The sequence below is a fragment of the Roseburia sp. OF03-24 genome (genome assembly GCF_003463035.1).
GTDB classification, from domain to species: Bacteria; Bacillota; Clostridia; order Lachnospirales; family Lachnospiraceae; genus Roseburia; species Roseburia rectibacter.
This window is the reverse complement of the sequence record NZ_QSCK01000002.1, coordinates 71624-129294: the sequence shown is the minus strand read 5'-3', so window position 1 is coordinate 129294 and position 57671 is coordinate 71624. Positions and strand designations below refer to the sequence as shown.

The following is a 57671-nucleotide window of genomic DNA, read 5'->3' as shown; positions in this document are numbered from 1 at the left end:
ATGACGATCATGGCGCCAAAAAACAAATGGGAGCTTTCTGATATGATCAAATATGCCGTTGATTTTCCAACGCCGGTTGCGGTAAGATATCCGCGGGGAGAGGCATATGACGGACTGAAAGAATACAGGCAGCCGATATCCGTTGGCAGAAGCGAATGGATTTACCGCGAATCGGAGATTGCACTTGTGGCATTAGGATCAATGGTTAAGACGGCCGAGACTGTGCATGCGGCATTAAAGGAAGAAGGGATTCCGGCAAGTCTTATCAATGCCCGTTTTGCGAAACCATTAGATACACAGATGTTAATGGAAGCTGCATCAAAACATACACTTATAGTCACTATGGAAGAAAATGTCATAAATGGCGGCTTTGGAGAACATATTACAAGGTTCTATAATGAACAGGGGATTTATGTGAATGTACTCAACATTGCGATTCCGGATGAGTATGTGGAGCATGGAAATGTTGATATTCTCTACCACGAAGTTTGTATTGATGCGGATACTATATTAAAACGGATCAAAGAAGTTTATCATCCATTATAAGGCAGAAAGGATACAGATTCATTGAAAGAAAGATTGGATTTACTGTTGGTAAACAGAGGACTGGCACCGTCCAGGGAGAAAGCGAAGACAATGATCATGGAAGGCAATGTGTTCGTAGAGAATGAGCGCGAGGACAAGGCTGGTTCCATGTTTGATACGGAAGCAAAGATCGAGATAAAAGGAAATACGTTAAAGTATGTGAGCAGAGGTGGTCTGAAACTTGAAAAAGCAATGACACATTTTGATATAGAGTTAAATGATAAGGTTTGTATGGACATCGGGGCATCGACCGGAGGATTTACAGACTGTATGCTTCAAAATGGCGCAAAAAAGGTATATTCTGTTGATGTCGGATATGGTCAGTTCGCATGGAAGTTAAGGCAGGATCCGAGAGTAGTCTGTATGGAAAAAACAAATATCCGTTATGTGACACCACAGGATATTGATGATGTGCTGGATTTTGCATCGGTTGATGTCTCATTTATTTCACTGACAAAGGTGCTTGGACCGGCAAGAGAACTGCTTGCAGATGGTGGTGAGATGGTCTGTCTTATCAAACCACAGTTTGAAGCAGGAAGAGAAAAAGTAGGAAAAAAAGGTGTTGTACGTGACAAATCCGTTCATGAGGAAGTAATCGATAAAGTTATTTTGTTTGCCATTTCAATCGGATTTTCGGTTCTTCATCTTGAATATTCGCCGATCAAGGGACCGGAGGGAAATATTGAATATCTGGTGCATTTAAAGAAAGAACAGGATGTGGAACAGGCAGGCATGGAAGAAAACGTCGATGTACAAAAAGTGGTAGAAGCTGCACATGGGGAACTGGATAAATAAATGAAAAATTTTCTGATCATTACAAACTATTATAAGGACGCAGAGGCAAGACTGACGAACCGCATCAAAGAATATATCGAAAATAAAGGTGGTTTCTGCAGTGTTTTTTTCAGTAATGGAGAGACACCGGGGGAGGCGGCACCACATAAAGAAAACATTCCTGCGGATACACAGGGCGTTTTAGTGCTTGGCGGGGATGGCACGCTGATCCGGGCTGCAGCAGCTTTGGTAAAGAGCAGGCTGCCTTTGATCGGTGTCAATCTTGGAACATTAGGATATTTGTGCGAACTTGAAGAAAAGGATGTATTTGAGGCAGTTGACAAACTCATGAAAGATGATTACATGGTCGAGGAGCGGATGATGCTTGGTGGATATGGAATCAAAAACGGAGAGATCCTGTCTGCGGATATTGCACTCAATGATGTGGTAATTCACCGAACCGGGGCACTCTCGGTAGTAAATCTGATCGTTTATGTCAATGGGGAGTATCTGAATACATTCCGCGCTGATGGAATTATTATATCGACGCCGACCGGTTCAACCGGGTATAATATGTCTGCGGGTGGCCCGATCGTGGATCCGAAGGCACAGATGATGCTGATCACACCGATCAATGATCATAATCTAAGTTCAAAAAGTATTGTGATCAGTGCAGATGAGGAGGTTACCGTAGAACTTGGAAAGCGCCGGTCGCAGAAAGACGAGATGGTAGAAGTCAGCTTTGACGGAGACAGCAAAGTGCGTTTGGAAGTTGGTGACCGTTTTGTGGTGCGCAGGGCAGAAGATACGGCTAAGATCTGCAAATTAAGCAGTGAGAGTTTTCTTGAAATACTGCGCAGAAAGATGAGTGCTTATACATAATAGTGGATCTATCTTTAGAACAGGAGAAAGTATGAAGACAAAAAGACAGGAAAAAATACTTGAACTGATAAAAAAGAATAACATTGAAACCCAGGAGGAATTATCAGATTACTTAGAGAGAGAAGGGTATCAGGTAACTCAGGCAACGGTTTCAAGGGATATTCGGGAGTTAAAGCTGACGAAAGTCGCAATCAACGGGGGCAGGCAGAAGTATGTTGCGCTGATGGAGGCAAATGAAGATCTGTCCGAGAAATATACAAGGGTATTCCGTGATGGATTTGTTTCCATGGATATGGCGCAGAATATCCTTGTGATAAAGACCGTTTCAGGAATGGCAATGGCGGTGGCTGCGGCATTAGACGCTATGCATCTGCATGAAGTGGTGGGATGCATCGCAGGGGATGATACGATTATGTGTGCAGTCAGAAGTGTACAGGAAACTGTTGAAGTAATGGGACGGTTGCGCAAGATTGTAGAAGAATAACAGGCTATCAGAAAAAAGGAGATACTTCCGGGAGAGAATGCGCGTGAGAGCGCAGGAAGGAGATTCTATGTTACAAAATCTACATGTGAAAAATTTAGCACTGATTGATGAATCGGAGGTCGATTTTGCAGAGGGGTTAAATATTTTATCCGGTGAGACGGGAGCCGGAAAGTCCATTATCATCGGATCGATCAATCTTGCACTTGGAGGAAAGGTTTCAAAAGAGATGCTGCGTGATCCGGAAAAAACAGCACTTGTGGAGCTTATTTTTTCTGTTACAGAAAAACAGAAAATGCTTTTAGAACAGCTTGAGGTGGAGATTGAGGACGATGAGGTTATCTTAAGCCGTAAGATCACTGGTGGACGAGGTGTTTCAAAGATTAATGGAGAAAGTGTGCCTGTTTCAAAAGTAAAAGAGATCGCCTCAGTTCTGATCGATATTCATGGACAGCACGAGCACCAGTCTCTTTTATCGAAAAAAAAGCATTTAGAGATTCTTGACAGTTATGCAAAGGAAGAGATCGAACGGCCGAAAAAGGAGCTTGCAGACGCGTACAAGGAATATAAAAGACTTGTAGCAGAGTTAAACGAAGCGGATGTGGATGAAGAAGAACGCTTAAGGGAGGTCTCTTTTCTGGAATATGAAGTTGGTGAGATTGAAGAAGCAGGGCTTACCATAGGCGAAGATGAAGAATTAGAGACACAGTATAAGCGTTTCATCAATGGAAAAAAGATCGTGGAAGCACTGAATCAGGCATATCAGTATACCGGAGGAAATGATCAGGCATCGGAACTGACCGGACGGGCACTAAGAGAGCTTTCAGGTGTATCTGCATATGATGATAAAATTGCTGATATGGAAGAGATGCTGACACAGATCGACAATCTGCTCAACGATTTTAACCGTGAGATCGCAGATTATCTGGAAGATACGGATTTTGACGAAGAAACATTTTATCAGCTGGAAAAGCGTTTAGATGAGATCAACCATTTAAAGTCAAAATATGGCAGTTCCATTGAGGAAATCTTAAACGCATGCGAAGCAAAACAGGAACGTCTGCTTCATTTAAAGGATTATGATACTTATCTGGCTGATCTGAAAGAAAAAGTAAAAAGTGCAGAGAAAAATCTGCAGAAAAAATGTGAGACAGTGTCTGCTGTCCGTAAAAAACATGCAGATAAACTGGTTGCTGCAGTGACAGATGCATTGAAAGATCTGAATTTTTTGGATGTTGTGTTTGAAATGCGGTTTGGTGTGTTATCAAGTTATACTGCCAACGGGTATGATGACGCAGAGTTTATGATCTCTACCAATCCGGGTGAGCCGGTGCGTCCTCTCGGAAAAGTAGCATCTGGTGGAGAACTTTCGAGGATCATGCTCGCAATAAAAACAGTGCTTGCCGATCAGGATGAGGTTGAGACACTGATCTTTGATGAGATTGACAGCGGGATCAGCGGGCGTACTGCACAGATGGTTTCTGAGAAGATGAACCTTTTAGGACGTACACACCAGATCATCTGTATCACACATCTTCCGCAGATCGCTGCGATGGCAGATGCACATTATCTGATCGAAAAAGCTGTCTCAAACGGTTCAACAGTATCGAAGATCAGAATGCTTGATCCTGCAGAGACCGTGGATGAACTCTCACGTATGCTTGGAGGTGTCGAGATCACGGATAAGGTAAGAGAGAGTGCGAAAGAAATGAAAGAGCTTGCTTTAAAAAAGAAAAAATAAAAATTCCAAAAAGAGGCTGGATTGTAAAGAAGTGGCAGTACAGTTTGGATAAATAACAGCGTGAAAAAGAAAAAAGCACATATAATAAAAAGGAGATATCAAAAACAGGATATCTTCTTTTTTTGCGAAATATGGGTAAAACAGGAGAGAAAAAATGAAAAAAATAAGTGCTTATTATAAAATTATACAAAATCTTACCTGTATGGGATTCTTTTTGACACTGATTTTTGCTGTGAGATCATTTCAGAATGCTGTTCCGGATGAGATATATGTGAGGGCAGGAGAAACAGTATCGTATGATTTTAAAGTACCGGTCAGCATTGTATTAAAGCAGGATGGCACGGAGGTATTTGATTATCTGACAGAAGATTCAACGCTTACGTATCGTGTGAACTGTAGATTATTTGGAATTTTTCCTGTTAAGGACATCACGGTCATGCTGGTGGAGCCGGAAACCGTTTATGCAAGTGGAATGCCGGTTGGGATTTATGCAAAAACAAAGGGTGTTCTTGTAATAGGAAATGGAGAAGTTGAAAAGATAGATGGACGTGAGGTAAAACCATCAGAAAATCTTGTAAAAAGCGGGGATTATATTGTAAGTGTAAACGGAAAGGCAGTTAATGAGAAGGAAGATCTTGCAGCAGCAGTGAATGAGGCAGGTGGGGGAAAAGATGTTCTTGGAATCATGCGTGGCGAAGAATACATTGAAGTTTCCTTAGATCCGGTTAAAAGTGTCAGCGGAAAATACATGCTTGGTATCTGGGTCAGGGATGATCTTGCGGGAGTGGGTACACTTACGTATTATAAGCCGGATGGAACTTATGCGGCACTTGGACATGCGGTAAGTGACAGTGATACCGGAACGATCATGAATATGTCGGAGGGATATCTTTACCATACGGACATTGTAGGCATAAAAAAGGGAAAAGTGGGAACTCCCGGAGAACTTTCCGGTATTATCCAGTATGGAGACAATACAAAAATAGGATCGATCATGCAAAATACAGATCTTGGCATTCATGGCATCCTGAATGGAAACTTGAAGTGGTTAGAAACAGGTGAGTGCTATGAAGTGCGTTATAAACAGGATATCAGGATTGGAAGCGCATTTATTGTATCATCTGTTTCCGGGGAAAGTAAAAAGTATGAAGTAATGGTGGAAAGCGTTGATTATAAGGGGAATGACGAAAATAAAGGAATTCTGATCCGGGTTACGGATCCTGTGCTATTGGAATTGACGGGAGGAATCGTACAGGGAATGAGTGGAAGCCCGATCATACAGGATGGAAAACTGATCGGAGCAGTGACTCATGTGCTCGTGAATGATCCGACCAGGGGATATGGGATATTTGTTGAGAAAATGCTTTCCTATCATAATTAAATATGATATTATTAAAGCAAATTAACAGTTTGCATAAGTAGGTGAACACATGTATTCAGAGAGTGAAACAGAGAAATTAGCAGCAGAATATATGGAAAAAGGCCGGACTGCCTTCTTTTCAAAAGAATTAAATAAGGCAGCAGCGTTAACGCAGAATGCGATTGATATATATCAGACAGAAAAGAATTACGAACAGTACGCATATGCGCAGAACATGATGGGCGTTATCTATATTTCGCTTGGCAATGAATCAGCAGCAATGGATTGTTATCTGGAAGTACTGGAATGTTCGAAAAGACATGGCGTAACGTCAGTTCTGGCATTAGCCTATAATAACATAGGATCGAGATATCAGGAACTGCAGCAGCATGGGAAAGCGATTGATTATTTTGAAAAGTCTGCTGATGAACTTGAAAAAGTTACGGATACGGAGAATGAAAATTTTCAGATAAGATATCTGATTACACATATGAATCTGATGAAATCATATGGAGAGCTTGACAGGCTGGATGATGCATGTGAGGAGCTTGTTAAATTAGAAAAATGCAGCAAAGATGTTATGGATGGGATGTATTATTACTCGTATCTGACATTGAAATCAAGACTTTACTGGAGCATTGGAAGAAAAGAATATGTATATGAGCATCTGGACGAATTGATCAAAGGCGGCATTGATGATTCAAATGCAGCAGATTATATTGAAGACATGAGTGATTTGTGTGCATTGTTAAAGGATATGCGTGAGTTTGACAAGTGGAAGAAAGTTATTCTGGTGTTTGAACAGTATGTTAAAAAGCAGCACAGCGTTTATTATGAAATGCTGCTTACAGAAATGTGGTTAGAGTACTATAAAGAACTCGGTGACACAGAGCAATATGTGAAGCTGTGTATTCATTACGTAGAAGTGTCACAGCAGCAGAAAAAAGCGGATAATGAGGAACGTGCACGCGCGATCGATTTAAAGATTGAACTTCAGGAAAAAGAAGAACAGCGTAGACATGCAGAGATACGTTCGAATCAGGATGCGCTGACCGGACTGGGCAACCGGTACATGTTAGAGAAAGATGCTGTGGATGTGATCGGTCAGGCAATAAAGACAGGCAAAAAGATTGCGGTAGGCATACTTGACATTGATTGTTTTAAACAGCACAATGATACATATGGACATATTCAGGGGGATCGTTGTCTGCAGCTGGTTGCAGATGTATTGAAAGCAGCCGTGGCAGGATGCGGGAAGGCATACAGATATGGCGGAGATGAGTTTGTCTTAATGATCCAGAATGGCGAGGAAGATGTAATTACAGGAATTGCCCGGACGATCAAAGAAAATTTACAACAGTTACATATAGAAGATAAGGGTTCAGGCAGACAGGTGACGGTCACGATTTCCCAGGGATATGCCAGCTTTTTGCCGGACAAACAGGAGAACAGGAACAGCCTGATCGAACATGCAGATAAAGCATTGTATGAAGTAAAAGAAAATGGAAGAGATGGATTCCGTATTATTGTAGAATAATCCATATTTTATGTGTTTTTTGCGCTTGACGACTACATTCGACAAATAATCTGACCGGAAATAAGTATCATCAAATTGCAAATAATTTATGATTTTTGTCACAGGAGGGCTTGAAATGGAAAAATTAAGTGTAGCAATTGCTGATGATAATGAGATAATGTTACAGTTATTAGGAGATATTATCGAAAGTGATGACGAATTGAATGTGGTGGGGACAGCAAAAGACGGTGAGGAAGCTTATCGTGTGATAAAAACAAAAGAACCTGATATCGTACTTCTCGATATTGTGATGCCAAAGTTGGATGGACTTGGAGTACTTAGCCGTGTGAACAAGGATAAAACAATAAAAAAACACCCTGCATTTATCATGATCAGTGCGATCGGACAGGATCGTATCACGGAAGATGCGATCAATATGGGGGCATCTTATTACATTATGAAGCCATTTGACAATGATATGATCATTGACCGGATCAAACGGATCAAAAACCGCAGTGTACCGGGAATGGAAAAACGCAAGATAAACGCATATGAGAAAGCAGAACCGGTCAGTGAACGCAGTCTTGAAGCGGACGTAACGGAGATCATCCATGAGATCGGTGTTCCGGCACATATCAAAGGATATCAGTATTTAAGGGATGCTATCGTTATGTCCGTAAATGATATGGAGATGCTGAATTCTATCACAAAGATCCTTTATCCGACCATTGCAAAGAAGTATCAGACGACGTCAAGCAGAGTGGAGAGAGCAATCCGCCATGCGATTGAAGTTGCATGGAGCAGGGGGAAAATGGATACAATTGATGAGATGTTTGGCTATACGATCCACAATGGAAAGGGAAAACCGACCAATTCAGAGTTTATTGCACTGATCACGGATCGTATCAGACTGGAACATAAAATGTATTAATACTTTTCAGAAAAGCGAAAAAGAGTTATAATATTCTTTAGATTTTCAAAAGTTTATAGAAAAATAAATTTTTGGGCTGGAGGGTTTATGACATGAAAAAAATATTATTTACGGCTTCAGAAGCTGTGCCTTTTATGAAAACCGGTGGACTTGCAGATGTAACAGGCTCATTGCCGAAATATTTTGATAAGACGAATTATGATGTAAGGGTTATTCTTCCAAAATATGTCTGCATGGATGAACGGTGGAAAGGACAGCTTCATTTTTTATGCCATTTTTATGTGAATTTAAGCTGGAGAAAACAATATGTCGGCATTTTTGAAACAACGTACGATGGAATTACCTATTATCTGGTAGACAATGAATTTTATTTTGCCGGAAATGCACCATATAATAATATTTATGAGGATGTAGAAAAGTTTGCATTTTTCTCAAAGGCAGTGTTGGAGGCATTGCCGTATCTGGATTTCTGTCCGGATGTTATACATTGTCATGACTGGCAGACAGGACTGATCCCGGTATTTTTGCGGACTTTATATGGGGATGAGGAATACTATACAGGTATAAAGACGGTATTTTCGATTCATAATCTGAAGTTTCAGGGAAGATGGAAACTGCCTGCTGTTATGGATATTACCGGATTGCCGGAGCAGATTTTTACATCGGATAAGTTAGAGTCTTACGGTGAGGCAAATTACTTAAAAGGCGGTGTGGTCTATGCAGATGCGGTCACTACCGTCAGTCCGACCTATGCCTATGAGATCACTACACCGGAGGGAGGCGAAGGATTAGAAGGGCTTATGTATGCGTGCAGAAACAAACTTTCCGGCATATTGAATGGTCTTGACTATACTGAGTATGATCCACAGAAAGATATCTATCTGTCCAATCATTATAATGAAATGAATTATAAAGAAGGAAAAGCGCTCAACAAGGCGCGTCTGCAGAAAAATGACTCCTTACCTGTGGATGGAGATGTATTTCTGATCGGCATGGTATCGCGTATGACAGATCAGAAAGGCTTTGATCTGATCGCATATATCATGGATGAGCTGCTCAGTACGGAGCGTGTTCAGTTTGTTGTGGCGGGGACCGGGGAGGCACGCTATCAGGATATGCTGTCTTATTTCGCAGGAAAATATCCGGATAAGATGAAAGTACATATCGGATATTCAGAAGAACTCGCACATCAGATTTATGCCTCCTGTGATGCATTTTTGATGCCGTCCTTGTTTGAACCGTGTGGTTTAAGCCAGTTAATGAGTCTTCGTTATGGTACTGTTCCTATCGTACGTGAAACGGGAGGACTTAAGGATACCGTCATTCCGTACAATGAATATACAAAAGAGGGAACAGGATTTTCTTTTGCAAATTATAATGCGCACGAGATGTTAGAAACGATCCGCTATGCGATATCTGTATTTTATCAGCATAAAAACGACTGGGATATACTGGTAAAACATGGCATGAGTCAGGATTTCTCCTGGAATGCATCGGTTGTAGAGTATGAAAAACTATATGATGGTCTGATGACGAAATTTACATGGTAATACGGCTGCTTTCTCTTGAATAATAATATACATGGTCAGAGAGAATATCTTCCACAGATAGCTGGGTGGAATTGACCTCACATACCATTTCCGAAAGCTCCCGGTAGGATTCCTGTGTGGTATCCCTGGTTTTATTCCCGGATGAAAGCAGAGGATCAGATGGTAAGGAAAAAGAACTGACAGGAATGATAAGAACTTCGTGGATACTGCTTGGAAGGATGTAGAGATCACTTCTTAAGCGGTCTGCGAAGTTTTTTAACAGATCCTGATACAGAATGCAGGCAGAGCCGTTTAATTTTGTATGGTTGGAAAGCACATACATGGGAAAAGGTGCCGGCGGAGCGAGGAGAGCAGCACTGTCGTCACCGGAAAGAAGTTCTTTTAGTACGTCACTCATATTTCGAAGTTCATAATGCAAAAGATCCGGTGTGTTTTTACATGCGAGTGCATAAAGATCATCTTTTGTGATATTCCAGAAAGAAAGATGATGGTTGTGGATCAGAATCGTGGCAGAGCTCCCTGCGTGTGTGAAAGAGTCAGTGGCAAGGTTATTTTCTTCCGAAAAAGACTCGATGATATCGTCGGGATAAATACTGATCAGACAGCTGAACACGATCGCTAAATCGAGAAAGCGGAAATGGGGAACGTCAGATAACAGTGCTTTGTTGCGCTCGTAATTGATCAGCTTAAAGATAATGCGGGACTGTACTTTCTCATAGCATGTGAAAAAGGAAATGTCAACACTGTGGGAAGGCTTGTTCTGCTGATAGATCGTTTGAATTTCGGCGCAGATATCAGGAAAAGATCGGCCTTTTTCATATTCGCGGAAGTAGTCATTCAGATAAATGGTTGGTGAAATATTACAGCCCGGAGTTAAAACGGTCAGACCGTCTAAGTGGGTATTGTTATTTTTTAAAATATCCTGCAGGATAATGGAAACATCAGAACCGAATGCGTCCTGTAAAGATTGTCTGATCTGCTGTTTAAATGTCTGATATGTCATAATGACCTCCTGTAAATACAGATATGTCTGAGTTATATGAGATATACCTGTGGTGCAGGAGAAGATATTACTGCCTATAAATGGGGAAAGTCCACGCAAAAAACTGCGTGGACTTACTATATCATATACATACTACAAATGCAAGAAAAATTATTCGGATTTTAATTTTTTCCAGAGATAATTGTAAAGAGAGGTTGTAGATTCGTCAAACTGTTTGTACACAGTACAGTTATCTAAAGTTTCCTGTGGTGGAAAAATCGTGGTATCACTTAATGTTTCTTCATCTAGCGCATCAATCACGGCGAGATTGGGTGTGGCATAGCAGACATAATCAAAATTAATCATAGCTACATCCTCGCGGCACAGAAAATCAAGAAATTTTTCGGCATTTTCCTGATTCTTGCAGCTCTTTGGCATAAACCAGGAATCAATCCATAGGTTCGAACCCTCTTTTGGAACTGTATAGGAGAGATCATCGTTTAATTCCATCGCAGTGGCAGCTTCCCCGGAATAAACCAGCGCCATTGCTGCATTGCCGGCGGCCATCTCATCAGCGGTCTCATCTACGTAGTAGGCGTAGACAAGCGGTTTTTGCCTGATCAAAAGATCTACTGCGTTATTTAGTTCCGTTTCATTTTCTGTGTTGATGTCATAATTTAACAGGCGAAGAGCCGGTACAAACGAATCGCGGACAGAATTCTGCATGATAATGGAATCTTTGTACTTTTCATCCCACAGAATGTTCCAGGACGATACTTCGTCATCTGTGACCATTGTGGTATTGTAGAGGATACCAAGTGTTCCATAAAAATATGGCATGGAATAGGATGCATCCGGGTCAAAAATCCTTGCAGCATCAATGATCGACGGATCTATATTCTGGTAATAAGAAAAGTGATCAAAGTCGATTTTGTTTGCCTCTCCTTCGGAGATCAGACGTTCTACCATGTAGTCGGAAGTGCAGATTAAGTCATAACCGATGGAACCGGCTTTATATTTGGTATACATTTCTTCCGGACTTTCGTATTCCTCTAATTTGACGTGAATGCCTGTTTCCTGTTCGAACAATTTTAAAACAGAACTGTCCATATATTTTCCATAATTTAAAACAACCAGCGAATTGTCATCAGTGGTGTCTTTATTTCCACATCCTGCCATAAAAAGGGTGCTCAAAAATAATAACGGAAAAATAATATATTTTTTCATGAAAGCCTCGCGTTCTGCCGGATAATACGGCGTATCAGTAATAAAATATATTTGCAGAGATTGCCACACCAAAAAGATATCAGTTTGTCTTATCAGATCTGCGGTTCATAATAAGAAGCAGCAGAAATGCAGCAAAAAACAACAGTGTGGAAAGTGCATAAAGTTCCGGACGTACACCTTTCCGAAGTTCTGTATAGAGCATAGTAGAAAGCGTATTTACACCGGCTCCTTTCGTGAAAAAGGTGATGGAAAAATCATCCAGCGACATGGTAACTGCCATTAAAAATCCAGAAAATACACCGGATTTGATGTCAGGCCAGGTTACTTTATAAAAGGCATAAAGCGGGGAGGCACCAAGATCTAAGGCAGCTTCATATGTGTTTCTGTTTATCTGCTTTAATTTTGGAAGTACATTCAAAATTACATATGGAATATCAAATGTAATATGTGCGATGAGTACTGTCACAAATCCAAGATTTAAAAATTTTACAAAAAGCAGCATGAGGGATATTCCGGTCACAATGTCTGCGTTTAACAGCGGGATATTGGTTGCACCGAGCATCAGGGTTGTGCCACGTTTTTTCATGGCACTGATCCCGATGGCAGCAAGTGTGCCGATCAGGGTTGAGAGTACTGCGGCAGCGAATGTGATCTGAAGTGTCATGGTCAGTGCATTCATGATCGTTTCGTCTGTAAAACAGGAAGCGTACCATTTTAAAGTGAATCCACCCCATACGACTCTTGATTTGGAATTATTGAAAGACAAAATGACCAAAACAAGAATCGGAAGATATAAAAATAAAAAGATGACCGCAAGATAAATGCGGGATGCAGCCTTCTTTACCATACAGCAGTTCCTCCCTGATCTTTATCGAAGATATTCATGACCGCCATACTTGCGATGACGAAAATCATAAGTACTACGGAAAGCCCGGAACCTAAGTTCCAGTTACTTCCCTGCATAAATTCCTGTTCAATGACATTTCCGATCAAGAGCACTTTACCGCCACCGAGCAGATCGGAGATCACGAAAGATGTGAGAGCCGGAACAAAGACCATTACGATCCCACTGATGACACCAGAGAGAGTCAGCGGAAAAATAATACGGAGCATTACGATTTTTGAATCAGCTCCTAAGTCTTTTGCAGCTTCAATGACATCCGGTTTGATACGCGCCATGGAGTTATAGATCGGCAGGATCATAAACGGCAGAAAATCGTATACCATACCGAAAACAACGGCAGGCGGTGTGTTTAACATTTTTACCGGACCGAAACCGAAGAAACCAAACAGGGCATTTACGATACCGTTGTTAGAAAGTAAAAGTCTCCAGGCAAGGATGCGCAGCATAAAGTTCATCCACATTGGAAGTACAAATAAAAATACAACGAAACTCTGATGCTTAAAATGAAAACTGTTTAGGATAATGGCGAGCGGATAGGCAAGCAGCAGGCAGACTATTGTACAGAAAAATCCGAGTTTCAGGGAAAGCAGGATGGATTTTACATGCACCGGATCTGCGATCGCTGCAATATTATCCCAGGTAAATGTACCGGAAGCGTTTGTAAAAGCATAATATAAGATAATAACGATCGGCAGCAGGATAAATCCGATCATCCATACAAGATAAGGTCCTGCTAAAAGCTGTCTGCCTAATTTACGCATCGATCTCTACAGCCTCCTCGTCCTCAGATTCCGGTTTGTTCATGATCTGGATATTAAACGGGATCACGTTGATGCCGACATGTGTGCCGACCGGATACATTTTCGTCGTGTGGACAAGCCATTCATAACCATTTGCCATGATACTGATCTCATAGTGTACACCTTTAAATATAATAGAGACAATGTCACCATCCATAAAACCGGCGCCAGGTTCCGTGATCTCAACATCTTCCGGACGGATCACGACATCAACCGGAGTATTGCATCCGAAACCTTCGTCAACACATGGAATCTTTACACCTAAAATTTCCACGACCTTATCTTTGATCATGGTTCCGTTTATAATGTTGCTGTCACCGATAAAATCAGCCACAAATGCATTGACAGGTTCGTTGTAGATCATTTCGGGGGTGCCGATCTGCTGGATGTACCCCTGATTCATAACGACAATCGTATCAGATATGGTAAGTGCTTCTTCCTGATCGTGGGTAACAAATACGAATGTAATGCCAAGCTCATTTTTCAGACGGATCAGTTCGTACTGCATGTCCTGACGGAGCTTTAGGTCGAGAGCACCGAGCGGTTCATCTAAAAGAAGAACTTTTGGCTCATTTACAATGGCACGCGCGATCGCGATACGCTGCTGCTGACCGCCGCTTAATGAGTCGATAGAGCGGTTTTCAAATCCTTCAAGATTTACCAGCTTCAAGGCATAACGGATCTTATCATTGATATATTCTTTGCTTTTTTTCTTAATACGCAGTCCGAATGCAATATTTTCTGCAATCGACATATGCGGGAAAAGTGCGTATTTCTGGAAAACAGTATTTAAATTGCGCTCATTTGGAGGTAATGATGTGATATCTTTGCCGTCAAAAATGACACTGCCGGCATCCGGTGTCTCAAAACCGCCGATGATACGAAGGGTGGTTGTTTTTCCACAGCCGGATGGACCGAGAAGTGTGATAAATTCATTTTCACGGATATATAAATTTAAATCATCTAATACGACATGGTCGCCGTAAGATTTTGAAATACCTGTCAGATTAATTAGTTTTTTGCTCATTTGTGTTCAAAACGTTTCTTAATTGGTAGAAGAAGAAACATGATCCCTTTCTAAGTGGTTACATGATAAAATTAAAAACTCGGCGGCGTAGATACCCAGATTAAGATGGCATCGCGGTTTCCATTATTTTCCAGACGATGTTTTTTACCGGCCTGGAAATAAAAAGATTCGCCAGCGCGGACGGTATAAGCCCTTCCACCATATAGTACACGCACAGTTCCTTTTAATACATAGCCAAATTCTTCCCCTGTATGTGGCAGGTGTGTGTCGGAGGAGCCGCCGGGTTTTAAGGTAAGGCGTACCGGTTCCATACTGTTTTTCTGTGCATTTGGAATGATCCATTCGATCATTTTATTTCCATCTTCACTGATTTTTTCAAAATAGTCATCTTTTTCAAATACGATCTGTTCCGGTTCTTCGTCCGTAAAGAATTCGGCAGGTGTTGTGCCGAGACACTGTATGATATCGAGCAGTGTACCAATAGACGGAGAGTTCTGGTTACGTTCCAACTGGGAAATAAATCCCTTGGTCAGTTCGGAGCGGTCGGCGAGTTCCTGCTGTGTCAGACCATACTGGATACGCAGTTCTTTCATACGCTTTCCGATATCCATAATAATCCTCATTTCTGCGATGTTTTATAGTAACTGTAAAAATATATGTTTTGTTTACAATAAGTAAACAAGATTATTTTATGCATTTCATAGGAAAAGTCAATAGAAAATAAAATATTGCAAAAATTTAGAAAAAAATATAAAAAAGGTATTGCATTTTTTATAATATATGTATATACTAGTCGAGTGTGGCGCAAGTCAAAAGACAGTCCACATTAATTGCCAATATGGCTCAGTTGGTAGAGCAACGCATTCGTAATGCGTAGGTCGTCGGTTCGAGTCCGACTATTGGCTTATAACTTCCGGAAGTCCGGACAGATAAGAGCAAGTGGTTTCTGAAAAGTTCCGCTTGCTTTTTTTGTAATAAGAAAATTCTTTTTTATATATCAGAATGTGAAAGGAAACGGTATTATGGCAGAGAAAAATACGATTTTAATTGGAATTGCAGGAGGAACAGGAAGCGGGAAAACGACGCTGGCAGATAAAGTGGTTGACAGCTTTGGACGTGATGAAGTCAGTATTCTGCGTCATGATAATTATTATAAACGCCATGATGAGATGAGTTATGAAGACCGCTCAAAGTTAAATTATGATCATCCGGATGCATTTGATACAGAACTGTTATGTGAACATATCAAAGAGCTGAAAAAGGGCAATGCCGTGCAGATGCCGGTCTATGATTATACGGTTCACAACCGTTCCGACAGGACGATCCTTGTGGAGCCGGCACCGGTGATCGTACTTGAGGGTATTTTGATCTTTGCCGAGCCGGCCTTGTGTGAACTGATGGATATCCGTGTATTTGTAGATACGGATGCGGATGTGCGTATTCTAAGAAGGATCGTAAGAGATGTAAAAGACCGTGGACGCTCCTTAGACAGTGTCATAAATCAGTATTTAACGACTGTAAAACCGATGCATGAACAGTTTGTGGAACCGAGTAAACGCCGTGCAGATATCATAATCCCGGAGGGTGGCGAAAATGCGGTTGCATTGGAGATGCTGATCCAGAGAGTAAGAAAGCATTTAGAGGAAGCGTAAAGATACAGCATCAGCCATTGCCTTGTAACCGGCACTGCTTGGGTGAAGATGGTCGCCACTATCATAGCCTGGTTTGAATGCAGCAGGATTGGTGCTGTCACGTACGGCAAGGTCAAAATCAATGCAGCCTTCAAAGCCGTCCGCCTGGCGGATCCATTCATTGACTTTGTTTTTCAGTTCTTCACGGAACGGGGCATAGGTACGCCAGCCTTCGATCGGAAGCAGTGTTCCGATATAGACAGACAATCCAAGAGAATGTGCCTGGTCAGTGTACCATTTGAGACCGTCTATGAGTTCTTCTGCTGTTGGAAGATCACTCATGGGACGGAACAGATTGATATCTGTTCCAACCGGGTGAATGATATCATTGATCCCCTGCTGGATAATGATAGTATCGGCACCGGCGGTCGGTATTTCATGCAAAAAGCGGTTGCTTCCTTTTAAACCGTAGGAATCATAGGTAATGCAGTCATACTGGCGCAGGATTCTGGTACCGCTTGCAGCGCGTCGGATGATGGAAGTGTGTTTTCTGCCATCACGTCTTAAACGTAGCGTTAGTTCATCCGGCCATGCCTGTGCGGTAATGGAGTCACCATAGCAGATCACAGCATGGTTGTCGGATGATGTTAAAATATCGATATTGCTTAAAAAATAAAACCAGCTTGTCGTTTTGCTTGTATCAAGAGGAAGCTCTTCTGTTAATGTCTGATCACCCAGTGAGAAAAATCCTTTCGAGAGAGGACCTGTGATCAGAACAGCGGACTGCATCAGCGTAAAGTCTGCAAAATAAAGATTGACACAAAGTGTCTGTCCTGCCTGAACCTGAAAGGAAACTTCATCGCTTACAATACGCTTGTGTGCATCAAGTGTCACAGAAGGATTGCCCAAAAAAGTAATCTGTGTTGTTGTCGATTTCTTCTGCGGGCAGGACAGATTAATTTTGGGGGCAGAATCGCTGTTGGTATTGAAGTCCGCAACGGAGACGGTTGCCTTTGTGATAGAGACAGGTTCGCTTCCACAGTAATTGTCAAAGGTAAATCTTAAAGATGTTCCGTCAAATGGCGCATAGACCGGATAGCGGAGTGTAATATCTTTTGCATAGCTTTCCGGCCGGTGTTCTGCGATTGAAACTGCATTTCCCCACATGGAACACCATGTATCAGGTTTGTTGATCGTTGTATGATTCATCGGGTTCTCCATTTCTGTCAGATAATTATTTTCGTTGTATCAGTATACATCCTTTTTGAAAGAGGGTAAAGTGAAAACTACTTGTTCTTTTTTATATAAATTGATATAATGCAGAAAGATGACGTGTTTTCCGGTAAGCAGATCATTTGACCGGATGACATTATAGCAGAAAGAGGAGAGGTATTAAGGTATGAGTGAACCTGAAAATTATGTAAAAAAAGAGGAGCCGCGCGTATCCATAAAGCAGCGCAGAAAAAAGAGTATAGGGGGTATCCTTGGAACGTTATTTGCAGAGAATCAGAGTATGCTGATGCTGTTTGCAGTCATTGTTGCAGCACTTGCGGTTATTCTGGCAGGAATTATTGCTCTGCATATGCCGGTTGTTCCGGTTTGTCTGATCGTATTGTTAGAAGCAGGGATTGCCTGCTGCCTGCATGATGTACCGGTCTGGCTGCATGCGATTGCTGTGATCGCTCAGATCGTAGCAGGGGTTTTCGCCGGAGCAACTGTTTTTATGGTGCTTTGCGTGGTAGAATATTTAGTTGGAATTTTGTGCCTGCGTTATGTAAGAGAGTAAGGAATGAGGATGAAAACGGACTTTTGCTTTGGGGAGACTTTTAGCAGGAGTCCGTTTGTATTTTACGGGAGGAAAAACGGATGAAAGCACAGGAAAAGATTTTAGTATTCTGTTCCAGGGAAATCTGTTATTTGTCGGGAAACTTTTTTGCCCATCAGCTTGCAGGTGCGTTTGAAGAAGCAGGCTATGAGACGACAGTATGTGAGTTTACATCCAAAGATGATCTTGATAAGGTACTTTCTCCATTTTTTGGAAAAAAATATCGTGCAGTTTTTGACTTTAACTCTTTGCTTCCAAGACTTGCGATGGATGACGGGACACCGGTGACAGACCTGATCGATGGTCCATTTTACGATTATATTTTGGATCATCCATTATTTCATTATAACTGTCTGATGACACAGGCAAAAAATTTTCATGTAATCGTGCTGGATGAAGGACAGGCTGATTATGTCAGAAAATATCATCCAAAAGTAAAGAGCGTGCATATGCTCCCGCTTGGAGCGACGGTTGCATTATTTGACGGTGAAAAAAATCCTGCGGATCGGATCCTTTTTATAGGAACTTACGATTCACCGGATAAGGTATATGATATTGTGAAAGCAGCACCGGAGCCTTTTTGCGGATTGATGAAAAGGATCATAGAAATGAGGATCGGGACGCCGGAACTTCCGATGGAGGAAGCATTTCGGGCATGCCTGAAAGAAAATGACATGGAACTTGACAGTGCGCAGTTTGCTCTTTTTATGAATACAATGTATGCATCGGATGCCTACATCAGGGATTATTTCAGGAAAGCGGCACTTGATGAGCTTTTAAAAAGAAAGATACCGGTACGGTTAGTCGGTGAGGGATGGGAAAAATATCAGACTCCCTATGAGAAATATCTGACGATCGAAAAGCCGGTTACCTTTGATCTTTCTTTTGAGAAAATTGCAAGAAACCAGATCATGCTTGATGTTTCGCCGATTTTTAACCGGGGCATCCATGACAGGGCGATTGCCGGGATGGCAAACCGTACTGTGGTGCTGACAGATGAGAATCCGTACAGGAGTTCGCATTTTAAAAACAGGGAGGATCTGATGTTTTATTCGCTGTCAGAAATAGGTTCGCTGTCGGAAGCTGCCGGAGAACTGATGGAAAATGACAGACTTCGGGAAAAGATCCGGGACAATGCATATCAGACATTCTGTACCGGGCATACCTGGAGGGCGCGGGCAGAAGAAATATTGTCATGGGAGGCAGAAAATTGAAACAGAATTATCAGAAAATGCTTGAGGAGACCATAGCGAAAAACCAGAGTGAGAACAAAGTGCCCACCCTGCTGTTGCACAGTTGTTGTGCACCCTGCAGTTCTTACTGCTTGGAGTATCTGTCACAGTATTTTAAAATCACGGTTTTTTATTATAATCCGAATATTTATCCGGAAGAGGAATATTTTAAACGTGTAAAAGAGCAGCAGCGCTTTATCGAGAGACTGCCGGCAAAATATCCGGTTTCTTTTGTAGAGGGAAATTATGATAAAGAACGTTTTTATCAGATGGCGCAGGGACTAGAGGACGTGAAAGAGGGCGGTGAGAGGTGTTTCCGCTGCTATGAACTGCGGCTCCGGGAATCGGCAGAGATTGCAAATAAACTTCATATGGATTATTTTACAACGACATTATCCATCAGTCCGCTTAAAAATGCAGAAAAATTAAATGAGATCGGGGATCGTTTATCTGAGGAATATGGGATTTCATACTTAAATTCTGATTTTAAAAAGAAAAACGGATATAAGCGTTCCGTGGAGCTTTCCGAAGAATATGGCATGTACCGCCAGTATTACTGCGGCTGTGTTTTTTCGAAAAAGGAAAGGGATGCGCAGATCGCGGCGAAGGAAGCGGAGAAGCATGCGTGACAGCATGTATAGCCGGTGCATAAAAATACAACAGGGACTTGCAGGGATGCAGCACTTCATGTAGAATGAAATGTAATTATGACAACGAAAGTGAGGATTTAGATATGGCACAGTTATGGGGAGGACGTTTCACAAAGGCAACAGACCAGCTTGTATATAATTTCAATGCGTCTATCACATTTGATCAGAAATTTTATAAACAGGATATCGAGGGCAGTATCGCACATGTAAAAATGCTTGGAAAACAGGGTATTTTAACAGAACAGGAAATGAACGATATCGTCACGACACTGCAGGAGATCAAAGAAGATGTGGAGAGCGGAAAATTAGAGATCACATCAGAATACGAAGATATTCACAGTTTTGTGGAGGCAAATTTAATCGACCGTCTCGGCGATACCGGTAAAAAGCTTCATACCGGACGCAGCCGTAATGACCAGGTGGCACTTGATATGCGTCTTTACACCAGAGACGAGGTGCTCGCAGTGGATGGACTGTTAAAAGAACTTCTGACCACGATCTTACATATTATGGAAGAAAATACAGAGACGATCATGCCGGGCTTTACCCATTTGCAGAAAGCACAGCCGATCACGCTGGCACATCATATGGGTGCTTATTTTGAAATGTTCAAGCGTGACCGTCTGCGTCTGCATGATATTTACGAGCGTATGAATTACTGTCCGCTCGGTTCCGGGGCGCTTGCCGGTACAACTTATCCGTTAGACCGCGAGTATACTGCGGAACTGCTTGGCTTTTATGGACCAACTTTAAACAGTATGGACGACGTTTCAGACCGCGATTATCTGATCGAGTTTTTATCTGCGTGTGCAACGATCATGATGCATCTTTCCCGTTTTTCTGAGGAAGTGATTATCTGGAACTCCAACGAATATCAGTTTGTTGAAATCGATGATGCGTACAGTACCGGAAGCAGTATCATGCCACAGAAGAAAAACCCGGATATCGCAGAACTGGTTCGTGGTAAGACCGGACGTGTCTATGGTGCTCTGATGTCTTTACTTACGACAATGAAAGGAATCCCGCTTGCATACAATAAAGATATGCAGGAAGATAAGGAGCTTTCTTTTGATGCGATGGACACAGTAAAGGGATGTGTTGCATTATTCAATGGAATGCTTGCAACCATGCGTTTTAATAAAGAAAGAATGCGTCAGTCTGCAAATCATGGATTTACAAACGCAACAGATGCAGCAGATTATCTGGTAAATCATGGCGTTCCATTCCGTGATGCACATGGAATCGTTGGTCGTATCGTACTTTACTGCCTTGATAAAAAGATTCCGATCGATGACATGAGTCTGGAAGAATTAAAAGCGATCAGTCCGGTATTCGAGGAGGACATCTATGATGCGATCTCCATGGAAACATGTGTCAATAAACGTCTGACGATTGGCGCACCTGGCAGGGAAGCAATGGAGAAAGTCATTGAAAAAGAGCGCGAATATCTGAGCAAAGAATGGATGTAACACTTTTGTACACTGACGTGTTGTTGTGACAAATGTACAAGTTTTTGCTAAAAATACAGGAAACTTTGACAAAATAAGCATTGCTTTTTTCGGGAAAATAGCATAATATATTTACTATGAAAGACACATGTTTGCGACAGACGGACAAACAGAGAATAAGGGACGAGGAGATTAGAGCAAAATGAGCGAAAAGTTAAAAGTTGGTATTCTTGGTGGAACAGGTATGGTAGGACAGAGATTTATCTCTCTTCTGGAAAATCACCCATGGTTTGAGGTGACAACCATTGCAGCAAGTCCTAGAAGCGCCGGAAAGACTTATGAGCAGGCAGTTGGTGACCGTTGGAAAATGGATACACCGATGCCGGAGGCAGTAAAAAATATCGTTGTCATGAATGTCAATGAAGTGGAGAAAGTAGCAGCAGAGGTTGATTTTGTATTTTCCGCAGTGGATATGACCAAAGAGGAGATCAAAAAGATCGAGGAAGATTACGCAAAGACAGAGACACCTGTTGTTTCCAATAACAGTGCACACCGCTGGACACCGGATGTTCCTATGGTAGTGCCGGAAGTAAACCCGGAGCATATGGAAGTCATCAAGTACCAGAAAGAGCGTCTTGGTACAAAACGCGGTTTCGTTGCTGTAAAACCAAACTGCTCCATCCAGAGCTATGCACCGGTACTTACTGCATGGAAAGAGTTCGAGCCGTATGAAGTGGTTGCTACAACCTATCAGGCAATCTCAGGTGCCGGAAAGACATTTAAAGACTGGCCTGAGATGGTAGGAAACATCATTCCTTACATCGGTGGTGAGGAAGAAAAATCTGAGAAAGAGCCGCTTCGTATCTGGGGTTATGTTGATGACGAGAAAAAAGCGATCGTTCCGGCAGAATCACCGGTCATTACCTGTCAGTGTATCCGTGTTCCGGTATTAAACGGACATACAGCAGCAGTATTTGTTAAATTTAAGAAAAACCCGACAAAAGAGCAGCTGATCGAGGCTTTGAAGAACTTCAGCGGTGTTCCGCAGGAGTTAGGTCTTCCGAGCGCACCAAAGCAGTTTATCCAGTACTTAGAGGAAGACAACAGACCGCAGGTCTCCTTAGATGTTAATTACGAGAACGGAATGGGTATCTCAGTCGGCAGATTAAGAGAGGATACCGTATACGACTGGAAATTTGTCGGACTTTCCCATAACACAGTCCGTGGTGCAGCAGGCGGTGCAGTACTTTGCGCAGAACTGCTGAAAGCACAGGGATATATTACAAAGAAATAAATAAAACATGGATGATAGAAACGTCATCGGAGGATTTCCGATGGCGTTTTATATTGCCTAAAAAATTTAAAAATGTTATAATTTCTCTTATGCGAAATAAAGGTTAAGTAATCAGAAACGGAGAAATATTTTAGTGGCAAAGTCTTTGATAATAACGGAGAAACCAAGCGTGGCGCAGGAGTTTGCAAGGATTCTTGGCGTGAACGGGAGAAAAGACGGATACATTGAAAATGATGACTATGTCATCACATGGTGCGTCGGACATTTAGTGGAAATGGTCTATCCGGAAGCATATGATGAAAAGTACAAAAGATGGCGGTTGGAGGATCTGCCATTTCTGCCGGAAGAATATAAATATAATGTAATACCAGATGTCAGCAAGCAGTATGATACCGTGCACAGAATGCTTTTCAGAGAGGATATAGAGACCGTCTACTGGGCAGGTGATGCCGGAAAAGAAGGACAGACGATCGAGGAGAATATCAGACGTTTCGGTGGTGTCAGGGAAGGAATGAAAGAACTTCGTGTCTGGATCGATTCCCAGACCGAGGAAGAAATCCTGCGCGGAATCCGCGAGGCAAAGCCGATGTCAGAGTATGACAATCTGGCAAAATCCGGTATCATGCGTACGATTGAAGATTATGCGATGGGAATCAATTTTTCCAGAGCCATGTCGGTAAAATACGGGAAATTATTAAATGATGCCGCGGCGACAAAGAGTTACACAGCGATCGCTGTGGGACGTGTCATGACGTGTGTACTTGGGATGGTTGTGATCCGTGAGCGTGAGATACGCAATTTTACTGAGACTCCATTTTATCGTGTGGTGGGAGACTTTTTACCGGAAGGTGCTGAAAATGAGGTGTCAGTTGCTGCAGAGTGGAAAGCGGTTGAGGGTTCTGGATATTTTGAATCGCCGCTTTTATATAAGGAAAATGGATTCAAAAAGCGTGAGAGTGCAGAAAAACTGATCGGTGAACTTGACGGGAAAATGGCGTTTGTAAAATCTATGGAGCGCGGTACATCCAGAAAGAAAGCACCACTGTTATTTAATCTTGCAGAGTTGCAGGCAGAGTGCTCCAAACGATACAAGATCAGTCCGGACGAGACATTGCAGGTGGCACAGGATTTATATGAGAGAAAACTCACGACTTATCCAAGAACAGATGCGAGAGTTCTGTCAACAGCGGTAGCAAAGGAAATCGGTAAAAATTTAAACCGCCTGAAAACTTATGAGCCGACCAAAACTTATACGGAACATATTCTAAAAGAAGGCAGCTACCGGAATATTGCACGTACACAGTATACCGACGACTCAAAGATCACAGACCACTATGCGATCATTCCGACCGGGCAGCTTACGGAACTTCATTCGTTAAATGACCTGCAGCGAAGAGTATACGATCTTATCGTACGCCGCTTTTTAAGTATTTTTTATCCGGCGGCAGAGTATGAGACAGTCAAACTTGTGGTACAGGTGGAAGCAGAGCAGTTTTTTGCATCTGCAAAGGCACTTAAAAATCCGGGATTCCTTGAAATTATGGGAAGACCGGCAAATGAAGACAATAAGGAAGAAGAGAGTGCGGGACTTTTAAAACTGGCGGGACAGTTAAAGACCGGCGATCCGCTGAATGTGGATGGTTACGAGATCAAAGAGGGGAAAACGGCACCGCCAAAACGTTACACGTCCGGTTCCATGGTGCTTGCAATGGAAAATGCCGGACAGCTTATTGAGGAGGAAGAGTTAAGAGAACAGATCAAGGGATCAGGGATTGGAACGTCTGCGACAAGAGCTGAGATCATCCGTAAACTGGTGCGCATCGGGTATCTTAACCTGAATAAAAAGACACAGGTATTAAGTCCGGAAGCAATCGGTGAGATGGTGTTTGAGGTGGTAAGTATGACTGTGCCTGCGCTTTTGAATCCGAAAATGACAGCTTCCTGGGAAAAAGGACTTGACGGTATTACGCGCGGAACAGTCGTTATGGAAGATTATCGCGGGAAACTGGAGGATTTTATCCGGAAAGAAACGGTTTCCATGATCGAGCATGATCTGACCGGAAATCTTGCTGCAAGGATACATCCATTTGTCGGAAAAGGTGGAAGAGGACTTGCAGCCAGAAAAAAAATAGAGGCGGTCTGTCCGGTCTGCGGCGGGGATATGGAAACGACACCATTCGGTTATGGATGCAGTAATTATAAAAAAGATGGAAGCGGATGCAAGTTTGCCATCGGAACCATAGCAGGAAGAGACTTAGAGAAAGACGAAGTGGTGGAGCTTCTGACCAAAGGACACACAGAGGTATTGTCCGGCTTTATCTCAAAGTCCAGAAAACGCTTTTCTGCTGCACTGGTACTTGAAAAAGATGAGAATGGAAAAGCATCAGTCAATTTTGACTTTTCCAAAAATGAACCTGAAATATTAGAAGGGGTGAAATGTCCGGTCTGCGGTTCTGATATGGAAATCACTTCTTTTGGTTACAGTTGTGTGAAACACCGTGAAGATCCGAAAAGCTGTTATTTCTCCATTGGAAAAATCGCGGGAAAATCCCTTAGTGTGGATGACCTGACTGATCTGCTGCAAAAAGGAGAGACGGAGGTCTTAAAAGGGTTTACCGCAAAAAATAAAAAGAAGTTTTCGGCGGCATTGCTTTTGAAAACAGGAGAGGATGGCAGAAAAACAGTCGAATTTGATTTTTCAAAGAATGAGGCAGAGATATTAGAAGATGTAGTCTGCCCGATGTGCGGCGGACAGATCCAGAAAACATCATTTGGTTATGGCTGTATGAATTACGACCAGCAAAATCCGCAGAGCTGCCGCTTTGCCATCGGTACACTTGCGGGACGTGACCTGACAGAGACTCAGGTGAAAGCACTTCTGACCGACGGCAGAACGGAGACAATCCGCGGTTTTAAGTCGAAGACCGGGAAAAAATTTGATGCCTGTGTGGCGTTAGAGACGGATGAAACCGGTCGGAAGTATTTAAAATTTGACTTTGACCATGTGGAGGCAAAGAAGATAAAAGATGTAGTCTGCCCGCTCTGCGGTGGTGATATCGTACAGACAGCGTTTGGCTACGGATGTGCGAATTATAAAAAAGATGACCCGGAAAGCTGCCGTTTTTCCATTGGAAAGATGGGAGAAAAAACGTTAAATGAGGCACAGGTGAAACAGCTTCTGACAGAAGGCCGGACAGCAACGATTCGCGGTTTTAAGTCAAAGACAGGAAAGAAGTTTGATGCAAGGATTGCTTTAAATAGAGACGAATCCGGCAAGGTGATCGGACTGAAATACGATTTCTCGGATGTGGAAGCGCCAAAATTAAAAGATGTGAAATGTCCGGTCTGCGGTGGGGATATGGTAAAAACGCCGTTCGGCTATGGCTGTGCGAATTATAAAAAAGATGATCCGGAAAGCTGTCGTTTTTCGGTTGGACAGATCGCAGGAGTAAAATTAAAAGAAGCACAGGTCAAAGAACTTTTAACCAATGGAAAAACCGGTGTGATCGAAGGATTTATCGCAAAGACCGGAATGAAATTTGATGCGCCGTTAAAACTGACCAAAGAGGGGCAGATCACCTTTGATTTCCCGGAGAAACCAAAGCCGGTCGAGACGACGGTAAAGTGTCCGAAATGTGGGGAACTCTTAAAGAAAAGCCAATGGTATTATGAGTGTGACTGCGGTTTTAAGGTAGGGCATACGGTTGCGAAAGTGCCGCTTTCGGAAGCAATCATAAAAGAACTGTTGGAAACCGGAAAGACAAAGGAAAAAGTGACTGGATTTAACTCGAAAGCAGGAAATGTATTTGATGCATGTTTAAAATATGAGGATGAGCGGATCAGTTTTGATTTTGACAATCCGGGAAGCCAGTCTCTGCAAAAACAGGAGACAGAGGGGCAGTCAGAAGTGCAGACGGCTGTGCAGGAGAATGGGGCACAGCAGATGCAGCAGGCAGAACAGGGTGGCACAGAGACACAGCAGTCACAACGGACGGACTCTGAACCGGATGGTGCAGATGATTTCTATGCCGCTATGGCAAATGAGGCTGCGGCGTTCCAGGAGGAAGAAGAGCAGGAATGGATCGCAGGAAGCAATTTTTTAGATGAGTTTATGCCGTAAGCGATCTCCGGCAGACAGAAATTCTTGTCTGTCCGGAGATTTTTTTGCAGTGTTCGAATATTATTTTGACAGATCTGTGAAAACGTTTTACAATAGAACCAGTATGCAAACAGAAATGCAAGGATCACACTGGATTCATATCCATGTGACAGAGACATTCTGGGATGGAGGAAAAGATGGAAAACGCAAAAATCAGCAATTTATATGATTTGGATGAAACAATCGCAAAAGAATATTTAGAACAGTTTACATATCCATGGGAGGCTTTAAAAGGGATCAGTGAGTTCATAAAAAAGCTTGGACCAACATTAGATCCGGAAAAGTTTGAAAAAAGAGGCGAGGATATCTGGGTTGCAAAGAGTGCAAAAGTGGCACCGACAGCATGTTTAAACGGTCCGCTGATCATTGATGAGGATGCAGAAATCCGTCACTGCGCATTTGTCCGCGGCAGTGCGATCGTAGGAAAGGGTTCTGTTGTCGGCAATTCCACAGAACTGAAAAATGATATTATTTTCAATTCCGTTCAGGTGCCGCATTACAATTATGTTGGTGATTCTATTCTGGGTTATAAGTCACACATGGGTGCAGGATCAATCACATCAAATGTGAAATCAGATAAGACACTGGTTGTGGTAAAAGATGGTGATGAAAAAATTGAAACCGGATTAAAGAAATTTGGTGCAATGCTTGGAGATTTTGTTGAAGTTGGATGCAATTCTGTATTAAATCCTGGAACGGTGATCGGCAGACATACAAATGTATATCCGCTTTCAAGTGTCAGGGGAGTGATCCCGGCAAACTCAATTTTTAAGAAACCGGGCGAGGTTGTACAGAAAAAAGAAGCATGATATTCTTAAACTTAAGATCCGGACAGGTCGGATAAGTTATGGCAGAAAATATTGATCATATTTTAAGTACAGGGAGATAAAATATATGGAAGAAGAAAAGAAATATATTTATAATGATAAAGCGGAACGGATCAGAAAGATGAACCGGTTCTATATAGGTGCAACCATATTTCTTGGAATATTGTTTTTACTGTATCTGTGGCTCCGCATGGCAAATCAGAATCTGGTAAATGCAGTAGTATATGGGAATACTGCATTAATAATAGGCGCATCAGTTTTGAACACGATTATTTATCATAAAGATCATGTAACAGCAAAATTAAAAGTGATTGCTACGCTTGAGATGGGATTAGAGTATCTGTTAGTCGGAGTACAGACAGATGCACATTTTATTACGTATGTACTGATCGTTTTAGTTGCGTTACAGATTCCGTACTATGATGAAGGTGGATTAAAAAGAACCTGTGTGGGAGTGAGTATTCTCTACGTGATCGTTACGATTGTTCAGGGAATAAAGGGTATTACTGTATTGAACGTGGATACAATATGTTCTGTGGTCGGCGTGCTTGGCGTTTTATTTATGGTTTCAAGAATTGGAAAGATCACATTATTGTTTAACGCAGATGCACTTGGATCCATAGATGAGGAACACAAAAAGCAGAATGAAATTTTACAGGGAGTGCTTGAGATTTCCAAAACTGTTCAGGAAGAATCAGTTAAGAGCAGCAGCCTGATCGGAAAACTGGTCGAGACGACCAATTCTGTAACTGGCAGTATGCAGGAGATTACAACGGCTTCCGGAATGAATGCAAACAGCATCGAAGAACAGAATACCATGACTGCAACGATCCAGGATGCGATCGAGGAAACAAGTGAGCGATCAAAACAGATGGTGGATATCGCAATGAATTCAAATGACAGCATTCAGGAAAATATGCGTGTGATGGATGCGTTGAAAGATCAGGCAGAGCAGATCACAAATACAAATCATGATGTTACTGAGGCAATGACCAAACTTCAGGATAAGACAAAAGAAGTAGAAGAGATTGCAGGTATGATCTTAAATATTTCAAGTCAGACAAACCTGCTGGCGTTAAATGCATCTATTGAGAGTGCACGTGCCGGAGAAGCCGGAAGAGGTTTTGCGGTTGTAGCAGAGCAGATCAGACAGCTTGCGGAACAGACAAAAAATTCGACGGAAGAGATCACGAGAATTACAAACGAACTGAATGCAAATGCAAATGATGTGGTTGTATCAGTAGAAGGTTCTGTACAGGCAACGGAAGATCAGAAAGAAAAGATTCTTGCTGCGTCAGAAACATTTAATCTGCTTAATAAAAATATAGGTGAGCTGGTTGCCCATATTGAAGAGGTCAATAAAAAGGTAAGCGGACTTTCAGATTCCAACAATAAGATTGTGGTAAACTGCTCGCAGCTTTCGGCAGCGACTGAGGAAGTTACGGCGAGTGCAGAACAGGTACATACACTCAGTGAAGAAAACCTTGATGTTGCAAAACAGGTTCAGAATGCGGTAGAGAAAATTCACAGTACGGCAGATGATATAAAAAAGTTTTTGCACTGACAGAAAGGAATGCATAATTATATGAAAAATAAAGTGTGGTTGTTTACAGCCGCACTTTTGCTTTTTACAGCAGGGTGTGGTGAGCCAGATATGGCACAAAATAAAATAAACAGCAATGAGCAGAAAACAGCAGGAATTTCAGATACAGATGAAACAGAATCCGAAATAGACAGCAGTGCGTCTGAAAAAATGGAAGCAGCCGAAGAAAAATATATCTGGAAAGAGATCACGCTGCAGTTCCCGGAGAGCTGGGAAGATAAGTATGTAATTTTAGAAGATGATACCGGTTTTTCTGTTTTTCAGAAAAAATCCTATGAGAAAGAAAGTGGGACGGGGTTTCTTTTTGGAATTACCAAAGACACGGAATGGTATCCGGATGCTGCCGGTGTAAGTATTTTAGGATATACCGATGATGGAGTGTTATATGAGGTTGTGAGGCCTACGGATGTGAGCTGCGATGTGGAAAATGAGGATACTTTAAATGAATATCAAGGGATGATGCAGCAGTCAGATACGGTAGTACAGAATGCGGTCATTGATACACAGAACCTGCACAAAGATGCTGACCAGTATATCATTCCGGTCAGTATGACACAGACAATTTCGGCAGACAGTCTTATCAATATGTCGGACAATGATTTATGGTTAGCACGCAATGAAATCTATGCAAGACATGGACGGGGTTTTACCAATGAATATCTGCAGAGTTATTTTAATGCATGTTCCTGGTATGAAAAAAGTGAAGAAGCAGATGCATTTGATGAATCTGTGCTGAGCCAGACAGAAAAAGACAACTTAAAGGTAATACAGGAAGCTGAAACAGCATATGAACAGGAGCATCCGTATCCGAAAGAATATAAAACAGGACAGAATATTATGGTGGATCTTAATGGAGATGGCAGCGAAGAAGAGATCCGTTATGATGTGAAAGAGAGTAGTGATTATTCAGGTTATTCCTGTGTCCTTACGGTTAATGGAACAGCATATGAACTGTGTGAATATGTAGCTATGGTGACACCAGAAACGGAAAGCTTTTATGTTACAGACATGGATGAATATGATAATTCTCTGGAAATCGCGGTATTAGACGATGGACCAAGTGCCGATTATGCGACTTATTTTTACCGGTATGACGGAAGTGCGCTGGCGTTTATCGGGGAAGTGGATGGTTTCCCTTTTAAGGAGCAGAATGGCGGAATCAATGGTTTTACCGGGCAAAACGGAATCAATGGAACAATCCGTACAGATATTCTTGAAACCGCATATCTTAATGGATACTGGTGGTATGACAGCAATGCACGGAAACTGGAATATATGGATGGCGGTATGCATCAATACAAGTATTTCACACCGCACAGATTATATGTGGATCTTCCGTTGTGGAAAGCTATGGATCAGAATTCGGAACAGGTAACGGTTTCGTCCGGGCAGGATGTGTTCTTTATCAGCTCTGATGCAAAGGAATGGATCTATGTGCGTGCAAAAGACGGAACAGAAGGGTACATCCATGTGGATGGTGAAAATGTCAGCAACGTCGGCAGACCCGGCACGGAAGTTTTTTCGGAGTTAAATTACTTTGACTAGTGTATAAAAACAAATACACGGAATAAAGATAATTTTTTTCGATTAGGACTTGTAGATTTCAACAAAATGTGCGAAAATAGGTAAGGTATGTTAAATGTATAACAAAGTCTGATACATACAGTTCTATTTAAGTGAAAGGAGTCTTAAAATGATTTACACTAAGGAAGTCGAAAACATGTGTCCTGTAGCAAAGGGCGCAAAACATGAACCAGCTCCAATTCCGGAAGAAGGCAAATGGGTTCATTCTAAAAAAATTGAAGATATTTCAGGTTTTACACACGGTGTTGGCTGGTGTGCTCCTCAGCAGGGTGCCTGCAAGCTTTCATTAAATGTAAAAAATGGTGTAATCGAAGAAGCTTTAGTTGAGACAATCGGATGCTCTGGTATGACACATTCCGCAGCTATGGCAGCAGAGGTATTACAGGGCAAAACTATTCTTGAAGCATTAAACACAGACCTTGTTTGTGATGCAATCAATACAGCAATGAGAGAGTTATTCTTACAGATCGTTTACGGTCGTACACAGAGTGCATTCTCTGATGACGGTCTTGCAATCGGTGCTGGTCTTGAGGATTTAGGTAAAGGACTTCGTTCCCAGGTTGGTACAATGTACGCTACCAAAGAGAAAGGTGTTCGTTACTTGGAGATGGCAGAAGGTTATGTAACCGGTATTGCTCTTGACGAGAATAACGAAGTTATCGGATATCAGTTCGTTTCTCTTGGAAAAATGACTGACTTCATCAAAAAAGGCGATGATCCTAACACTGCATGGGAAAAAGCAAAAGGACAGTACGGCCGTGTGGCAGATGCTGTTAAAATCATCGACCCGAGAGAAGAGTAGGAAAGGAGACGGACGAAAATGGCATTATTTGAAGGATATGAAAGAAGAATTGACCAGATCAACGCTGTGTTAAACAGCTATGGTATCAGCTCTATCGAAGAAGCTGAAAAAATTACAAAAGATGCTGGACTTGATGTTTACGATCAGGTAAAGAAAATCCAGCCAATCTGTTTCGAGAACGCTTGCTGGGCTTACACTGTAGGTGCTGCAATCGCAATCAAAAAAGGATGTACAAGAGCTGCTGATGCTGCTGCAGCAATCGGTGAGGGACTTCAGGCATTCTGTATTCCGGGTTCTGTTGCAGACCACAGAAAAGTAGGTTTAGGACATGGTAACCTTGGTAAAATGTTATTAGAGGAAGAGACAGAGTGCTTCTGCTTCTTAGCAGGACATGAGTCATTCGCAGCAGCTGAGGGTGCAATCGGTATCGCTGAGAAAGCAAACAAAGTACGTCAGAAACCATTACGTGTTATCTTAAACGGACTTGGAAAAGATGCTGCACAGATTATCTCCCGTATCAATGGATTCACATTTGTTGAGACACAGTATGATTACAAAGCTGCAAAATTAAATGTTGTATATGAGAAAGCATATTCCAACGGACTTCGCGCAACTGTAAAATGCTACGGTGCAGATGACGTTCAGGAAGGTGTTGCAATCATGCATCATGAGAACGTAGGTGTTTCCATCACTGGTAACTCTACAAACCCAACACGTTTCCAGCATCCGGTTGCAGGTACATACAAAAAAGAATGTATCGAGCAGGGTAAGAAATACTTCTCAGTTGCTTCCGGCGGTGGTACAGGACGTACACTTCACCCGGACAACATGGCAGCAGGTCCTGCTTCCTACGGTATGACAGATACCATGGGACGTATGCACTCTGATGCACAGTTCGCAGGTTCTTCTTCCGTACCGGCTCACGTTGAGATGATGGGTCTGATCGGAATGGGTAACAACCCTATGGTTGGTGCTACAGTTGCTGTTGCAGTTTCCGTTGAGGAAGCTCATAAGGCTGGTAAGTTCTAAGATAAATTTAAAGCATAGAAAGAAACGAGATTTTTGTATTTGCAAGAATCCCGTTTCTTTTTCTGTATAAATTTATTTGAATATGATTTATACTTTTATCAGAATTCTAAATGTTTTGAGAAACGGGAGGGTTAGTTTAGAATCATGAATGTAATGCCCGTAAATATATTAATTACAAAAGTTGCAGAAATATGTAAAAAAAATGGTGTAAAAAAATTGGTTCTTATAGGTTCATTCGCAACAGATACAGCAACTCCATATAGTGATATTGATTTTGTAGTTTATGGTGATGTGGATATGGATAAACTTGAACAGGATCTAGAAAAAATAGAAACTTTACGTAAGATAGATATTTTGGAATATAAAACAATTCGAAACCAGTATCTTTTGGAGGATATCGCAAAGTATGGAAAACAAATATATTAACAGATATAAAAATTTTTGCAGAAGTTTGAATAATTTAAAAAAAAGTAAAACAGCAGACCCGGATGCTGATTTTGTGTTAGAAGGTACTGTTCAAAATTATAATTTAACATTTGATTTATCATGGATAGTGATGAAGGATATTTTAGTCAAAGTATTGGGTATTAATGATATAGCGCTTGGATCGCCAAGAGCGAATTTACAGGCGGCATTTTCAAACAAATTGATTGATGATGATGTTTGGCTGCAAATGTTGAGAACAAGAAATCTGCTTGCTCATGATTATGATGGTGCAGTTGCAAGAGAAAATTTTGAAAAGATAACAACAGTGTATTATGATGTTTTTTATAAATTTAAAATGATAGCAGAAGAGTATTTTGAAAAGGGAATGCAGGAAGAAGACAGTTTTAAAGCCTGATAGGACGTTTCGAAGAGGGGTATTTTGTAGAAAAAGATTATCTATAGATTAAAGTGATATATTTTTTATAAGCCATTTGGACTAACTATCCAGGTGGCTATTTTTGGATGATTTATTAGAATCAGTACCATTATTTTAATATAGTCCGATATTTTCAATTTTTTCCAAAACAGGGTGATAACCGAACATATTTTCTGCTATAATAATATCTATAACCAGAAGCAGAAAGAGAGGCGGCGTCCGGACATGAATGATTCATCCCATATTTATATTGCAATCGATCTGAAATCTTTTTATGCATCTGTAGAATGTGTAAAATTAGGATATGATCCGCTGACGACAAATCTTGTCGTGGCAGACGAGAGCAGAACGGAGAAAACGATCTGCCTTGCGGTATCACCGTCATTAAAGGCATACGGTATTCCGGGACGTGCAAGATTATTTGAAGTGGTGCAGAAAGTAAAACAGGTCAATAAGGAGCGGAGAAGCCGGATTGCCGGTGGAATGTTTACGGGAAAATCAGCAGATGACAGGGAACTGAAAAATAATCCGGCACTGGAACTGACTTATATTACAGCACCACCGCGCATGGCGCTTTATATGGAAGAAAGTAACCGGATCTATGATATTTATTTAAAATATGTAGCACCGGAAGATATGCATGTTTATTCCGTGGATGAAGTATTTATGGATGTAACGCATTATCTGAAAACATATCAGATGAGTGCAAGGGAGCTTGCAGAGAAAATGATTCAGGATGTTTTAAAAGAAACCGGTGTTACGGCAACCGCCGGTATCGGTACGAATCTTTATCTGTGCAAGGTTGCGATGGATGTTGTTGCAAAACATGTGACACCGGATGCAAATGGAGTGCGGATCGCAGAGCTTGATGAGATGAGTTACCGCCGGCTGCTGTGGGATCACAGACCGCTGACAGATTTCTGGAGGGTTGGCGGTGGATACCGGAAAAAATTAGAGGCGGCAGGCCTGTATACAATGGGAGATGTTGCCCGCTGTTCATTGGGGAGGGAACAGGATTTTTATAACGAAGATCTGCTATACAGGATGTTTGGCATCAATGCAGAACTTCTGATCGATCATGCATGGGGGTATGAGCCGACCACGATCGATCTGATCAAGGCGTACAAGCCGGAGACAAACAGCATTAGTTCCGGGCAGGTATTACAGTGTCCATATGAATTTGAAAAGGGAAAGCTGATCGTCCGGGAAATGACGGATTTGCTTGTACTGGATCTTGTGGACAAACATCTGGTTACAGATCAGATGGTACTTACCATCGGTTATGATATCGATAATCTGACTGATCCGAAGCGTAAAAATGCATATCATGGGGAAGTGACCATTGACCGTTATGGAAGAAAAGTGCCAAAACACGCTCACGGTACGATCAATCTGAAAAGCCGGACTTCATCGACCAAACAGATTATGGATGCTGTTATGGAGTTGTATGACCGTATCGTAGATCCAGATCTTCTGATCCGCCGGATTTATGTTGTCGCCTGCAGACTGTCGGATGAAACTTCAGCAAAACAGGATGATACATTTGAACAGTTGGATCTGTTTACGGATTATGCGGCATTAGAAGAAAAAAAGCAGGCGGAAAAGGAAAAAATGGAAAAAGAGAGAAAACTTCAGGAGGCAGTTCTCAGTGTAAAAAAGAAATATGGGAAAAATGCCATGTTAAAGGGGATGAATCTTCAGGAAGGCGCTACAAGTATAGAACGTAACAGGCAGATCGGGGGACACAAAGCATGAGGGAACAAAATCTGTTTAAAGAAAAAGAAACACACAAATATGATGATATCATCCATCTGCCACACCATGTTTCTGTAAAACATCCGCAGATGGCATTGTTAGACAGAGCAGCGCAATTTTCTCCTTTTGCAGCACTGACGGGACATGAGGATTCAATCCGTGAGACGGCAAGACGGACAGAAGATTTTTTAGAACTTGATGAGGATAAAAAAGAACAGCTTGATGAAAAAATGCGCTGTTTACTGGAACATTTTACGGAAAAACCGGAGATTACGCTTACTTATTTTGTGCCGGATGAAAAGAAAGACGGCGGGGCCTATGTTACACACTGTGGCAGAGTGCGGAAAATAGATACCTGTCATCACAGACTTATATTTGAGGATAGAACGGAAGTTCCCCTGCAATTTATTTTTGAAATAGACGGTGAAATATTTAAAGATGCAGAGTGAAGGGATAAGAGCGGTAAATTTGACAATCGATATTCCGGATGGTATAATTTCCCGATAATAGGGATTTTTGCGCTATTGAAGAAGAATATGGAAAAGTTAAGGAGCTTGTGAGGCATGAAAAATATATGGCATATTTTTAGCGGGGATATGAAGAGACTGGTGCGCAATCCTTTTGCACTGATAATCGCAATAGGTCTTTGTATCATACCATCGCTATATGCATGGTTTAATATTTACTCGAACTGGGATCCGTATGCGAATACAAAAAATATCAAAATTGCGGTAGCTACGGAAGATGCAGGATATCAGATGGATGATGGAACCACTGTGAATATGGGTGATTCGGTCATTGAGAGCTTAAAGGAAAATGATAAGATCGGATGGGTATTTACAGACACGAAAGATGCGGCTTTAGAAGGCGTCTATAGTGGCGAATATTATGCGGCAGTCATCATCAGTTCTGATTTTACATATAGTATGTATAACGTGTTCCGGGAAGATTTTAAGGGGCCGACTATTTCTTATTATGAGAACGAAAAAAAGAATGCCGTAGCAACAAAGATCACGGATTCTGCAGTATCAACCTTAAAACAGAGTATCAATGAACAGTTTATAGAAGTGCTTGCAAGCAATATATTTGAGCAGACAAATCATATTTCAGAACAGATGGAAGAAAATGATAAGTTTGCCTATTTTCAGAGTAAACTAGAGAACCTGAATGAAAATCTGATCGGGTACAGTAAGATGATCGACACATTTATTGCCGGCAACGGAGAACTTTCACAGGCAGTTGCAGAGGCAAAAGGCAGTATTCCGGGTCTCAGTAATAAAGTATCAGATGGCGCAAAGAGTTTTGGTACGGCAAGAAGCAGTCTGGATGATACAAAAACGTCATTAAATTCGTTCAGTGAAAATGTAAATCAGACAATGACAAGTATCAATGACTCTATGAACAGGATTCGGGACAGCATTAATGCAACGAATCTTGCAGGAGATGCACAGCAGACGGCGGACAGTCTGAATCAGGCGGCATTGGACGCAGTGGAATTGCAACGGGAACTGAACCGTCTGCGGGAACATTTAAAAAAGGTGATTGTTGAGGAGAGCGTGTCGGATGATGACCGTGCTGTCATTCAGAAGATCATTGAGACGATAGAGTCGATCAATGGTGGCGCAACGGATATTGAGAAGGCAATCAGCAGCATTAACCAGATCGCAATGGGATTTTCAGGAGATTCCCAGACGGATGCGATCAATACGCAGGTGTCAGGAAGTATGGTTGCAGATGCGATCAATCAGTCTTTGTCGGATATGACACAGGTTTTAACTACCTGTTCCCAGGCAATCGCAAATATGCAGGAGATGTATACGACAAGTCTTGTCCCACAGTTAAATAATGTGATCGACAGTATGAGTCAGATGTTAAATAATGTATCAGATATTCTGAACAGATTAGATGACACTTTAGGAGATATGAATTCTGTATTTTCCGGAATTGAGACAACTGTGACAGGTGCAAATGACAGTTTAGAGCAGATTCAGACTGTTATTGACGGGGTAAGTGAAAAATTAACGAAATTGTTAGAACGTCTGAATTCGGTTGAGGATGACGAAAAGGTACAGGCGTTTATCGAGTTTATGAAGGGTGACCCGGAAGGCTATGGAGAATTCTTCTCACAGCCGGTGCTGGTTACAACGGAGGAAGTTTATCCGATTCCAAATTATGGTTCAGCAATGACACCGTTTTACTCAATTCTTGCAATCTGGGTTGGAGGAACAATCCTTGTTGCCCTGATCAAGGTAAAAGCAGAACCAAAAGATTTAGAGAATGTAAAATCATATCAGCTCTTTTTCGGAAGATATCTGTTGTTTTTTGTGATGGGACAGTTACAGGCGTTGATCATAGTATTAGGAGATATCTATATCCTGCACTGTCAGATTTTGTATCCGGGATGGTTCTGGCTGGTGGCTTCACTTGCCAGTGTTACGTTTACATTACTGATCTATTCCCTTGCACTTTCGTTTGGTGATGTGGGAAAAGCCCTTGCGGTTGTGATCATGGTAATCCAGATCGCGGGTTCAGGAGGAACATTCCCAATTGAACTTTTGCCGGCGGTTTACCGGAATATATACATATTTTTCCCGTTCCCGTATGCAATCAATGCGATGCGTGAAACGATCGGTGGTATGTATGGAAGCGACTATATGAAGAATCTGGCAGAATTGATGATCTTTGCCGTCGTAGGTCTCTTGATCGGACTGGTGATCCGTATTCCATTTGTGAAACTGAATCATTTTGTGGAAAAACGAATGGAAGATACAAAAATGATGTAACAGAAGCATAACGAAAAATAATTTTGTTATAGATAGCAGAATTGGAGAAAAAAGAATGGAAGAAAAAAGCAGATACGAGGAAATGTACGGAAAACTCGTTGCGTACGAACAGAATATCCATTTACAGAATCAAAAACGGATCAAGATCGGTCTTAAATGTATTGCAATCATTCCGCCTATATTTTTGATCCTTTTATTCTGGACAGACAGTAACAAGGTAGTTTTCCTGATCTTATGGATCGTATCATTATTTGCACTTGCAACTTATCTGATCCTTGTCGAGTATGTAGATTATAACCTGCAGGAAAAATTAAATGAGCTGCGGGATGAAGAGGATAAATCTGTGGATGTTCTTATGGGAAAACAGCTTGATGAAGTTGAGGAAAATATTAAAAATGCCATTCAGAAATTGGACGAAAAGTTTAATTCTGAGGCAGAGATTCAGAAGATAGCAGAGAACGAGGAGAAAACGGAATGAAAAATATATTTAAAATCTTTATCTCCGATATGAAAAGGATCTTTCAGAACGTGGTTGCTGTTGTGGTTATCATGGGACTTTGTGTGATTCCATGCCTTTATGCATGGTTTAATATACTTTCAAACTGGGATCCATACGGACCAAGTGCAACTTCAAACCTGAAAGTTGCAGTGGTATCCGAAGATGAAGGTGTGAGTGTGGCTGGTATTTCTGTCAACATTGGTTCATCTGTTGTCGAAGCGTTACAGGAAAACAAAGCTATGGGCTGGGTATTTACCGACACATCTGATGAGGCGGTAGATGGCGTTTACAGTGGCGAATATTATGCAGCTCTTGTTATCCCGGACGACTTTACTGAGGAAATGATCAGTTTTCTTGGCGGGCAGATTGAACATCCGGACATCATCTATTACGAAAATGAAAAGAAAAATGCAATAGCTCCTAAAATTACATCAAAAGCAAAAACTTCGGTTCAGGAACAGGTGAATTCAAGTTTTGTGAGCACACTTGCAGAGGCAATGATGCAGGTTGGGGATGCAGTTGCAGGGACGGATGTTGACGGAGGTTCTCTTGCAGATACGATTACGCAACGGCTGAATGACGTAAGTGGTGATCTGCAGAGTTACATTAATATCCTGAATTCATTTGCAAGTATTTTAAATTCTGCACAGAGTATTGTTGCGACCAGTCAGGTCATGCTTCCGGGACTTGATTCAATGGTTTCCACCGGTCAGGATACAGTAAACAGCATGGAAAGTCTGATCCTTGCCGGAAATGCGACGACAGATACGGTGACGCAGATGGTTACATACAGTTTTGATCTGGTTGAGAACAGCTTAAACAATGTGTCAATGGTTGTGTTAAATGACATGGAAAAACTGCAAAAATACGAGGATGCAGCAGGAAACGGACTGAATGCAACAATATCTGTGGTACCTTATCTGGAAAAAATGTTTAATGATTCAGTTTCGAGCTGGGAGGGCACAGCCGATGATGAAACAAGGATGCAGATTCAGAATGTCCGTGACAGGTTAAAGATGATCGAACTTGAACTGAACGGACTTGCAGAAAATGGAACTGCAACAGCGGAAGATATCAGTACCTTAAAGAGTCAGATAACAACAGAGATCGAAAACTGTAAGACAGCGCTGGATGCATTGCAGCATGCATTTGAGTATTCTGTAAAACCGCAGCTTGACTCTACAATGAATGCAATGCAGAATTCCATGATTGCGACAACATCGATTTTAAATGGTATCAATGCAGATTTTGGTGATGTGGAAAAAGTACTTTCAAAATATGAAGATACACTTGCAAACGGAAGTGCAGATTTGTATGAATCACTGGAAATGGCACAGGAATTATTTAATAAACTTACGCAGATCATCACAGACTTTACGACACTGCGTCAGGATGAACAGTACAAACAGTTTATGGAGATACTCGAGACAGATCCGCAGCAGCTTGGAAACTTTATCTCATCTCCGGTAAACCTTGATACGGTTGGAATTTATGAGATTGAAAATTATGGATCTGCCATGGCTCCATTTTATACGATACTGGCACTGTGGGTAGGTGCTCTGATCCTGGTGGCGATCATTCATGTAAAAGTAGAACCGGAAGAAGGAATCACAGATATCAAACCATACCAGGCATATTTCGGGCGTTATATTCTCTTTTTCCTGGTAGGGCAGGTGCAGACGCTGATCACAGTACTTGGAGATCTGTTTTATGTAAGGATACAGTGTCATAATCCGTTTTTATTCTGGGTTGCTGCCGCAGTCAGCAGTTTTGTTTTCACACTGTTTATCTATTCACTCACGGTTGCATTTGGAAATGTCGGTGAGGCACTTGCGATTGTTGTCATGGTTATTCAGGTAGCCGGTGCGGGTGGAACATTCCCGATTGAGACGCTGCCGCAGGTTTACCAGTCGCTTTATAAATACCTGCCGTTCCCATATGGAATGAATGCCATGAGAGAGACAATTGGCGGAATCTATCAGATGAATTACTGGATCTATGTCGGAAAACTTGCAATTTATCTGGTTATTTCACTGGTTATTGGACTTCTTGTAGCGATACCGTTCCGCAAATTGAACCATATCATTGAGAAGAGCAAAGAAAATACAGAGATTATGATATGAGTAAGCAATGAGCAGTACCACATGAAAGTAAAGCAAAAAATGGCTGCTTGCAGACATTTTTTGCTTTATTTTCATGTGATAGGGCAAATGCCCGTCAGTCCGGAAAATCATTGATTTTTCGGACGTGCACTGCAATCTAAAGTTTTGTGATATAAGATATAGGGAGTAAAAAATGTTATTGATTCGGATGGTATTACTTTTTACAGGACTTCTTATGACAATCGTGCCAGGAGTATGTACAAGAAAAGACCAGAGGGGTGATCTGAATGCCGAAAAGCGGATCAGACAGATTGGTGTCTGGTTTGTTGCTGCTGCGGTTATATGGATCATTACCGCAAAATTTATCTGAAAATGAGACTATGTTTTTGACTGGACAAAAAAATTGTTTATTGACAAAAAATTTCGATGTGATATCATAGCTTTAGTGTGATGTGTGATTAAAGTATTAAACTATTGGAGATGCAGAATGAGAAAACAGGTATTATCTCTATTAGTGGAGAATAACCCGGGTGTGACAAGTCATATTTCAGGACTTTTCAGCAGAAGAGGTTACAACATTGACAGTTTTTCTTCCGGTGTGACCGCAGATCCGAGATATACAAGGATTACGATCGTTGCGACCGGTGATGAACAGATCTTAGAGCAGATTGAGAAACAGCTTGCAAAGTTGGAAGATGTTGTTGATATCAAAAAACTTGAAAATGGCTCGTCAGTGACAAGAGAACTGATCTTGGTTAAGATTCGTGCGAAAGATACAGAACGCCAGCCAATCTTAAATGTAACGGAGATCTTTCATGGAAAAGTTGTAGATGTGACCCATGATTCGATGGTGATCGAGCTGACAGGACATCAGGATAAGTTAGATGCTTTCCTTGATCTTTTGTCCGGATATGAGATATTAGAGCTTGCACGTACCGGACTGACCGGATTGTCGAGAGGCATTTCCGATGTCGTTATGTTAGACGAAGACGGCAAAAGAGTATCATTATAACAAAATAAGCAGATAAGAATATGCAAATGCATATTTTTTATTAAGAAACCAAAACTGGAGGAAATTAATTATGGCAGCAAAAATATTTTATCAGGAAGACTGTAACCTTTCACTTTTAGACGGAAAGACGATCGCAATTATCGGCTACGGCAGTCAGGGACATGCACATGCATTGAACTTAAAAGATTCCGGATGCCATGTTATCATTGGTCTTTATGAAGGAAGCAAATCCTGGGCAAAAGCTGAGAAGCAGGGATTTGAAGTATATACAACAGCAGAGGCAGCAAAGAAAGCTGATATCATCATGATACTGATCAACGATGAAAAACAGGCAGATATGTACAAAAAAGATATCGAGCCAAACCTTGAGGCAGGCAATATGTTAATGTTTGCACATGGTTTCAATATCCATTTCGGATGTATCGTACCTCCAAAGGATGTAGATGTTACTATGATCGCTCCGAAAGCTCCGGGACATACCGTACGTTCTGAGTATCAGGCTGGAAAAGGAACACCTTGTCTGATCGCTGTTGAGCAGGATGCAACAGGAAAAGCACAGGATCTTGCATTAGCATATGCACTTGGTATCGGTGGAGCAAGAGCCGGTGTTCTTGAGACAACATTCCGTACCGAGACAGAGACAGACCTTTTTGGCGAGCAGGCAGTTCTTTGCGGTGGTGTCTGTGCATTAATGCAGGCAGGTTTCGAGACATTATGCGAAGCTGGTTATGATCCAAGAAATGCATACTTCGAGTGTATCCATGAGATGAAACTGATCGTAGACTTAATCTACCAGTCAGGTTTCGAGGGAATGAGATATTCTATCTCCAACACAGCAGAGTATGGTGATTATATTACAGGACCGAAGATCATCACAGAAGATACAAAGAAGGCAATGAAACAGATCCTTTCCGATATTCAGGATGGTACATTTGCAAAAGACTTCTTACTGGATATGTCTCCGGCAGGACGTCAGGTTCACTTCAAAGCTATGAGAAAGAAAGCTGCAGAGCATCCATCAGAGCAGGTTGGTAAAGAGATCCGTAAACTGTATAGCTGGAACAATGAAGAAGATAAATTAATCAACAACTAATTTTGAATCGATTGAAAGAGTCATCACATAGTTACTGTTTGTGGTGGCTCTTTTTTGTTTCAATACTTGACAAAAACAGGGTATATGATAAAATAAATCATGTTGTGAATAAAATACATCAGACTTTGATAAGGAATAGTAAGAATTTTTTGCTTTCTCAGAGAGCTGCCGGATGCTGTGAGGCAGTAAAGTGAAATTCCCAACTCACCTTTGAGTCCTTTTGCCCAAGCTGCCAGTTACAGTGAGTAAGCAAAAGCGTGTTGTCCGCGTTAAGGATCATAAGAGCGTATTTTTATTTTCTATGAAATCATAAGAATACGAATTAGAGTGGTACCACGGAGTAAGACAGACTTCGTCTCTAAAGATATTTTTATTTGAAAATGTCTTCCGAGACGAAGTTTTTTTTCGCAAAACAAGGAGGAAAATCCTCTGCTCGTCAGAGGACTCGCATTTTCCTTCGGAAAACAAGGAGGAAAATCCTCTGCTCCTGCAAAGGCAGTCGCATTTTGCTCCGCAAAACAAGGAGGATTATATGTCAGAACTTTACAATCACAAAGTCGTAGAGAAAAAATGGCAGAAAGTCTGGGATGATAATAAGGCTTTTGCTGCGACAGACGACTACAGCAAACCAAAATATTACGCATTGGTAGAATTTCCGTATCCGTCAGGACAGGGACTTCATGTAGGTCATCCGAGACCTTATACAGCACTTGATATTGTTGCAAGAAAGCGCAGAATGCAGGGCTATAACGTACTTTATCCGATGGGATGGGACGCATTCGGACTTCCGACTGAGAACTATGCGATCAAAAATAAGATTCATCCGAAGATCGTAACTGAAAACAATGTAAAACGTTTCAAAGAGCAGCTTCATTCTTTAGGCTATTCTTTCGACTGGGACAGAGAGATCAACACTACAGATCCGAGTTATTACAAATGGACACAGTGGATTTTCTTAAAACTATTTAAAGCAGGACTTGCTTACAAAAAAGAGATGCCGATCAACTGGTGTACTTCCTGTAAAGTAGGCCTGGCAAACGAGGAAGTTGTGAACGGTGTCTGCGAGCGTTGTGGTGCTCCGGTTGTCCGCAAGGTAAAGAGCGAGTGGATGTTAAAGATCACTGATTATGCTGAGAAACTGTTAGAGGGCTTAAATGATGTAGATTATATCGAGCGTGTCAAGGTTTCCCAGAAAAACTGGATCGGTAAATCACAGGGTGCAGAGGTAGATTTTGCGATCGCCGGAAAAGAGGACAAACTCCGTGTTTATACGACACGTTGTGATACATTATTTGGTGCTACTTACATGGTTGTATCCCCGGAGCATCCGATCATTGATAAATATAAAGACGAGTTAAAGAACTGGGATGCGATTGCTGCATACCGTGAGGAAGCTGCAAAGAAATCTGATTTTGAACGTTCAGAACTTGCAAAAGATAAGACGGGTGTGGAGATTGACGGTCTTATGGCAGTCAATCCGGTAACCGGAAAAGAAATCCCGATCTGGATTTCCGATTATGTATTAATGTCTTACGGAACAGGCGCGATCATGGCAGTACCGGCACATGATGAGAGAGACTGGGAATTTGCCAAAAAGTTCAATATTCCAATGGTACAGGTTGTTGCAAAAAATGGTGAGGAAGTTGACATCAACGAAGCGGCATTTACGGACGTTGCAACCGGTGTTCTGATCAATTCTGAGTTCTTAAACGGACTGGAAGTAAAAGATGCAAAGGCAAAAATGATTGCATTTTTAGAGGAAAAAGGTATTGGTACAGCAAAGACCAACTATAAATTAAGAGACTGGGTATTCTCACGTCAGCGTTACTGGGGTGAGCCGATTCCGATCGTTCACTGTGATAAATGTGGTTATGTGCCGCTCGATGAGAGTGAACTGCCATTGATGCTTCCAGAGGTAGAAAGTTATATGCCGACGGATAATGGAGAGTCTCCACTTGCTGCGATGACAGACTGGGTAAATACAACCTGTCCTTGCTGTGGTGGTCCTGCAAAGAGAGAGACAGATACCATGCCGCAGTGGGCTGGATCTTCCTGGTATTTCTTAAGATATACCGATCCGCATAATGATGAGGCGCTTGCAAGTCCGGAAGCATTAAAATACTGGATGCCGGTTGACTGGTACAATGGAGGTATGGAGCATACAACACTTCATCTGTTATATTCCAGATTCTGGCACAAATTCCTGTATGATGAGAAAGTAGTTCCATGTCCGGAGCCTTACCAGAAACGTACATCCCATGGTATGATCCTTGGTGAGAACGGAGAGAAGATGTCAAAATCCAGAGGAAATGTCGTAAATCCGGATGATATCGTAAGAGAGTATGGTGCAGATACATTAAGAACATATGAAATGTTTATCGGAGCATTTGATTTAAGTGCATCCTGGTCTGAAGATGGTGTAAAAGGCTGCCGTCGTTTCTTAGAGCGTGTATGGAAATTACAGGATATCATGACAGATGAAACAGGATATTCCAAAGAGCTTGAGACCAAGATGCACCAGACGATCAAAAAAGTCAGCAGCGATTATGAGAACCTGAAATACAATACCGCAATCGCAGCGATGATGGCTCTGATCAATGAGTTCTATAAGAAAAATGCTGTGACAAAGGGTGAGTATGAGACACTCTTAATTCTCTTAAACCCGGTTGCTCCGCACATTACAGAGGAACTCTGGCAGATCATCGGCGGAACAGGTTATGTATATCAGCAGAAATGGCCGGAGTTTGACGAGACAAAAACAGTCGAAAATACGGTTGAGATCGCAGTACAGATCAACGGAAAAACGAAAGGAACATTGGCAATCGGCAGAAATGATGCAAAAGATGATGTTATTGCAAAAGCAAAAGAATCAATTGCAGATAAGCTGACTGGAAACATTGTAAAAGAGATTTACGTTCCGGGAAGAATTGTCAATATTGTAATGAAATAAGATGAAAAAAGGAACAAACTTATTAGAGGGTTCCATCTGGAAGGGGATTGTGTCATTTGCAATCCCCCTCTTTTTAGGAAACCTGTTTCAGCAGTTATATAATACTGCCGATTCTCTGATCGTCGGTAATTTTCTTGGCAGTGATGCTCTTGCAGCTGTCAGTTCTTCCGGTAGTCTGATATTTCTGATGGTCGGCTTTTTTAATGGAATTGCAGTTGGTGCCGGCGTTGTCATTTCGAAATATTTTGGAGCAGCAGATTATGAAGGATTGAAAAAAGCGGTACATACCAATATTGCATTTGGTCTGGTGTCCGGCTGTATTCTGACCGCGATCGGGATGATCCTAGCTCCCCAGATCCTTGTTCTGATGGGAACGCCGAAGTCGGTACTGCCAAATTCTATTGTATACTTCAGGGTATATTTTGCCGGATCGATCGCTTTTGTTATGTACAATATCGTGATGGGGATTTTGCAGGCAGTCGGAGACAGCAGACATCCGCTTTATTATCTGATTTTTTCATCCATCGTTAATATTATACTGGATTTATTATTTGTCGGATTGTTAGGATTTGGTGTCGGTGCTGCAGCACTTGCAACGATTATTTCACAGTTTTCCAGTGCATTTTTATGTATGATGCGTCTGATGCGGACCAAAGATGTTTATCAGGTGCAGATCTCGCAGATACGTTTTCATAAGGGAATGTTAGGACAGATCATAGGGATCGGACTGCCGTCCGGTATGCAGAATTCCATCATTTCATTTGCAAATATTATTGTACAGACGAATATTAACAAATTTGGAGTGATGGCGGTTGCAGGATGTGGTGTTTATTCGAAAATAGAAGGCTTTGCATTTCTGCCGATCACCTGTTTTGCTATGTCACTCACAACGTTTATCGGACAGAATCTCGGTGCAAGACAGTATGACAGAGCTAAGAAGGGTGCATATTTTGGCATTGCATGCTCCACCGTGCTTGCGGAACTGGTTGGTGTGATTGTCTATTTTGCAATTCCGCAGCTTGCTGCAGCGTTTAACAGTGAGGCACAGGTGGTTGAATTTGCCACCAGACAGGCACATGTAGAGGCATTATTTTACTGTTTTTTGGCATTTTCCCACTGTATTGCCGGTATTATGCGCGGTGCAGGAAAATCCACAGTACCGATGTTTGTCATGCTTGCATCCTGGTGTATCATAAGGATTACATACATCACGGTTACCGTGCATTTTATCCCGAAAATCCAGGTCATCTTCTGGGCGTACCCGCTGACCTGGTCAATCAGTTCGGTGATCTTTTTGATTTACTTCTTAAAAGCGAATTGGCTGTATAGTTTTGAGAAAAAGTAAAGTTTGTTGCGCCAATTCGCTTTGCGAATATGGCTGTATAGTTTTGAGAAAAAGTAGAGTTTGTTGTGCCAATTCGCTTTGCCAACCTGGCTGTATAGTTCATGATAATAGAATGTTCGCGGAGCGTGCATTCTATTATATTGTATCTATTAAAAGTTTTTATAAAACCGGATAAATTCGGCGAGTGTTTTGGAAGGTTTTGTCGTTGTTTTATAGGCAAAACCGACCTCACGCTTATGGATTGGGATGCCAAGCGGAATCTCCACTAAGGCGCCGGAGGCGAGATCCTCTTTTACAAAACTTTTGATGACGCAGGCAACACCGACACCGATACGGGCAAAGTCGATCAGAAGATCCATGCTGGAGATATCGATGGATTCTTTGACCTGAATCTGGTTGTCGGAAAGATAGTCGTCGATATACTGGCGTGTCATATTGTTTTTATCGAGCAGCATCAGTGTTGAGTTTGTCAGAATCTGATCCTTGTGGACGCCGCGCGCGCGCAAATTCCGCAGATAGTCTTTGGTGCAGACAAAGATATCTTCGATCTCCTCGAGAAAATCAAAATGGATATTTTTTAAATTATCCGGTTTTCCTACCAGACCGATATCAATTTTATTGTCTTCAAGCAGCTCAAGTGTCTCATTTGTAGACTGGCAGGTGATGGAGATAGAGACGTGCGGGTTCTGGCGTATGAACTCCTGCAGATAAGGGAGCAGCAGATATTTACAGAGGGTTGCGCTGACGCCGATCTTTAAGTGGCCGACACCGAGTTCAATGGAGCGTTTTAATTTTTCCTCACCGAGGGTTAAAGTCTCAAAGGCGCTGCTCACATGGTCGTAGAGCAGTTTTCCCTCATCGGTTAAGACAACGCCGCGGGAACTTCTGGAAAACAGCTTGCAGCCGACACCTTCCTCTAATTTCTGGATGGATTTACTGATGGCAGGCTGGCTGATGTAGAGTTCTTTTGCAGCCTTTGAAATGTTGCCGGTATTTGCAACGGTATAAAAAATCCGGTAAGATGATAAATTCTGGTTCATGATAAAATTCCTTTCTGATACTGGATACATCAATAATTTTTCTTATTATACCATGAAGTTTAGTTATGGCAAATATATTTATTATGTATTTTTATTATAGTAATACCTGTGTTAGAATAACATACAGATAGGACAGCGAGTGTTGTTCTACACACACATCACACAAAAAAGGAACGGGCACACACCATTCCTGACACAGATTTTAATTTTTTAGGAGGATATACCCATGGGGATGACGATGACACAGAAAATCCTTGCAGCTCATGCAGGACTTCCATCAGTCAGTGCCGGACAGCTTATAGAGGCAGATTTGGATCTGGTTTTAGGCAACGACATTACTTCACCGGTAGCAATTCATGAAATGGATAAAATGAAGGTGGACGGTGTCTTTGATAAGGACAAGATCGCACTTGTGTTAGATCACTTTGTGCCGAATAAGGATATCAAATCTGCACAGCATTGTAAATGCGTCAGAGAGTTTGCCTGCCGGCATGATATTACAAATTATTTTGATGTAGGAGAGATGGGAATAGAGCATGCACTGCTGCCGGAGAAAGGTCTTACCGTGGCAGGCGATGTCATTATCGGTGCGGATTCCCACACCTGTACCTACGGTGCGCTGGGTGCATTTTCCACCGGAGTCGGCAGTACGGATATGGCGGCTGGTATGGCAACCGGAAAAGCATGGTTTAAAGTACCTGCAGCGATCAAATTTGTCCTGACCGGCAAACCGGCAAAATGGATCAGCGGAAAAGACATCATTTTACATATCATTGGAATGATCGGTGTGGACGGTGCGCTCTACAAATCAATGGAATTTGTTGGAGATGGCATTTCTTACCTTTCAATGGATGATCGTTTTACGATTGCAAATATGGCGATCGAAGCAGGTGGAAAGAATGGTATTTTCCCGGTAGATGATCTGGCAAAAGAATATATGGAAGCACATTCCAAACGTCCATATGTTGTCTATGAGGCAGATGAGGATGCAGAGTACGAGGAGACTTATACGATCGACCTCAGTACTTTAAAACCTACCGTTGCATTCCCGCACCTTCCGGAGAACACAAAGACGATCGACGAGGTCGGTGATATCAAGATCGACCAGGTAGTGATCGGTTCCTGTACAAACGGAAGGATGGATGACCTGCGTGTGGCAGCTTCTATCTTAAAAGGCAAAAAAGTAGCAAAAGGACTGCGTGTGATCGTGATCCCGGCAACACAGAAGATCTACCTCGATGCAATGGAAGAAGGACTGCTTAAGATTTTTATTGAGGCTGGTGCAGTTGTGAGCACACCGACCTGCGGACCTTGCCTTGGTGGTTATATGGGAATCCTTGCAGAGCATGAGCGCTGCGTTTCCACCACAAATCGTAACTTCGTAGGAAGAATGGGACATGTGGAGTCTGAGATTTATCTTGCCAGCCCGGCAGTAGCGGCAGCAAGTGCGATCACCGGAAAACTTTCCGGACCGGATGAAGTAGCATAGGTTTAAGAAAAAGGAGAGTAAACATGAAAGCAGCAAAAGGTCATGTATTCAAATACGGAGACAACGTAGATACCGATGTCATCATTCCGGCAAGATACTTAAATTCTTCTGATCCGAAGGAACTGGCATTGCATTGCATGGAAGATATCGATAAAGATTTCGTAAAGAATGTCAAAGCAGGAGATATCATGGTGGCAAATAAAAACTTTGGATGCGGTTCATCCAGAGAGCATGCTCCGATTTCTATAAAGGCAGCCGGAGTAAGCTGTGTTATTGCAGAGACATTTGCACGTATTTTTTACCGTAATGCGATCAATATCGGACTTCCGATCATTGAATGTCCGCAGGCAGCAAAAGAGATCGAAGCCGGAGACGAAGTGGAAGTCAACTTTGACACAGGAGTGATCACGGATGTGACAAAGGGTACCTCATATCGGGGCCAGGCGTTCCCGCCGTTCATGCAGAAAATTATTGACTGTGAGGGACTGGTCAACTATATTAACCAGAAATAAAATGAAAATCAATGAATAAGAAAATCCGTCAAAGACTGGGACTGCATTTCTATGCAGTGGGGCTTTGGCGGATTTTTTTGTTTTGTCGTAATAAAGAAAATGTGTATCATTTTGTGCATGAAATGATCAATTAAGTCTATATGTTTCTATAAAATTTTCAAATATAATAGGAATCATCCTGCATGGTTTTCGAATCTGTTTGTTTCAGTTTACGGTATTGCAGGGGTGACATACCTGTATTCTTTCGGAAAATCTGCGAAAAATACGACTGTGATGAAAAACCTGTGCTGGATGCAACTTCTGCAATCGAGCGACTGGAGCTGAGCAATAGTTCTTTGCTTGCAGCGAGTCTGGTTTCCATCAGGTAATTGATGGGGGATGTTCCAACATACTCCGTAAAAGAATGTGATAAATAAAATTTGTTGATATGGGTGATTTCAGCGAGCAGATCTAAAGTAATATTTTTTGCATAATTAGCATCAATATATTTTTTCGCAACAAAACATTCCTTTGATATTTGCAAAGTGGTATCAGATATGACAGAAAGATGCTGTTCGCGTGTAATATAAACAAGCAAAACCTGTAGGAGACCATGACAGATTGCTTCAAAACCTGGCTTTCTTGCATTAAATTCTTTTATCATAATCTGGGAAAAATTAATAAAGTGTGTTTTGGCGGAACCATAATTATAGTAGCTGTATCCTTTTGGGTTAGCAGCGTTTTGGGAATTAAAATAGAAAGCGAGCCCTTCTACACCAAATACAATATAGGTCATAGGATCGTTTGACATCGTTTTTTCCGTATGTTCAATATGTGGATTTATGATTATCAGATCGTCTGCACATACAGAAACCGTATCATTTTCAATGTAAAATACACCTTTTCCACTGATAACATAGAAAAGTTCAGAAAACTGATGGGTGTGAGGGTGGCTTTGCCAATCCCCTTCGTATTTAGAAATAGAAATATAACGAAGTTTAAAATCCGGATCGGGTACTCCTTTGTACTCAAAATTAATTAATTCATTACTCATTTGTATTATCTTCCTGTTGTATCAAATTTTATATCTTATAGATTAAAACCGCAATATTACTAAAATAATGTTGTGAAACTGATGAATAAAATAGCAATTAAATAGGGTTTCTTATTGCAAGTATACAGTAATTTATGATAAATGCAAATATTTTATTGAGTATAAAGCAAGATATATAAAAATTAGAGCAACATAAAAATTGATGCAGTTGATGCAGACAGATATACTTAAAAACATCAGGTGATGAGACAAGAAAGGAGAAGACAGGAATGACAAAACAAACAGGCAGACTGACATTGCCGACCGATGCAGACATTGTCGAGGAAACCATACGATTGAAAAATCTTCTTGGAGCAGATGCATTGCGTGACTGTGACGGAACGGAGATGCCGGATGCGTTATTGAATGAGCCGGTAAAGAAATATGCAACGTATTATACGACCAGAAAGGATAATGCCTGGGCCGAGCAAAATCCGGAAGAGATTCAACAGGAATACCTGATCAGCAATCGTGTAACTGCAAGAAGTGAAAAACTATGTATAAGATTGATGGAAGGATTTCATACACAGCAGTTAAAAGTCAATACGTTGGATGATCCCAAAAGATGGTGGGAAGTAATTGATCGCACAACGGGTGAAGTGGTTTCTGTCGATGACTGGGAATTTAAAAAAGAACGGGAAGAAGTTGAAATAAAAACCATTCCTTATCATGAATATACGGTAAGTTTTCTGGCGTTTTTAATATGGGATCCTGTACATATGTATAACTTTATTACAAATGATTGGAAAGATACACCACATCAACTGACATATGATGTGCGGCAGCCGAAAACCCAGAAGTACGTAAAAGAAAAATTAAAACGCTGGTGTGAAGAAAACCCGCAGATCGACGTGGTAAGATTTACGACTTTTTTTCACCAGTTTACACTTACCTTTGATGATAAAAAACGTGAAAAATTTGTAGAATGGTTTGGATATAGTGCAAGTGTAAGTCCATACATATTAGAGAAATTTGAAAAGTGGGCAGGGTATAAATTCAGACCGGAATTTATTGTGGATCAGGGATATCACAACAGCATGTTCCGTGTGCCAAGTCGTGAGTTTAAGGATTTTATTGAATTCCAGCAGCAGGAAGTTTGTGCGCTTGCCAAGGAACTTGTAGATATTGTTCATTCCTATGGAAAAGAAGCGATGATGTTTTTGGGAGATCATTGGATAGGGACGGAACCATACGGAAAATATTTTGCAGAAATTGGTCTGGATGCAGTAGTTGGTTCTGTTGGCAGTGGTGTGACACTCCGTATGATTTCAGATATAAAAGGGGTTAAATATACAGAAGGAAGGCTTTTGCCATATTTTTTCCCCGACGTGTTTGGAGAAGGCGGAGATCCCATAGGGGAGGCAAAGGACAACTGGATGAAAGCGAGAAGGGCAATTTTACGTTCTCCGCTTGACCGCATCGGATATGGCGGATATTTAAAATTGGCCAGTGAATGGCCGGGATTTATAGAAGAGATTCAAAGTGTTGTCGGGGAATTCAGACAGATACATGAAAATATGAACGGGACGAAATCTTATGTTGCACCATTTAAAGTAGCAGTTTTAAACTGTTGGGGAGGTTTGCGGAAATGGATGTCAAACCAGGTGCATCATGCAATATGGCACAGAGAAACTTATTCTGCAGAGGGAGTGCTGGAATGTCTGAGTGGAATGCCGTTTGATGTAGAATTTATCTCTTTTGATGATGTGAAAAAAGGAATCCCAAAAGATATCAGGGTGATCATCAATGTTGGAGATGCATATACGTCATTCAGTGGAGCTGAAAATTGGATTGATGAAGCAGTTGTAACAACGTTAAGACAGTTTGTGGATGAAGGTGGTGGATTTATCGGAGTAGGAGAACCGACAGCATATCAGCATCAGGGAAGATTTTTCCAGCTGGCGGATGTGCTTGGTGTAGATCGTGAGATGGGTTTTTCACTAAGTACAGATAAATATAACGAGAAAAATCCGCAGCATTTTATCTTGGAAGATATTGAAGGGGATATTGATTTCGGAGAAGGTACGACCCGCATTTATGCGCAGGGAGATCATTATCAGATTCTTGCAATGGATGGAGAATACAGCCAGCTGGTTGTTAATCAATACGGAAAAGGTCACGGTGTTTACTTTGCAGGACTGCCGTATTCCCCTCAGAACTGCCGTATTCTGCTTCGTGCAATCTATTATGCAGCGGGAATGGAACAGGAGATGAAACGATATTACGTAACAAATGTAGATACTGAGGTCACTGTTTTTCAGAAAACGCAAAAAATAGCTGTCATAAATAATTCAGGAAAAGAATGTCAGACAGATCTGTATATCAATGGCGATTTTATCGTAAGGTTGACACTAGAACCAGGAGAAATGCGGTGGTTGAATGAGACAATGTAACTATTGATAATTTATGAGTGGTATCATACCGTCATATTTTATAAAATAAAAAAATAATAATTTTTGCAGGGAGGTATTTTTTATGAAGAAAAAAGCATTGGGATTCATGTTGGCAGCAACTATGACAGTATCTGTGCTTGCCGGATGTGGTGGGAACCAAAATGAAGGAAACACGAACGAAAAAGAAAATGTTACGAACAGTAATGAGGATACGCAGAGTGTTTCCGCAGAAACAAATGAAAATGGAGATGAAACACTTACGGTATGGTGCTGGGATCCCACTTTTAATATTTATGCCATGGAACAGGCAGAAAAGATTTATCAGAAAGACCATCCAGATTTTAAACTGGATATTCAGGAAAATATTTATAATGATATTGAGACAAAGCTGATTACAGCTGCAACGTCAGGAGATTACAGTACTTTACCGGATATTTTTCTGATGCAGGACTATTCGTTCCATAAAAATATTGCCAATTTTCCTGGAATTTTTACAGAATTAACAGATTCCGGAATTGATTTTTCGCAGTTTACAGAGGGAAAACTTGCAGATTCCACGGCAGAGGGAAAAAATTATGGACTTCCTTTTGATAATGGTGCAACGATTATGGCAATTCGTTCGGATATGGTAGAGGCGGCAGGTCTTACGGTTGACGATTTTAAGGATACTACATGGTCACAGTTTGAGGAACTTGCAAAAAAAGTAGTAGAGGCGAATGGAGTGCCAATGATCGCTTCCTCCGGGGGATCCGAATTACTTATGGAAATGCTGCAGTCGGCAGGAGCCTCACCAATTGTTGACGGAAAGGTTCATATTGCAGACAATGAAGCGTTAAAAAAGACAATGGAAGTTTATAAAAAATTAGTTGATGAGGGTATTATTGCCGAGTATACGGACTGGGATCAGTATATTGCCTCTATGAATGACGGAAAAACAGCAGGAGTGATCAATGGATGCTGGATCATGTCATCCATTCAGGCGGCAGAGGATCAGTCAGGAAAATGGGCAATTGTAAACATGCCAAAACTGGATGGAGTTGATGGAGCCACAAATTATGCAAATTGTGGTGGTGCAAGCTGGGCAGTATCTTCTAACTGTAAGAATACAGAACTTGCATTTGATTTCTTAAAATCTACATTTGGAAGCAGTGTGGAATTATATGATGATCTGTTGCCGAATGCAGGTGCGATTGCAAGCTACATTCCGGCTGCACAGTCTGATGTATATAATCAGGCATCAGATTTTTATGGTGGACAGGCAGTATATAAAGATATCGTTGGATATGCAGGTTCGGTTCCAGCATTTGACTGTGGTGCATACTATTCGGACATAAGAAGTGCATTGACAGATGCAATCACAAATGTTGTTCAGAATAATGCTGATATTGACGGTGAAATGAATAATGCACAGGAAACATTAGAATTTAATATTGAAAATTAAATATGTAAAGTGGTTTGTACCGGGAACAAATTTTATGTTCCCGGTATTACATTAGGAGAAAATATATGGAGAAAAAAAGAAAATTAAGTCTGGAAAGAAAACATAACCTCACTGGTTGGGCGTTTTTGCTTCCGGCAGCTATATTGATTTTTGTATTTTGTTTTTATCCCATGATACAGGCGCTTATGCTGTCATTTAAGAATGGTATGGGAGATTCTGTAAGGTGGGTTGGCTTTGCAAACTATGTCAGGATACTGAAGGACAAAACATTTTTGCAGTGCCTTTTCAATACAGTATTTTATTTTATCATACAGGTTCCAGTCATGTTGATCATTGCCCTTGTTCTTGCTCAATTACTGAACAATCCGAATATAAAGGGAAAAGGAATCTATCGAACTATGATTTTCCTGCCATGTGCAACATCACTGGTATCGTATTCTATGATTTTTAAGTCACTGTTTGCGCAGGATGGTCTGGTCAATCACGTTATTTCTGCGATTGGACTTCCGACCGTAGACTGGTTTCAGAATGCATGGGCTGCAAGATTTGTAATTATAATCGCGTTGGTCTGGAGATGGACCGGTTACAATATGGTGTTTTATCTTGCAGGGCTGCAGAATATTGATTATTCCGTCTATGAGGCGAGTCGTATTGATGGGGCATCACCGTTTCAACAGTTTACAAAGATCACCATTCCACTGTTAAAGCCCACCATATTACTGACGGCTATTATGTCAACGTCTGGAACACTGCAGTTGTTTGACGAGTCTGTAAATTTAACGGCTGGTGGACCGGGAAAGTCAACAATGACATTGACGCATTATATTTATAACATTTCTTTTGTGGAGACACCAAAATTTAATTATGCGGCAGCACTTTCAGTGTTTATCCTTATTATAGTGGCAATTTTGTCTGCAATTCAAATGAAAGTAGGTGACAAACGTGAGTAAAGGAAAATTATGTATATCACATATTGTATTGATTTTTGCAAGTTTTTTGTCTGTATTTCCACTATATTACATGGTTTGTGGTGCAACCAATCAAAGTATTGATGTGGTCAGGGGAAAACTGCTTCCTGGAACATATTTAGTCGAAAATTTTAAGGCATTGATTGCCAATCAGAATCTGGGGCTGGCAATGATCAATTCATTTCGAAATGCGATTCTTATGACGATTATCACATTATTGGTCTGTTCAATTGCAGGTTATGGATTTGAAATTTATCATGATAAGGGAAAAGACATATTGATGAGTGTATTGTTGTTAGCTATGATGCTGCCATTTGTTGCAATCATGATCCCGCTTTTTAAAATGATCTCTTCCTGGAATCTGGTCAATAGCTGGATTGCATTTGTTTTGCCGTCTATTTCAACGCCATTTATGATTATGATGTTCCGTCAGGCGGCGCGGTCTTTCCCTCATGATATTATAGAGGCGGCTCGTCTGGAGGGGCTAAGTGAAATACAGATTTTTTTCCGGATGTTTGTGCCTGTTATGAAATCAACATATGGAGCTGCAATGACGGTTACTTTTATGAACGCATGGAATAGTTATCTGTGGCCAAAGATTGTCTTTCAAAATAATGATTCCATCACAATGCCAATGCTTGTGGCAAACTTAAAAAGCGGCTACAGTGTTGATTATGGGATGTTGATGCTCGGTGTACTGATCTGTACACTTCCGACGGCGATTATTTTCTTATGTCTGCAGAAAAGTTTTGCAAATGGAATTACGGGGGCTGTTAAATGATAGAAAAAAGATACTGCCTTACACCAGAAGAGTGGGCATATGCGAAAGCCGAACTTGTTCTTGCAGAAAAGCTGGGGTTGATTGAAAACGCCGGTATAGAGGCGTTGGAAAAAAGATGTGCAGAAAAAAATGAAGAGAATGCCAGGCTTGAAATGGAGAAAAAGGTATTTTACGGACCGCGCAGATATTCATTGCCGATGTATCTACAGTATGAATTGACGCGTTTCCGGTTGGATTTCGTACAGCCGACAGAAAATATTAGAAAATCAGGAATCAGTCCGGAGATTACAGAAAATCAGAAAAAAGCTTTCTATGAGCGGAATAAAGATTTATTTGGAAGATATTTTGGAGATCTTTTTTCTTATGAAGAGGTAGAGCAGATCATTGAAAAAAGATTGCGGGAGGAAGTGTATGACAGACTTGTGCAGGAAATATTATGTCGATTCGATAAACGGAAATGATACCAATGACGGTTTGAGTGAAAACAGTGCATTCGCAAGTCTTTTTGCCGTCAATAGGCTTGCACTAAAACCGGGGGATCACATATTGCTTGCGTGTGGAAGTGTTTTTGAAAAACAGTTTTTACAGATTCGTGACAGCGGAACAAAGCAGATGCCGATTGTAATTGGAAGTTATGGATGTGGTGAAGATCCTCTGATAAAGACAGACGGACAGGGAATCTGGTATCAGGATTATGGAAAAGAACTGGATTCGCCGACGCATGTTTACC

The 57671-nt window shown here is 41.4% G+C and carries 50 protein-coding genes, 1 tRNA gene and 1 other annotated feature (2 of these 52 running past the window's edge); of the genes, 42 read left to right on the top strand and 9 right to left on the bottom strand.

Features of this window, described 5'->3' with window-relative positions; all coding sequences use genetic code 11:
• The 9 genes from dxs to glgA form a co-directional block, all read left to right on the top strand.
• Positions 1-546: the 3' end of a 1-deoxy-D-xylulose-5-phosphate synthase gene (dxs, locus tag DXA60_RS01840; protein ID WP_117918988.1), read on the top strand. The gene continues 1320 nt to the left of window position 1, outside the view; only the last 546 of its 1866 coding nucleotides appear in the window; its start codon lies off the left edge, out of view; its stop codon occupies positions 544-546.
• Between the two features lie 21 nt (positions 547-567).
• Positions 568-1380, top strand: coding sequence for a TlyA family RNA methyltransferase (locus DXA60_RS01835; RefSeq protein WP_117918986.1), 813 nt, complete (start codon positions 568-570; stop codon positions 1378-1380).
• The gene (locus DXA60_RS01830; protein ID WP_117918984.1) at positions 1381-2241 is read left to right on the top strand and encodes an NAD(+)/NADH kinase; all 861 of its coding nucleotides are present in this window, start codon (positions 1381-1383) and stop codon (positions 2239-2241) included.
• A 31-nt stretch (positions 2242-2272) separates the two neighbouring features.
• Positions 2273-2725, top strand: coding sequence for an arginine repressor (gene argR, locus DXA60_RS01825; protein ID WP_117918982.1), 453 nt, complete (start codon positions 2273-2275; stop codon positions 2723-2725).
• A gap of 67 nt (positions 2726-2792) precedes the next feature.
• The gene (gene recN / locus DXA60_RS01820; protein WP_199536171.1) at positions 2793-4463 is read left to right on the top strand and encodes a DNA repair protein RecN; all 1671 of its coding nucleotides are present in this window, start codon (positions 2793-2795) and stop codon (positions 4461-4463) included.
• Between the two features lie 154 nt (positions 4464-4617).
• On the top strand, positions 4618-5844 hold the full coding sequence (spoIVB, locus tag DXA60_RS01815) for a SpoIVB peptidase (protein WP_117918978.1): 1227 nt from the start codon (positions 4618-4620) through the stop codon (positions 5842-5844).
• A gap of 49 nt (positions 5845-5893) precedes the next feature.
• A complete protein-coding gene (locus DXA60_RS01810) occupies positions 5894-7360 on the top strand; it encodes a GGDEF domain-containing protein (protein ID WP_241070683.1) in 1467 nt (488 codons plus the stop codon).
• A gap of 115 nt (positions 7361-7475) precedes the next feature.
• A complete protein-coding gene (spo0A, locus tag DXA60_RS01805) occupies positions 7476-8270 on the top strand; it encodes a sporulation transcription factor Spo0A (RefSeq protein WP_015520632.1) in 795 nt (264 codons plus the stop codon).
• Between the two features lie 92 nt (positions 8271-8362).
• Positions 8363-9820 carry a glycogen synthase GlgA gene (gene glgA, locus DXA60_RS01800; protein WP_117918976.1) on the top strand — a complete coding sequence of 486 codons (1458 nt, stop codon included), beginning with the start codon at positions 8363-8365 and terminating at the stop codon, positions 9818-9820.
• On the opposite strand, the gene DXA60_RS01795 is transcribed toward glgA, so the two are convergent.
• The 6 genes from DXA60_RS01795 to DXA60_RS01770 all read right to left on the bottom strand — a co-directional run bounded on the left by DXA60_RS01795 (position 9810) and on the right by DXA60_RS01770 (position 15371).
• Positions 9810-10823: a DUF5688 family protein gene (locus DXA60_RS01795; protein WP_117918974.1), complete on the bottom strand. Its 1014-nt coding sequence runs from the start codon at positions 10821-10823 to the stop codon at positions 9810-9812. The genes glgA and DXA60_RS01795 overlap by 11 nt on opposite strands.
• 150 nt (positions 10824-10973) lie before the next feature.
• Complete coding sequence (locus tag DXA60_RS01790; protein ID WP_117918972.1) at positions 10974-12029, bottom strand: ABC transporter substrate-binding protein; 1056 nt, start codon at positions 12027-12029, stop codon at positions 10974-10976.
• Positions 12030-12108: 79 nt separating this feature from the next.
• Positions 12109-12876 carry an ABC transporter permease gene (locus DXA60_RS01785; protein WP_117918970.1) on the bottom strand — a complete coding sequence of 256 codons (768 nt, stop codon included), beginning with the start codon at positions 12874-12876 and terminating at the stop codon, positions 12109-12111.
• Positions 12870-13694, bottom strand: a complete 825-nt coding sequence (locus tag DXA60_RS01780) for an ABC transporter permease (protein WP_117918968.1) — start codon at positions 13692-13694, stop codon at positions 12870-12872. Before DXA60_RS01780 ends, DXA60_RS01785 begins: the two co-directional genes overlap by 7 nt.
• Positions 13687-14760, bottom strand: coding sequence for an ABC transporter ATP-binding protein (locus tag DXA60_RS01775; protein ID WP_117918966.1), 1074 nt, complete (start codon positions 14758-14760; stop codon positions 13687-13689). The genes DXA60_RS01780 and DXA60_RS01775 overlap by 8 nt, the downstream gene beginning before the upstream one ends.
• Before the next feature lie 71 nt (positions 14761-14831).
• Positions 14832-15371, bottom strand: coding sequence for a cupin domain-containing protein (locus DXA60_RS01770; RefSeq protein WP_186898704.1), 540 nt, complete (start codon positions 15369-15371; stop codon positions 14832-14834).
• A 221-nt stretch (positions 15372-15592) separates the two neighbouring features.
• On the opposite strand from DXA60_RS01770, the gene DXA60_RS01765 reads away from it, so the two are divergent.
• Together DXA60_RS01765 and udk are read left to right on the top strand one after the other, a co-directional pair.
• Positions 15593-15665: transfer RNA gene (locus DXA60_RS01765), tRNA-Thr, on the top strand.
• A gap of 117 nt (positions 15666-15782) precedes the next feature.
• Positions 15783-16412, top strand: a complete 630-nt coding sequence (gene udk, locus DXA60_RS01760; RefSeq protein WP_186898705.1) for a uridine kinase — start codon at positions 15783-15785, stop codon at positions 16410-16412.
• On the opposite strand, the gene DXA60_RS01755 is transcribed toward udk, so the two are convergent.
• Positions 16398-17600 carry a GDSL-type esterase/lipase family protein gene (locus DXA60_RS01755; RefSeq protein WP_243006718.1) on the bottom strand — a complete coding sequence of 401 codons (1203 nt, stop codon included), beginning with the start codon at positions 17598-17600 and terminating at the stop codon, positions 16398-16400. The two genes, udk and DXA60_RS01755, sit on opposite strands and share 15 nt — an antisense overlap.
• 190 nt (positions 17601-17790) lie before the next feature.
• Here DXA60_RS01755 and DXA60_RS01750 point away from each other — a divergent pair, with 190 nt between their 5' ends.
• The 23 genes from DXA60_RS01750 to DXA60_RS01635 all read left to right on the top strand — a co-directional run bounded on the left by DXA60_RS01750 (position 17791) and on the right by DXA60_RS01635 (position 47245).
• Positions 17791-18177, top strand: coding sequence for a hypothetical protein (locus DXA60_RS01750; RefSeq protein ID WP_117918958.1), 387 nt, complete (start codon positions 17791-17793; stop codon positions 18175-18177).
• An 80-nt stretch (positions 18178-18257) separates the two neighbouring features.
• Complete coding sequence (locus DXA60_RS01745; RefSeq protein WP_117918956.1) at positions 18258-19430, top strand: glycosyltransferase; 1173 nt, start codon at positions 18258-18260, stop codon at positions 19428-19430.
• Positions 19412-20077 (top strand): epoxyqueuosine reductase QueH, encoded by a 666-nt coding sequence (locus DXA60_RS01740; RefSeq protein ID WP_117918954.1) that lies wholly within the window; start codon positions 19412-19414, stop codon positions 20075-20077. Before DXA60_RS01745 ends, DXA60_RS01740 begins: the two co-directional genes overlap by 19 nt.
• Before the next feature lie 104 nt (positions 20078-20181).
• On the top strand, positions 20182-21567 hold the full coding sequence (gene argH, locus DXA60_RS01735) for an argininosuccinate lyase (RefSeq protein WP_117919042.1): 1386 nt from the start codon (positions 20182-20184) through the stop codon (positions 21565-21567).
• 181 nt (positions 21568-21748) lie between these two features.
• Positions 21749-22840: an aspartate-semialdehyde dehydrogenase gene (asd, locus tag DXA60_RS01730; protein ID WP_117918952.1), complete on the top strand. Its 1092-nt coding sequence runs from the start codon at positions 21749-21751 to the stop codon at positions 22838-22840.
• A 133-nt stretch (positions 22841-22973) separates the two neighbouring features.
• Complete coding sequence (locus tag DXA60_RS01725) at positions 22974-26960, top strand: DNA topoisomerase III (protein WP_117918950.1); 3987 nt, start codon at positions 22974-22976, stop codon at positions 26958-26960.
• A gap of 176 nt (positions 26961-27136) precedes the next feature.
• Positions 27137-27808 carry a UDP-N-acetylglucosamine pyrophosphorylase gene (locus tag DXA60_RS01715; protein ID WP_182384816.1) on the top strand — a complete coding sequence of 224 codons (672 nt, stop codon included), beginning with the start codon at positions 27137-27139 and terminating at the stop codon, positions 27806-27808.
• 85 nt (positions 27809-27893) lie between these two features.
• Entirely contained in the window at positions 27894-29390 is a 1497-nt protein-coding gene (locus DXA60_RS01710) for a methyl-accepting chemotaxis protein (RefSeq protein ID WP_117918944.1), read from the top strand.
• A gap of 21 nt (positions 29391-29411) precedes the next feature.
• The gene (locus DXA60_RS01705; protein ID WP_117919040.1) at positions 29412-30974 is read left to right on the top strand and encodes a YARHG domain-containing protein; all 1563 of its coding nucleotides are present in this window, start codon (positions 29412-29414) and stop codon (positions 30972-30974) included.
• Positions 30975-31122: 148 nt separating this feature from the next.
• Positions 31123-31815: an iron-sulfur cluster assembly scaffold protein gene (locus DXA60_RS01700; protein ID WP_006858743.1), complete on the top strand. Its 693-nt coding sequence runs from the start codon at positions 31123-31125 to the stop codon at positions 31813-31815.
• An 18-nt stretch (positions 31816-31833) separates the two neighbouring features.
• Positions 31834-32844, top strand: a complete 1011-nt coding sequence (locus tag DXA60_RS01695; RefSeq protein WP_006858744.1) for a GGGtGRT protein — start codon at positions 31834-31836, stop codon at positions 32842-32844.
• A 144-nt stretch (positions 32845-32988) separates the two neighbouring features.
• The gene (locus DXA60_RS01690) at positions 32989-33270 is read left to right on the top strand and encodes a nucleotidyltransferase family protein (RefSeq protein ID WP_117918942.1); all 282 of its coding nucleotides are present in this window, start codon (positions 32989-32991) and stop codon (positions 33268-33270) included.
• Entirely contained in the window at positions 33251-33685 is a 435-nt protein-coding gene (locus DXA60_RS01685) for an HI0074 family nucleotidyltransferase substrate-binding subunit (RefSeq protein ID WP_117918940.1), read from the top strand. The genes DXA60_RS01690 and DXA60_RS01685 overlap by 20 nt, the downstream gene beginning before the upstream one ends.
• A gap of 246 nt (positions 33686-33931) precedes the next feature.
• Complete coding sequence (locus DXA60_RS01680; RefSeq protein ID WP_117918938.1) at positions 33932-35461, top strand: Y-family DNA polymerase; 1530 nt, start codon at positions 33932-33934, stop codon at positions 35459-35461.
• The gene (locus tag DXA60_RS01675; protein ID WP_117918936.1) at positions 35458-35910 is read left to right on the top strand and encodes a hypothetical protein; all 453 of its coding nucleotides are present in this window, start codon (positions 35458-35460) and stop codon (positions 35908-35910) included. The genes DXA60_RS01680 and DXA60_RS01675 overlap by 4 nt, the downstream gene beginning before the upstream one ends.
• Before the next feature lie 114 nt (positions 35911-36024).
• Positions 36025-38244 (top strand): YhgE/Pip domain-containing protein, encoded by a 2220-nt coding sequence (locus tag DXA60_RS01670; RefSeq protein WP_117918934.1) that lies wholly within the window; start codon positions 36025-36027, stop codon positions 38242-38244.
• Positions 38245-38299: 55 nt separating this feature from the next.
• Positions 38300-38722, top strand: a complete 423-nt coding sequence (locus tag DXA60_RS01665; protein WP_117918932.1) for a hypothetical protein — start codon at positions 38300-38302, stop codon at positions 38720-38722.
• Positions 38719-40866, top strand: coding sequence for a YhgE/Pip domain-containing protein (locus DXA60_RS01660; protein WP_117918930.1), 2148 nt, complete (start codon positions 38719-38721; stop codon positions 40864-40866). Before DXA60_RS01665 ends, DXA60_RS01660 begins: the two co-directional genes overlap by 4 nt.
• A 172-nt stretch (positions 40867-41038) precedes the next feature.
• Positions 41039-41215 (top strand): permease, encoded by a 177-nt coding sequence (locus DXA60_RS01655; protein ID WP_243006717.1) that lies wholly within the window; start codon positions 41039-41041, stop codon positions 41213-41215.
• A gap of 117 nt (positions 41216-41332) precedes the next feature.
• Positions 41333-41857, top strand: a complete 525-nt coding sequence (ilvN, locus tag DXA60_RS01650; RefSeq protein WP_006858753.1) for an acetolactate synthase small subunit — start codon at positions 41333-41335, stop codon at positions 41855-41857.
• 70 nt (positions 41858-41927) lie between these two features.
• Positions 41928-42950: a ketol-acid reductoisomerase gene (gene ilvC / locus DXA60_RS01645; protein ID WP_117918928.1), complete on the top strand. Its 1023-nt coding sequence runs from the start codon at positions 41928-41930 to the stop codon at positions 42948-42950.
• 116 nt (positions 42951-43066) lie between these two features.
• Positions 43067-43313, top strand: a binding site (T-box leader).
• A gap of 169 nt (positions 43314-43482) precedes the next feature.
• Positions 43483-45900 carry a leucine--tRNA ligase gene (gene leuS / locus DXA60_RS01640; protein ID WP_117918925.1) on the top strand — a complete coding sequence of 806 codons (2418 nt, stop codon included), beginning with the start codon at positions 43483-43485 and terminating at the stop codon, positions 45898-45900.
• Position 45901: 1 nt separating this feature from the next.
• Positions 45902-47245 (top strand): MATE family efflux transporter, encoded by a 1344-nt coding sequence (locus DXA60_RS01635; RefSeq protein WP_117918923.1) that lies wholly within the window; start codon positions 45902-45904, stop codon positions 47243-47245.
• Between the two features lie 149 nt (positions 47246-47394).
• Here the strand turns inward: DXA60_RS01635 and DXA60_RS01630 are convergent, their stop codons facing one another.
• The gene (locus DXA60_RS01630; RefSeq protein ID WP_199536170.1) at positions 47395-48285 is read right to left on the bottom strand and encodes a LysR family transcriptional regulator; all 891 of its coding nucleotides are present in this window, start codon (positions 48283-48285) and stop codon (positions 47395-47397) included.
• 226 nt (positions 48286-48511) lie between these two features.
• On the opposite strand from DXA60_RS01630, the gene leuC reads away from it, so the two are divergent.
• Complete coding sequence (gene leuC, locus DXA60_RS01625; protein WP_117918919.1) at positions 48512-49774, top strand: 3-isopropylmalate dehydratase large subunit; 1263 nt, start codon at positions 48512-48514, stop codon at positions 49772-49774.
• Between the two features lie 23 nt (positions 49775-49797).
• Positions 49798-50286 carry a 3-isopropylmalate dehydratase small subunit gene (gene leuD, locus DXA60_RS01620; protein ID WP_117918917.1) on the top strand — a complete coding sequence of 163 codons (489 nt, stop codon included), beginning with the start codon at positions 49798-49800 and terminating at the stop codon, positions 50284-50286.
• A gap of 157 nt (positions 50287-50443) precedes the next feature.
• Here leuD and DXA60_RS01615 read toward each other — a convergent pair whose 3' ends face one another.
• Complete coding sequence (locus DXA60_RS01615; protein ID WP_006858760.1) at positions 50444-51319, bottom strand: helix-turn-helix domain-containing protein; 876 nt, start codon at positions 51317-51319, stop codon at positions 50444-50446.
• Between the two features lie 269 nt (positions 51320-51588).
• Here DXA60_RS01615 and gnpA point away from each other — a divergent pair, with 269 nt between their 5' ends.
• The 6 genes from gnpA to DXA60_RS01585 form a co-directional block, all read left to right on the top strand.
• Complete coding sequence (gene gnpA, locus DXA60_RS01610) at positions 51589-53751, top strand: 1,3-beta-galactosyl-N-acetylhexosamine phosphorylase (protein WP_006858761.1); 2163 nt, start codon at positions 51589-51591, stop codon at positions 53749-53751.
• An 82-nt stretch (positions 53752-53833) separates the two neighbouring features.
• Positions 53834-55192: an ABC transporter substrate-binding protein gene (locus DXA60_RS01605; RefSeq protein WP_015560606.1), complete on the top strand. Its 1359-nt coding sequence runs from the start codon at positions 53834-53836 to the stop codon at positions 55190-55192.
• Between the two features lie 65 nt (positions 55193-55257).
• Positions 55258-56142: a carbohydrate ABC transporter permease gene (locus DXA60_RS01600; RefSeq protein ID WP_006858763.1), complete on the top strand. Its 885-nt coding sequence runs from the start codon at positions 55258-55260 to the stop codon at positions 56140-56142.
• 70 nt (positions 56143-56212) lie between these two features.
• Entirely contained in the window at positions 56213-56941 is a 729-nt protein-coding gene (locus tag DXA60_RS01595; protein WP_006858775.1) for a carbohydrate ABC transporter permease, read from the top strand.
• Complete coding sequence (locus DXA60_RS01590; RefSeq protein WP_015520677.1) at positions 56938-57402, top strand: hypothetical protein; 465 nt, start codon at positions 56938-56940, stop codon at positions 57400-57402. The genes DXA60_RS01595 and DXA60_RS01590 overlap by 4 nt, the downstream gene beginning before the upstream one ends.
• A protein-coding gene (locus DXA60_RS01585) for a hypothetical protein (RefSeq protein ID WP_022112722.1) crosses the window boundary here: on the top strand, positions 57353-57671 show its 5' portion. It continues 968 nt past the right edge of the window; only the first 319 of its 1287 coding nucleotides appear in the window; it begins with the start codon at positions 57353-57355; the stop codon falls past the right edge of the window. Before DXA60_RS01590 ends, DXA60_RS01585 begins: the two co-directional genes overlap by 50 nt.

Coding starts and splice junctions, on each gene's coding strand:
- DXA60_RS01830 (WP_117918984.1), top strand. CDS start 1,381: ATGAAAAATTTTCTGATCATTACAAACTATTATAAGGACGCAGAGGCA.
- argR (WP_117918982.1), top strand. CDS start 2,273: ATGAAGACAAAAAGACAGGAAAAAATACTTGAACTGATAAAAAAGAAT.
- recN (WP_199536171.1), top strand. CDS start 2,793: ATGTTACAAAATCTACATGTGAAAAATTTAGCACTGATTGATGAATCG.
- spoIVB (WP_117918978.1), top strand. CDS start 4,618: ATGAAAAAAATAAGTGCTTATTATAAAATTATACAAAATCTTACCTGT.
- DXA60_RS01810 (WP_241070683.1), top strand. CDS start 5,894: ATGTATTCAGAGAGTGAAACAGAGAAATTAGCAGCAGAATATATGGAA.
- spo0A (WP_015520632.1), top strand. CDS start 7,476: ATGGAAAAATTAAGTGTAGCAATTGCTGATGATAATGAGATAATGTTA.
- glgA (WP_117918976.1), top strand. CDS start 8,363: ATGAAAAAAATATTATTTACGGCTTCAGAAGCTGTGCCTTTTATGAAA.
- DXA60_RS01795 (WP_117918974.1), bottom strand. CDS start 10,823: ATGACATATCAGACATTTAAACAGCAGATCAGACAATCTTTACAGGAC.
- DXA60_RS01790 (WP_117918972.1), bottom strand. CDS start 12,029: ATGAAAAAATATATTATTTTTCCGTTATTATTTTTGAGCACCCTTTTT.
- DXA60_RS01785 (WP_117918970.1), bottom strand. CDS start 12,876: ATGGTAAAGAAGGCTGCATCCCGCATTTATCTTGCGGTCATCTTTTTA.
- DXA60_RS01780 (WP_117918968.1), bottom strand. CDS start 13,694: ATGCGTAAATTAGGCAGACAGCTTTTAGCAGGACCTTATCTTGTATGG.
- DXA60_RS01775 (WP_117918966.1), bottom strand. CDS start 14,760: ATGAGCAAAAAACTAATTAATCTGACAGGTATTTCAAAATCTTACGGC.
- DXA60_RS01770 (WP_186898704.1), bottom strand. CDS start 15,371: ATGGATATCGGAAAGCGTATGAAAGAACTGCGTATCCAGTATGGTCTG.
- udk (WP_186898705.1), top strand. CDS start 15,783: ATGGCAGAGAAAAATACGATTTTAATTGGAATTGCAGGAGGAACAGGA.
- DXA60_RS01755 (WP_243006718.1), bottom strand. CDS start 17,600: ATGAATCATACAACGATCAACAAACCTGATACATGGTGTTCCATGTGG.
- DXA60_RS01750 (WP_117918958.1), top strand. CDS start 17,791: ATGAGTGAACCTGAAAATTATGTAAAAAAAGAGGAGCCGCGCGTATCC.
- DXA60_RS01745 (WP_117918956.1), top strand. CDS start 18,258: ATGAAAGCACAGGAAAAGATTTTAGTATTCTGTTCCAGGGAAATCTGT.
- DXA60_RS01740 (WP_117918954.1), top strand. CDS start 19,412: ATGGGAGGCAGAAAATTGAAACAGAATTATCAGAAAATGCTTGAGGAG.
- argH (WP_117919042.1), top strand. CDS start 20,182: ATGGCACAGTTATGGGGAGGACGTTTCACAAAGGCAACAGACCAGCTT.
- asd (WP_117918952.1), top strand. CDS start 21,749: ATGAGCGAAAAGTTAAAAGTTGGTATTCTTGGTGGAACAGGTATGGTA.
- DXA60_RS01715 (WP_182384816.1), top strand. CDS start 27,137: ATGGAAAACGCAAAAATCAGCAATTTATATGATTTGGATGAAACAATC.
- DXA60_RS01710 (WP_117918944.1), top strand. CDS start 27,894: ATGGAAGAAGAAAAGAAATATATTTATAATGATAAAGCGGAACGGATC.
- DXA60_RS01705 (WP_117919040.1), top strand. CDS start 29,412: ATGAAAAATAAAGTGTGGTTGTTTACAGCCGCACTTTTGCTTTTTACA.
- DXA60_RS01700 (WP_006858743.1), top strand. CDS start 31,123: ATGATTTACACTAAGGAAGTCGAAAACATGTGTCCTGTAGCAAAGGGC.
- DXA60_RS01695 (WP_006858744.1), top strand. CDS start 31,834: ATGGCATTATTTGAAGGATATGAAAGAAGAATTGACCAGATCAACGCT.
- DXA60_RS01690 (WP_117918942.1), top strand. CDS start 32,989: ATGAATGTAATGCCCGTAAATATATTAATTACAAAAGTTGCAGAAATA.
- DXA60_RS01685 (WP_117918940.1), top strand. CDS start 33,251: ATGGAAAACAAATATATTAACAGATATAAAAATTTTTGCAGAAGTTTG.
- DXA60_RS01680 (WP_117918938.1), top strand. CDS start 33,932: ATGAATGATTCATCCCATATTTATATTGCAATCGATCTGAAATCTTTT.
- DXA60_RS01675 (WP_117918936.1), top strand. CDS start 35,458: ATGAGGGAACAAAATCTGTTTAAAGAAAAAGAAACACACAAATATGAT.
- DXA60_RS01670 (WP_117918934.1), top strand. CDS start 36,025: ATGAAAAATATATGGCATATTTTTAGCGGGGATATGAAGAGACTGGTG.
- DXA60_RS01665 (WP_117918932.1), top strand. CDS start 38,300: ATGGAAGAAAAAAGCAGATACGAGGAAATGTACGGAAAACTCGTTGCG.
- DXA60_RS01660 (WP_117918930.1), top strand. CDS start 38,719: ATGAAAAATATATTTAAAATCTTTATCTCCGATATGAAAAGGATCTTT.
- DXA60_RS01655 (WP_243006717.1), top strand. CDS start 41,039: ATGTTATTGATTCGGATGGTATTACTTTTTACAGGACTTCTTATGACA.
- ilvN (WP_006858753.1), top strand. CDS start 41,333: ATGAGAAAACAGGTATTATCTCTATTAGTGGAGAATAACCCGGGTGTG.
- ilvC (WP_117918928.1), top strand. CDS start 41,928: ATGGCAGCAAAAATATTTTATCAGGAAGACTGTAACCTTTCACTTTTA.
- leuS (WP_117918925.1), top strand. CDS start 43,483: ATGTCAGAACTTTACAATCACAAAGTCGTAGAGAAAAAATGGCAGAAA.
- DXA60_RS01635 (WP_117918923.1), top strand. CDS start 45,902: ATGAAAAAAGGAACAAACTTATTAGAGGGTTCCATCTGGAAGGGGATT.
- DXA60_RS01630 (WP_199536170.1), bottom strand. CDS start 48,285: ATGAACCAGAATTTATCATCTTACCGGATTTTTTATACCGTTGCAAAT.
- leuC (WP_117918919.1), top strand. CDS start 48,512: ATGGGGATGACGATGACACAGAAAATCCTTGCAGCTCATGCAGGACTT.
- leuD (WP_117918917.1), top strand. CDS start 49,798: ATGAAAGCAGCAAAAGGTCATGTATTCAAATACGGAGACAACGTAGAT.
- DXA60_RS01615 (WP_006858760.1), bottom strand. CDS start 51,319: ATGAGTAATGAATTAATTAATTTTGAGTACAAAGGAGTACCCGATCCG.
- gnpA (WP_006858761.1), top strand. CDS start 51,589: ATGACAAAACAAACAGGCAGACTGACATTGCCGACCGATGCAGACATT.
- DXA60_RS01605 (WP_015560606.1), top strand. CDS start 53,834: ATGAAGAAAAAAGCATTGGGATTCATGTTGGCAGCAACTATGACAGTA.
- DXA60_RS01600 (WP_006858763.1), top strand. CDS start 55,258: ATGGAGAAAAAAAGAAAATTAAGTCTGGAAAGAAAACATAACCTCACT.
- DXA60_RS01595 (WP_006858775.1), top strand. CDS start 56,213: ATGGTTTGTGGTGCAACCAATCAAAGTATTGATGTGGTCAGGGGAAAA.
- DXA60_RS01590 (WP_015520677.1), top strand. CDS start 56,938: ATGATAGAAAAAAGATACTGCCTTACACCAGAAGAGTGGGCATATGCG.